This is a genomic window from Streptomyces naganishii JCM 4654, assembly GCF_014650575.1.
Classification (GTDB): domain Bacteria; phylum Actinomycetota; class Actinomycetes; order Streptomycetales; family Streptomycetaceae; genus Streptomyces; species Streptomyces naganishii.
In genome coordinates this window covers 56,827-113,210 of record NZ_BMVF01000020.1, presented here as the reverse complement: position 1 = coordinate 113,210, position 56,384 = coordinate 56,827, and the positions used below count along the sequence as shown (strand labels likewise).

Annotated in this window: 54 protein-coding genes and 1 pseudogene (2 of these 55 only partly in view); 13 read left to right on the top strand and 42 right to left on the bottom strand. The window is 72.2% G+C overall.

Going from position 1 to position 56,384, the window contains the following annotated elements; translation table 11 throughout:
* A protein-coding gene (locus IE217_RS28855; RefSeq protein WP_190180887.1) for a phosphatase PAP2 family protein crosses the window boundary here: on the top strand, positions 1 to 178 show its final stretch. It extends 560 nt beyond the left edge of the window; 178 of the gene's 738 nt are visible here — the last part of the coding sequence; the start codon falls outside the window, past its left edge; the stop codon is at positions 176 to 178.
* Here IE217_RS28855 and IE217_RS28850 read toward each other — a convergent pair.
* From IE217_RS28850 to IE217_RS28820, 7 genes are all read right to left on the bottom strand, one after another.
* Complete coding sequence (locus tag IE217_RS28850; protein ID WP_190180886.1) at positions 117 to 1,952, bottom strand: chitinase; 1,836 nt, start codon at positions 1,950 to 1,952, stop codon at positions 117 to 119. The genes IE217_RS28855 and IE217_RS28850 overlap by 62 nt on opposite strands.
* 610 nt (positions 1,953 to 2,562) lie before the next feature.
* Positions 2,563 to 3,990, bottom strand: coding sequence for an NAD(P)/FAD-dependent oxidoreductase (locus IE217_RS28845; protein ID WP_190180885.1), 1,428 nt, complete (start codon positions 3,988 to 3,990; stop codon positions 2,563 to 2,565).
* Between the two features lie 30 nt (positions 3,991 to 4,020).
* Entirely contained in the window at positions 4,021 to 4,821 is an 801-nt protein-coding gene (locus IE217_RS28840; RefSeq protein ID WP_190180884.1) for an ABC transporter permease, read from the bottom strand.
* A complete protein-coding gene (locus IE217_RS28835) occupies positions 4,822 to 5,751 on the bottom strand; it encodes an ABC transporter permease (protein ID WP_190180883.1) in 930 nt (309 codons plus the stop codon).
* Positions 5,751 to 6,914: an ABC transporter ATP-binding protein gene (locus IE217_RS28830; RefSeq protein ID WP_190180882.1), complete on the bottom strand. Its 1,164-nt coding sequence runs from the start codon at positions 6,912 to 6,914 to the stop codon at positions 5,751 to 5,753. Before IE217_RS28830 ends, IE217_RS28835 begins: the two co-directional genes overlap by 1 nt.
* Positions 6,911 to 8,158, bottom strand: coding sequence for a polyamine ABC transporter substrate-binding protein (locus IE217_RS28825; protein WP_190180881.1), 1,248 nt, complete (start codon positions 8,156 to 8,158; stop codon positions 6,911 to 6,913). Before IE217_RS28825 ends, IE217_RS28830 begins: the two co-directional genes overlap by 4 nt.
* A gap of 50 nt (positions 8,159 to 8,208) precedes the next feature.
* On the bottom strand, positions 8,209 to 9,744 hold the full coding sequence (locus tag IE217_RS28820; protein ID WP_190180880.1) for a gamma-aminobutyraldehyde dehydrogenase: 1,536 nt from the start codon (positions 9,742 to 9,744) through the stop codon (positions 8,209 to 8,211).
* Positions 9,745 to 9,955: 211 nt separating this feature from the next.
* On the opposite strand from IE217_RS28820, the gene ybiA reads away from it, so the two are divergent.
* The gene (gene ybiA, locus IE217_RS28815) at positions 9,956 to 10,516 is read left to right on the top strand and encodes a riboflavin biosynthesis intermediates N-glycosidase (RefSeq protein WP_190180879.1); all 561 of its coding nucleotides are present in this window, start codon (positions 9,956 to 9,958) and stop codon (positions 10,514 to 10,516) included.
* A 442-nt stretch (positions 10,517 to 10,958) separates the two neighbouring features.
* On the opposite strand, the gene IE217_RS28810 is transcribed toward ybiA, so the two are convergent.
* Positions 10,959 to 11,417, bottom strand: coding sequence for a DUF4190 domain-containing protein (locus IE217_RS28810; RefSeq protein WP_190180878.1), 459 nt, complete (start codon positions 11,415 to 11,417; stop codon positions 10,959 to 10,961).
* Positions 11,418 to 11,511: 94 nt separating this feature from the next.
* Positions 11,512 to 12,177 (bottom strand): DUF4190 domain-containing protein, encoded by a 666-nt coding sequence (locus IE217_RS28805; RefSeq protein ID WP_190180877.1) that lies wholly within the window; start codon positions 12,175 to 12,177, stop codon positions 11,512 to 11,514.
* 287 nt (positions 12,178 to 12,464) lie between these two features.
* Here IE217_RS28805 and IE217_RS28800 point away from each other — a divergent pair, with 287 nt between their 5' ends.
* Together IE217_RS28800 and IE217_RS28795 are read left to right on the top strand one after the other, a co-directional pair.
* Entirely contained in the window at positions 12,465 to 13,514 is a 1,050-nt protein-coding gene (locus tag IE217_RS28800) for an adenosine deaminase (protein WP_190180876.1), read from the top strand.
* Between the two features lie 68 nt (positions 13,515 to 13,582).
* Positions 13,583 to 14,266 carry a glycerophosphodiester phosphodiesterase gene (locus IE217_RS28795; protein ID WP_190180875.1) on the top strand — a complete coding sequence of 228 codons (684 nt, stop codon included), beginning with the start codon at positions 13,583 to 13,585 and terminating at the stop codon, positions 14,264 to 14,266.
* Here IE217_RS28795 and IE217_RS28790 read toward each other — a convergent pair.
* The 3 genes from IE217_RS28790 to IE217_RS28785 form a co-directional block, all read right to left on the bottom strand.
* Positions 14,220 to 14,690: an HXXEE domain-containing protein gene (locus IE217_RS28790; protein ID WP_229865673.1), complete on the bottom strand. Its 471-nt coding sequence runs from the start codon at positions 14,688 to 14,690 to the stop codon at positions 14,220 to 14,222. The two genes, IE217_RS28795 and IE217_RS28790, sit on opposite strands and share 47 nt — an antisense overlap.
* A 41-nt stretch (positions 14,691 to 14,731) precedes the next feature.
* Positions 14,732 to 14,854, bottom strand: coding sequence for a hypothetical protein (locus IE217_RS35145; protein ID WP_268249182.1), 123 nt, complete (start codon positions 14,852 to 14,854; stop codon positions 14,732 to 14,734).
* Positions 14,855 to 14,997: 143 nt separating this feature from the next.
* Positions 14,998 to 16,437, bottom strand: coding sequence for a gamma-aminobutyraldehyde dehydrogenase (locus IE217_RS28785; protein WP_190180874.1), 1,440 nt, complete (start codon positions 16,435 to 16,437; stop codon positions 14,998 to 15,000).
* A 191-nt stretch (positions 16,438 to 16,628) separates the two neighbouring features.
* Here IE217_RS28785 and IE217_RS28780 point away from each other — a divergent pair, with 191 nt between their 5' ends.
* The 6 genes and pseudogenes from IE217_RS28780 (at position 16,629) to IE217_RS28755 (ending at position 22,829) form a co-directional block, all read left to right on the top strand.
* Complete coding sequence (locus IE217_RS28780) at positions 16,629 to 17,144, top strand: Lrp/AsnC family transcriptional regulator (RefSeq protein WP_190180873.1); 516 nt, start codon at positions 16,629 to 16,631, stop codon at positions 17,142 to 17,144.
* Positions 17,129 to 18,508: an aspartate aminotransferase family protein gene (locus tag IE217_RS28775; protein WP_189709097.1), complete on the top strand. Its 1,380-nt coding sequence runs from the start codon at positions 17,129 to 17,131 to the stop codon at positions 18,506 to 18,508. Before IE217_RS28780 ends, IE217_RS28775 begins: the two co-directional genes overlap by 16 nt.
* Before the next feature lie 251 nt (positions 18,509 to 18,759).
* A complete protein-coding gene (locus IE217_RS28770; protein WP_190180872.1) occupies positions 18,760 to 19,503 on the top strand; it encodes an ABC transporter ATP-binding protein in 744 nt (247 codons plus the stop codon).
* 1,064 nt (positions 19,504 to 20,567) lie between these two features.
* A pseudogene (locus IE217_RS35470) lies at positions 20,568 to 21,404 on the top strand (hypothetical protein); the annotation flags it as partial.
* A 110-nt stretch (positions 21,405 to 21,514) separates the two neighbouring features.
* Positions 21,515 to 21,922 carry a VOC family protein gene (locus IE217_RS28760; protein ID WP_190180870.1) on the top strand — a complete coding sequence of 136 codons (408 nt, stop codon included), beginning with the start codon at positions 21,515 to 21,517 and terminating at the stop codon, positions 21,920 to 21,922.
* Positions 21,923 to 22,169: 247 nt separating this feature from the next.
* A complete protein-coding gene (locus IE217_RS28755) occupies positions 22,170 to 22,829 on the top strand; it encodes an LAETG motif-containing sortase-dependent surface protein (RefSeq protein ID WP_229865669.1) in 660 nt (219 codons plus the stop codon).
* Between the two features lie 136 nt (positions 22,830 to 22,965).
* Here the strand turns inward: IE217_RS28755 and IE217_RS28750 are convergent, their stop codons facing one another.
* From IE217_RS28750 to rlmN, 4 genes are all read right to left on the bottom strand, one after another.
* Entirely contained in the window at positions 22,966 to 23,985 is a 1,020-nt protein-coding gene (locus IE217_RS28750; RefSeq protein ID WP_190180868.1) for an ABC transporter ATP-binding protein, read from the bottom strand.
* A complete protein-coding gene (locus tag IE217_RS28745) occupies positions 23,986 to 25,668 on the bottom strand; it encodes an ABC transporter permease (protein ID WP_190180867.1) in 1,683 nt (560 codons plus the stop codon).
* A complete protein-coding gene (locus tag IE217_RS28740) occupies positions 25,644 to 26,726 on the bottom strand; it encodes a thiamine ABC transporter substrate-binding protein (protein WP_190180866.1) in 1,083 nt (360 codons plus the stop codon). Before IE217_RS28740 ends, IE217_RS28745 begins: the two co-directional genes overlap by 25 nt.
* A 258-nt stretch (positions 26,727 to 26,984) precedes the next feature.
* Positions 26,985 to 28,091 (bottom strand): dual-specificity RNA methyltransferase RlmN, encoded by a 1,107-nt coding sequence (rlmN, locus tag IE217_RS28735; protein ID WP_190180865.1) that lies wholly within the window; start codon positions 28,089 to 28,091, stop codon positions 26,985 to 26,987.
* Between the two features lie 10 nt (positions 28,092 to 28,101).
* Here rlmN and IE217_RS28730 point away from each other — a divergent pair, with 10 nt between their 5' ends.
* Complete coding sequence (locus IE217_RS28730) at positions 28,102 to 28,536, top strand: hypothetical protein (protein WP_190180864.1); 435 nt, start codon at positions 28,102 to 28,104, stop codon at positions 28,534 to 28,536.
* An 80-nt stretch (positions 28,537 to 28,616) separates the two neighbouring features.
* Here IE217_RS28730 and IE217_RS28725 read toward each other — a convergent pair whose 3' ends face one another.
* From IE217_RS28725 to rpsB, 5 genes are all read right to left on the bottom strand, one after another.
* Complete coding sequence (locus tag IE217_RS28725; RefSeq protein WP_190180863.1) at positions 28,617 to 29,789, bottom strand: phosphatidate cytidylyltransferase; 1,173 nt, start codon at positions 29,787 to 29,789, stop codon at positions 28,617 to 28,619.
* Positions 29,789 to 30,346, bottom strand: a complete 558-nt coding sequence (gene frr, locus IE217_RS28720; RefSeq protein ID WP_064537659.1) for a ribosome recycling factor — start codon at positions 30,344 to 30,346, stop codon at positions 29,789 to 29,791. Before frr ends, IE217_RS28725 begins: the two co-directional genes overlap by 1 nt.
* Before the next feature lie 191 nt (positions 30,347 to 30,537).
* A complete protein-coding gene (gene pyrH, locus IE217_RS28715) occupies positions 30,538 to 31,296 on the bottom strand; it encodes a UMP kinase (protein ID WP_190180862.1) in 759 nt (252 codons plus the stop codon).
* Between the two features lie 201 nt (positions 31,297 to 31,497).
* The gene (gene tsf, locus IE217_RS28710; RefSeq protein ID WP_190180861.1) at positions 31,498 to 32,334 is read right to left on the bottom strand and encodes a translation elongation factor Ts; all 837 of its coding nucleotides are present in this window, start codon (positions 32,332 to 32,334) and stop codon (positions 31,498 to 31,500) included.
* Between the two features lie 163 nt (positions 32,335 to 32,497).
* Entirely contained in the window at positions 32,498 to 33,442 is a 945-nt protein-coding gene (rpsB, locus tag IE217_RS28705) for a 30S ribosomal protein S2 (protein ID WP_190180860.1), read from the bottom strand.
* Between the two features lie 585 nt (positions 33,443 to 34,027).
* On the opposite strand from rpsB, the gene IE217_RS28700 reads away from it, so the two are divergent.
* The gene (locus tag IE217_RS28700; protein ID WP_373298153.1) at positions 34,028 to 34,489 is read left to right on the top strand and encodes a murein hydrolase activator EnvC family protein; all 462 of its coding nucleotides are present in this window, start codon (positions 34,028 to 34,030) and stop codon (positions 34,487 to 34,489) included.
* Positions 34,490 to 34,571: 82 nt separating this feature from the next.
* Here IE217_RS28700 and IE217_RS28695 read toward each other — a convergent pair whose 3' ends face one another.
* The 17 genes from IE217_RS28695 to IE217_RS28615 form a co-directional block, all read right to left on the bottom strand.
* Positions 34,572 to 35,129 carry a TetR/AcrR family transcriptional regulator gene (locus tag IE217_RS28695; RefSeq protein ID WP_190180899.1) on the bottom strand — a complete coding sequence of 186 codons (558 nt, stop codon included), beginning with the start codon at positions 35,127 to 35,129 and terminating at the stop codon, positions 34,572 to 34,574.
* A 70-nt stretch (positions 35,130 to 35,199) separates the two neighbouring features.
* Entirely contained in the window at positions 35,200 to 36,042 is an 843-nt protein-coding gene (gene whiG / locus IE217_RS28690) for an RNA polymerase sigma factor WhiG (RefSeq protein ID WP_190180858.1), read from the bottom strand.
* Positions 36,043 to 36,322: 280 nt separating this feature from the next.
* Entirely contained in the window at positions 36,323 to 37,612 is a 1,290-nt protein-coding gene (gene dprA / locus IE217_RS28685) for a DNA-processing protein DprA (RefSeq protein WP_373298154.1), read from the bottom strand.
* 116 nt (positions 37,613 to 37,728) lie between these two features.
* Positions 37,729 to 39,354, bottom strand: coding sequence for a YifB family Mg chelatase-like AAA ATPase (locus tag IE217_RS28680; protein ID WP_190180857.1), 1,626 nt, complete (start codon positions 39,352 to 39,354; stop codon positions 37,729 to 37,731).
* A complete protein-coding gene (locus tag IE217_RS28675) occupies positions 39,354 to 39,755 on the bottom strand; it encodes a YraN family protein (RefSeq protein ID WP_190180856.1) in 402 nt (133 codons plus the stop codon). The genes IE217_RS28680 and IE217_RS28675 overlap by 1 nt, the downstream gene beginning before the upstream one ends.
* A gap of 108 nt (positions 39,756 to 39,863) precedes the next feature.
* Positions 39,864 to 40,172, bottom strand: coding sequence for a DUF2469 domain-containing protein (locus tag IE217_RS28670; RefSeq protein ID WP_043444228.1), 309 nt, complete (start codon positions 40,170 to 40,172; stop codon positions 39,864 to 39,866).
* A gap of 56 nt (positions 40,173 to 40,228) precedes the next feature.
* Entirely contained in the window at positions 40,229 to 40,834 is a 606-nt protein-coding gene (locus IE217_RS28665) for an NUDIX hydrolase (protein ID WP_373298152.1), read from the bottom strand.
* 19 nt (positions 40,835 to 40,853) lie between these two features.
* Entirely contained in the window at positions 40,854 to 41,630 is a 777-nt protein-coding gene (gene lepB, locus IE217_RS28660) for a signal peptidase I (protein WP_190180855.1), read from the bottom strand.
* Between the two features lie 164 nt (positions 41,631 to 41,794).
* Positions 41,795 to 42,808 carry a signal peptidase I gene (gene lepB / locus IE217_RS28655; RefSeq protein ID WP_190180854.1) on the bottom strand — a complete coding sequence of 338 codons (1,014 nt, stop codon included), beginning with the start codon at positions 42,806 to 42,808 and terminating at the stop codon, positions 41,795 to 41,797.
* On the bottom strand, positions 42,696 to 43,787 hold the full coding sequence (gene lepB, locus IE217_RS28650; RefSeq protein ID WP_190180853.1) for a signal peptidase I: 1,092 nt from the start codon (positions 43,785 to 43,787) through the stop codon (positions 42,696 to 42,698). The genes lepB (IE217_RS28655) and lepB (IE217_RS28650) overlap by 113 nt, the downstream gene beginning before the upstream one ends.
* Entirely contained in the window at positions 43,780 to 44,529 is a 750-nt protein-coding gene (gene lepB, locus IE217_RS28645) for a signal peptidase I (protein ID WP_190180852.1), read from the bottom strand. Before lepB (IE217_RS28645) ends, lepB (IE217_RS28650) begins: the two co-directional genes overlap by 8 nt.
* Before the next feature lie 45 nt (positions 44,530 to 44,574).
* Positions 44,575 to 44,925, bottom strand: a complete 351-nt coding sequence (rplS, locus tag IE217_RS28640; RefSeq protein ID WP_189709061.1) for a 50S ribosomal protein L19 — start codon at positions 44,923 to 44,925, stop codon at positions 44,575 to 44,577.
* 134 nt (positions 44,926 to 45,059) lie between these two features.
* Positions 45,060 to 45,893, bottom strand: a complete 834-nt coding sequence (trmD, locus tag IE217_RS28635; RefSeq protein ID WP_190180851.1) for a tRNA (guanosine(37)-N1)-methyltransferase TrmD — start codon at positions 45,891 to 45,893, stop codon at positions 45,060 to 45,062.
* Positions 45,890 to 46,495 (bottom strand): ribosome maturation factor RimM, encoded by a 606-nt coding sequence (gene rimM / locus IE217_RS28630; protein ID WP_190180850.1) that lies wholly within the window; start codon positions 46,493 to 46,495, stop codon positions 45,890 to 45,892. Before rimM ends, trmD begins: the two co-directional genes overlap by 4 nt.
* 154 nt (positions 46,496 to 46,649) lie before the next feature.
* Positions 46,650 to 46,889 (bottom strand): RNA-binding protein, encoded by a 240-nt coding sequence (locus IE217_RS28625; RefSeq protein ID WP_003973401.1) that lies wholly within the window; start codon positions 46,887 to 46,889, stop codon positions 46,650 to 46,652.
* Positions 46,890 to 46,894: 5 nt separating this feature from the next.
* Entirely contained in the window at positions 46,895 to 47,314 is a 420-nt protein-coding gene (rpsP, locus tag IE217_RS28620) for a 30S ribosomal protein S16 (protein WP_190180849.1), read from the bottom strand.
* Between the two features lie 354 nt (positions 47,315 to 47,668).
* Positions 47,669 to 48,265: a hypothetical protein gene (locus IE217_RS28615; protein WP_189709053.1), complete on the bottom strand. Its 597-nt coding sequence runs from the start codon at positions 48,263 to 48,265 to the stop codon at positions 47,669 to 47,671.
* A gap of 599 nt (positions 48,266 to 48,864) precedes the next feature.
* Here IE217_RS28615 and IE217_RS28610 point away from each other — a divergent pair.
* On the top strand, positions 48,865 to 49,809 hold the full coding sequence (locus IE217_RS28610; protein WP_190180848.1) for a methyltransferase domain-containing protein: 945 nt from the start codon (positions 48,865 to 48,867) through the stop codon (positions 49,807 to 49,809).
* Positions 49,810 to 49,825: 16 nt separating this feature from the next.
* On the opposite strand, the gene ftsH is transcribed toward IE217_RS28610, so the two are convergent.
* From ftsH to IE217_RS28590, 4 genes are all read right to left on the bottom strand, one after another.
* On the bottom strand, positions 49,826 to 51,793 hold the full coding sequence (gene ftsH, locus IE217_RS28605) for an ATP-dependent zinc metalloprotease FtsH (RefSeq protein WP_190180847.1): 1,968 nt from the start codon (positions 51,791 to 51,793) through the stop codon (positions 49,826 to 49,828).
* Positions 51,794 to 51,950: 157 nt separating this feature from the next.
* Entirely contained in the window at positions 51,951 to 53,501 is a 1,551-nt protein-coding gene (gene ffh, locus IE217_RS28600; protein ID WP_190180846.1) for a signal recognition particle protein, read from the bottom strand.
* Between the two features lie 98 nt (positions 53,502 to 53,599).
* Positions 53,600 to 56,086 (bottom strand): [protein-PII] uridylyltransferase, encoded by a 2,487-nt coding sequence (locus IE217_RS28595; protein WP_190180845.1) that lies wholly within the window; start codon positions 56,084 to 56,086, stop codon positions 53,600 to 53,602.
* A 25-nt stretch (positions 56,087 to 56,111) separates the two neighbouring features.
* Positions 56,112 to 56,384: the 3' portion of a P-II family nitrogen regulator gene (locus IE217_RS28590; protein WP_190180844.1), read on the bottom strand. The gene runs 66 nt beyond the window's last position; only the last 273 of its 339 coding nucleotides appear in the window; its start codon lies off the right edge, out of view; its stop codon occupies positions 56,112 to 56,114.

The following is a 56,384-nucleotide window of genomic DNA, read 5'->3' as shown; positions in this document are numbered from 1 at the left end:
GCTCGCCGTGTCGTTCGGGCTGGTGCGGCGCGGCTACCACTGGCCGCTGGACGTGGCGGCCAGCTGGTGCCTGGGCGCCGTGCTGCTGTCGCTGCTGTACCTGTTCGTCGCGTTCCTCAGCCGAAGTACGCGTCGAAGTTCTTCTCGAACTCCCAGTTCGAGAACCGGTCCCAGTTGACCGACCAGGTCATCAGGCCGCGCAGGGCCGGCCAGGTGCCGTGGGTGGTGTACGAGCCGCAGTTGGTCTTCCTGGTCAGGCAGTCCAGGGTCCTGGTGACCTCGGACGGGGAGACGTAGCCGTTGCCCGCGTTGGTGGAGGCGGGCATGCCGATCGCGACCTGGTCGGGGCGCAGCGGCGGGAAGACTTTGGAGGAGTCGCCCGCCACCGGGAAGCCGGTGAGGAGCATGTCGGTCATGGCGATGTGGAAGTCCGCGCCGCCCATGGAGTGGTACTGGTTGTCCAGACCCATGATCGGGCCCGAGTTGTAGTCCTGGACGTGGAGCAGGGTGAGGTCGTCGCGCAGGGCGTGGATCACCGGGAGGTAGGCGCCGCAGCGCGGGTCCTGGCCGCCCCATTTGCCGGTGCCGTAGTACTGGTAGCCCATCTGCACGAAGAAGGTCTCCGGGGCCATGGTCAGGACGAACTTGGCGCCGTACTTGGCCTTCAGAGTCTTCAGGGCCGAGATCAGATTGACGATCACCGGGGTGGTCGGGTTCCTGAAGTCGGTGTCGTCGGCGTTCAGGGACAGGGAGTGGCCCTCGAAGTCGATGTCGAGGCCGTCGAGGCCGTAGTCGTCGATGATCTTCGAGACGGAGGAGACGAAGGTGTCCCGGGCCGCCGTCGTGGTCAGCTGCACCTGGCCGTTCTGGCCGCCGATGGAGATGAGGACCTTCTTGCCGGCCGCCTGCTTGGCCTTGATGGCCGCCTTGAAGTCGGCGTCGCTCTCCACGGTGGGGCACTCGGTGACCGGGCAGCGGGTGAAGCGGATGTCGCCCGAGGTGGCCGAGGTGGGCTCGCCGAAGGCGAGGTCGATGACGTCCCAGCTGTCGGGCACGTCGGCCATGCGGGTGTAGCCGGAGCCGTTGGCGAAGCTCGCGTGCAGATAGCCGACCAGCGCGTGCGGCGGGAGGTCCGTGCCGCCGCCGCCCGGGCCGCCCGGACCGGCGGCCGTGGTCGCGGTCACCGTCGCCGACCGCGCGGACTCGCCCGCGTCGTTGACCGCCGTGACCTGGAAGGCGTACGCCGTGGACGGGGCGAGGCCGGTGACGGTCGCCGAAGTGCCGGTCACCGTCTGGACCTTGGCGCCGTCCCGGTAGACCGCGTAGCCGGTCGCCCCCGTCACCGCGGACCAGGACAGCGCCACGCTGGTGGAGGTGACCGTGCCGGCCTTCAGCCCGGCGGGCGCGGCGGGCGGCTGCTGTCCGGTGCCGCCGCCCGGGCCGGTGAGGGAGAGGTCGTCGGCGTAGTAGGCGCCCGTGCCGTACCAGCCGTGGGTGTAGACGGTGACGCTGGTGGTGGAGGCGCCGGTACGGAAGGTGGTGGTGAGCTGCTGCCAGTCGGCGGCGGACTGGGTCCAGGTGGAGACGTCGGTGGTGCCGGTGCCGCTCGCGCCGAGGTAGATGTAGGAGCCGCGGACGTAACCCGACAGCGTGTACTGGGAGTTGGGCTGGACGGCGACCGTCTGCGCGCACTGGGCGTTGTCACTGCCTGCCGGGGTCGCCCGCAGGGCCGAAGTGCCGCCGTGGACCGGGGAGTTCACCGTCGCCCCGGAGCCGGCCGCGCAGGACCAGCCGTCCAGGCCCGACTCGAAGCCGCCGTTGCGCAGCAGGTCCGCGTCGGCCGCGTGGGCGGCGGCCGACGAGAGTGCGGTCAGGCCGGGCAGGGCCAGCAGGGTCGCCGTGAGCGCCGCGAGCAGGCGGCGGGGGGCGGGTCCGGTTCTGTCGCGATCCACAAGTGCCTCCGGGCATGGGGGAGATGGAGGGCGGGGAATGGGAAGTGGAGCGCGCCCAACTTGGTCCAGACCAATTCCTTTGTCAAGCCCCGCCGCACCCCCGCCCGCCCGGCCGGCCCCGCGTTCCCGCCCCCCGCGCGGCGGCCCTCCCCGCGGCCAGGCCCGCCGCCACCTCGCGCATCACCCGTTCCAGCAGGGCTGGCTCGGGGAGGGCGCCCGAGCCGCCGGGCGGCACCAGCCGGCACGCCTTGCCGCCGGCGCGGCGCGGCCCGGACTGGGCACGGCGGTCCGCGGGGCGGCCCCGGCCGAGCACGCCCGTACCGAGGCGGCCCGGCAGGGTCAGTACGTCCCAGGCCTTTCCGGCGGGCGGCAGGGCGGTCGCCCGCCGGTCGCGCTCCCGCCGCCGGCCGCACGACTCGGGGGCCGGCGCGATCGTCGTCGGCCCCCGGACCGCCGTCCTCGCCCGGGTGCCGTCATGAGAAGACCTCCCTTCGCCTCGTGGACGCCGGTCGGGTCACGAGGTGGAGGGAGGTCGCCGTCGGCCATTGCGCGGGAACGGGCCGCTCGTTGGTGGGCCGGCCCGCAGGCCGCGCTCGCGTGCGCCGGGGGGTCAGCTGTCGAAGCCCAGCCCCAGCCGGTCCATCGTCCGCAGCCACAGATTGCGCCGGCCGCCGTGCGCGTCCGCCCGCGCCAGCGACCACTTGGTGAGCGCGATGCCCGTCCACGCGAACGGCTCGGGCGGGAACGGCAGCGGCTTCCTGCGCACCATCTCCAGCTCGGTGCGCTCGGTCCGCTCCCCCGCCAGCAGGTCGAGCATCACCTCGCCGCCGAAGCGGGTCGCGCCCACGCCCAGGCCCGTGTACCCGGCCGCGTACGCCACCCTGCCCTCGTGCGCGGTGCCGAAGAAGGCCGAGAAGCGCGAGCAGGTGTCGATCGCCCCGCCCCAGGCGTGGGTGAAGCGGACGCCCTCCAGCTGCGGGAAGCAGGTGAAGAAGTGCCCGGCGAGCTTGGCGTAGGTCTCCGGGCGGTCGTCGTACTCGGCGCGCACCCGGCCGCCGTAGGGGTAGACGGCGTCGTAGCCGCCCCACAGGATCCGGTTGTCGGCGGACAGGCGGAAGTAGTGGAACTGGTTGGCGCTGTCGCCGAGGCCCTGGCGGTTCTTCCAGCCGATCGAGGCCATCTGCCCGTCCGTGAGCGGCTCGGTCATCAGCGCGTAGTCGTACACCGGGACGGTGTAGGAGCGGACGCGTCTGACCAGGCTGGGGAAGACGTTGGTGCCGAGCGCGACCCGGCGGGCGCGCACCTGCCCGTAGGGGGTGCGTACGGCCATTGCGGCACCGTACGGCTTGAGGGTGAGGGCTGGGGTGTGCTCGTACACGCGGACGCCGAGGCTCAGGCAGGCCCGCTTCAGGCCCCAGGCCAGCTTGGCGGGGTGCAGCATGGCGACGCCCCTGCGGTCCAGGAGGCCGGCCTCGAAGGTGGGCGAGGCGACCTGTTCGCGCACCGCGTCCTTGTCGAGGTACTCCATGTCCTCGGCCAGGCCCTTGGCCTGCAACTGCCCGTACCAGTCCTTGAGTTCCCGGGCCTGGTACGGCTCGGTGGCGACGTCGATCTCGCCGGTGCGCTCGAAGTCGCAGTCGATGGAGTACCGGGCGACCGCCTCCTCGATGGCGTCGAGGTTGCGGGCGCCCAGCTCCTCCAGGGCGTGGATCTCGTCCGGCCAGCGGGTGAGGCCGTTGGCCAGGCCGTGGGTGAGGGAGGCGGCGCAGAAGCCGCCGTTGCGGCCGGAGGCGGCCCAGCCCACCTCGCGGCCCTCCACCAGCACCACGTCCCTGCCCGGGTCGCGCTCCTTGGCGATCAGCGCGGTCCACAGCCCGCTGTAGCCGCCGCCGACGACCAGCAGGTCGCAGTCGTCGGCGCCGGTGAGCGCGGGCTCGGGGCGCGGCCGGCCGGGGTCGTCCAGCCAGTACGGCACCGGCTGCGCCTCGGAAAGGGATCTCGTCCAGTCGTTGCTGCGGCTCATGGCACTCGGGGCCATGATTTCAACTCCCCACAGGGTTGTCCCGGGTCATGCCTTCTGCCGGGTGCGGCGGTTGGTGATGAGCATGGAGGCGAGCACGAGCAGCACGGCGACGAGGAACATGGCCGTGCCGATGACGTTGATCTGCACGGGGGTGCCGCGCTGCGCCGAACCCCACACGAACATGGGGAAGGTGACGGTCGAGCCCGCGTTGAAGTTGGTGATGATGAAGTCGTCGAAGGAGAGCGCGAACGACAGCAGCGCGCCGGCGGCGATGCCCGGTGCCGCGATCGGCAGGGTGACCCGCAGGAAGGTCTGCGCGGGCGAGGCGTACAGGTCGCGCGCGGCCTCCTCGAGGCGCGGGTCCATCGACATCACGCGCGCCTTGACCGCGACGACCACGAAGCTCAGGCAGAACATGATGTGGGCGATGAGGATGGTCCAGAAGCCCAGCTGCGCGCCCATGTTGAGGAACAGGGTGAGCAGCGAGGCCGCCATGACCACCTCGGGCATGGCCATCGGCAGGAAGATCAGCGAGTTCACCGCGGCCCGCGCGCGGAAGCGGTAGCGGACCAGCGCGAAGGCGATCATCGTGCCGAGGAGGGTGGCGCCGACCGTCGCCCACAGGGCGATCTGGAGGCTGATGCCCAGCGAGCCGCACATGCCGGCGACGCCGCAGGGGTCCTTCCAGGCGTCGGTGGAGAACTGCTGCCACTGGTAGTTGAAGCGCCCCTTCGGCTTGTTGAAGGAGAACACCGTGACGATGACGTTCGGCAGCAGCAGGTAGCCGAGCGTCAGCAGTCCCGCGATGACGACGAGACGGCGCTTGAGCCAGTTGACGAAGGGCATTTAGACCAGATCCTCCGTCCCGGACTTGCGGATGTAGATCGTGACCATGAGGAGAATCGCGGCCATGAGGATGAAGGACAGCGCGGCCGCCGTCGGGTAGTCCAGGATCCGCAGGAACTGGGTCTGGATGACGTTGCCGATCATGCGGGTGTCGGTGGAGCCGAGGAGTTCGGCGTTGACGTAGTCGCCCGCCGCCGGGATGAAGGTGAGCAGCGTGCCGGAGACCACGCCCGGCATCGACAGCGGGAAGGTCACCTTGCGGAAGGTGGTCCAGGGCCTGGCGTACAGGTCGCCCGCCGCCTCGTGCAGCCGGCCGTCGATGCGCTCCAGCGAGGTGTAGAGCGGCAGGATCATGAACGGCAGGAAGTTGTACGTCAGTCCGCACACCACCGCCAGCGGTGTGGCGAGCACCCGGTCGCCGGCCGTCCAGCCGAGCCAGTTGGTGACGTCCAGGACGTGCAGCGCGTTCAGCGCGCCGACGACCGGCCCGCCGTCGGCGAGGATCGTCTTCCAGGCCAGAGTGCGGATCAGGAAGCTGGTGAAGAACGGCGCGATCACCAGGATCATGATCAGGTTGCGCCAGCGCCCCGCGCGGAAGGCGATCAGGTAGGCCAGCGGGTAGCCGAGCAGCAGGCACAGGACGGTCGCGGAGGCCGCGTACATGACCGAGCGCAGGAACTGCGGCCAGTACTCCGACAGCGCGTCCCAGTAGGTCACGAAGTGCCAGGTGACCTTGTAGCCCTCCTCCAGGGAGCCCTGCTGCACGGAGGTGGAGGCCTGGTAGATCATCGGCAGCGCGAAGAACACCACGAGCCAGAGCATGCCGGGCAGCAGCAGCCAGTACGGAGTGAGGCGGCCCCGCCTGCGCGGGGGCTTCTTGCCGGGGGTGGTGGGCGCCAGTGGTGGGGGCGCCTCGGTGACTGCGGTCATCAGGCGGCCTCCTCCTCGACGGTCTCCACGCCGGCGTCGATGTCCTGGGCCGCGTCAAGGCCGAAGGTGTGCGCCGGGTTCCAGTGCAGGACCACCTCGGCGCCGGGCACCAGGCGGGCGTCGCGGTCGATGTTCTGGGCGTAGACCTCGAACTCGGGGCAGACGGGGCTGTCGATCACGTACTGGGTGGAGACGCCGATGAAGCTGGAGTCGACGATCCGGCCCGTGATGCGGTTGCGGCCCTCGGGGATCTCCCCGGCGTCGGCGGCGGCGGTCAGGGAGATCTTCTCCGGGCGGATGCCGACCAGCACCTTGCCGCCGGTCGCCGCCGGGGCCGAGCAGCGCGCCGAGGGCAGGGACAGCTTGCCGCCGCCCGCCTTCAGGACGATGTCGTCGCCGCTCGTGGAGTCGACCTCGGCCTCGATCAGGTTGGAGGTGCCGAGGAAGTTGGCGACGAAGGTGGTCTGCGGGTTCTCGTAGAGGTCGGCGGGCGAACCGAGCTGCTCGACGCGGCCGGCGTTCATCACGGCGACCGTGTCGGCCATGGTCATGGCCTCCTCCTGGTCGTGCGTGACGTGGATGAAGGTGATGCCGACCTCCATCTGGATGCGCTTGAGCTCCAGCTGCATCTGGCGGCGCAGCTTGAGGTCGAGCGCCCCGAGCGGCTCGTCCAGCAGCAGCACCTTGGGGTGGTTGATCAGCGCGCGGGCGACCGCCACGCGCTGCTGCTGGCCGCCGGAGAGCTGGTGCGGCTTCTTGCGCGCCTGCTCGCCGAGCTGGACCAGCTCCAGCATCTCCTCGACCTGCTTCTTGACGCTCTTGATGCCGCGCCGGCGCAGACCGAAGGCGACGTTCTCGAAGATGTCCAGGTGCGGGAAGAGGGCGTAGGACTGGAAGACGGTGTTGACCGGGCGTTTGTACGGCGGCAGGTGCGTCACGTCCTGGTCACCGAGGTGGACGGTGCCCAGGGTGGGCTCCTCCAGGCCCGCGATCATGCGCAGGGTGGTGGTCTTGCCGCAGCCGGAGGCGCCGAGCAGGGCGAAGAAGGAGCCCTGCGGCACGGTCAGGTCCAGCGGGTGCACGGCGGTGAAGCTGCCGTAGGTCTTGCTGATTCCGGAGAGGCGGACGTCGCCGCTGTTGTCCGTGGTCGTCATTGTCGTCACGCCCCTGTGAGCTTCGCGAACTTCTCTTCGTAGGCCGCCTCTTCCTTGTCGCTCAGGGCGCGGAAGGAGTGGGCCTTGGCCACCATGTCCTTGGTGGGGATGATCAGCGGGTTCTCCGCGGAGGCCTTGTCGATCTTGGCCAGTTCCTCCTTCGCCCCGTCGACGGGGCTCATGTAGGCGACGTAGGCGGAGAGCTGGGCGGCCTGCCGGGGCTCGTAGAAGAAGTCGATCAGCCGTTCGGCGTTGGCCTTGTGGCGGGCCTTGTTCGGGATCAGCATGTTGTCGGTCGAGGTGAGCCAGCCGGCGTCCGGGATGACGTAGTCGACGTCGGGGCTGTCCGACTGGAGCTGGACGATGTCCCCGCCCCAGGCGACACAGGCGGCGATGTCGCCCTTGGCCAGGTCGGAGGTGTAGTCGTTGCCGGTGAAGCGGCGGATCTGCCCCTTGTCGACCGCCTTCTGGAGACGGGCGATCGCCGCGTCGAAGTCGTCGTCGGTGACCTTCGCCGGGTCCTTGCCCATGTCGAGCACGGTCATGCCCATGGTGTCGCGCATCTCGGACAGGAAGGAGACCCGGCCCTTGAGCTTGGGGTTGTCCAGCAGGTCGGAGACCGACTTCACCTCGATGCCGTCCAGCGCCTTCTTGTTGTAGGCGATGACCGTGGAAACGCCCTGCCAGGGGTAGGAGTAGGCGCGGCCCGGGTCCCAGTCGGGCCTGCGGTACTGCTCGGCCAGGTTGGCGAACGCCTGCGGCAGGTTCGCCGGGTCGAGCTTCTGCACCCAGCCCAGGCGGATCAGCCGCGCGGCGAGCCAGTCGGTGAGGACGATCAGGTCCCGGCCGGTGTCCTGGCCGGCGGCGAGCTGCGGCTTGATCTTGCCGAAGAACTCGTTGTTGTCGTTGATGTCCTCGGTGTACTTGACCTGGATGCCGGTCCGCCTGGCGAACGTCTCCAGCGTCGGGTGGTGCTTGCCGCTGCTGTCGACGTCGATGTACTCGGGCCAGTTGGAGAAGTTCACCACCTTCTCCTTGGCCGAGTGGTCCTCGGCGGAGGTGCCGCCCTGGGTCTTGCCGGCCGCGGGGATCCCGCAGGCGCTCAGCGCCCCGAGTCCGCCGACGGTGAGCGCGCCGCCCGCGGAGGCGCGCAGCAGCGAACGACGGGTGAAGGAGGCCCGCCCGTTGCGGAAGCTGCGTCGTATGGCGGCCACTTGGGCCGGAGCCAGGCGGTCGGGCTCGTACTGCTCCATGCGCGTGGTGCCCTTTCGGGAGGATCGGCCCGGTCACAGGCCGGTGGTGGCTAGCGGTCCCCGAAGATCGTGCGGTGCCAGTCCTTGCGGGCCACCGCCGTGTTGTCGAACATGACGTGCTTGATCTGCGTGTACTCCTCGAAGGAGTAGGCGGACATGTCCTTGCCGAAGCCGGACTGTCCGTATCCGCCGTGCGGCATCTCGCTGATGATCGGGATGTGGTCGTTGATCCACACGCATCCCGCCTTGATCTCCCGGGTCGCCCGGTTCGCCCGGTAGACGTCCCGGCTCCACGCCGAGGCGGCCAGACCGTACGGAGTGTCGTTGGCCAGCCGGATGCCCTCATCATCACTGTCGAACGGCAGCACGACCAATACCGGGCCGAAGATCTCCGACTGGACGATCTCGCTGTCCTGCGGGGCGTCGGCGACCAGGGTGGGCCGGTAGTAGGCGCCGTCCTTCAGCTCGCCCTCGGGGGCCTCGCCGCCGGTGACCACGCGCGCGTAGGCGCGGGCCCGGTCGACGAAGCCGGCCACCCGGTCGCGCTGGGCGTGCGAGATGAGCGGTCCGAGGTCGGTCCCGTGGGCGAACGGGTCGCCCAGGCGCACGGTCTCCATCAGGGCGGCCGTCCGCTCGACGAACGCCTCGTAGAGCGGGCGCTGCACATACGCGCGCGTGGCGGCGGTGCAGTCCTGGCCGGTGTTGATGAGGGCGCCCGCGACCGCGCCGTTGACGGCCGCGTCGAGGTCGGCGTCGTCGAAGACCACGAAGGGGGCCTTGCCGCCGAGCTCCAGGTGCAGGCGCTTGACGGTGGCGGTGGCGATCTCGGCGACGCGCCTGCCGACGCGCGTGGAGCCGGTGAAGGAGGTCATCGCCACGTCCGGGTGGCCGACCAGGTGCTCGCCGGCCTCCCGGCCGGTGCCGGTGACGATGTTGATCACGCCGTCCGGGATGCCCGCGTCGGTGGCGGCCTGCGCGAACATCAGCGAGGTCAGCGGGGTCAGCTCGGCGGGCTTCAGCACGATGGTGTTGCCCGCCGCGATCGCCGGGAGGATCTTCCAGGCGGCCATCTGGAGCGGGTAGTTCCAGGGCGCGATGGACCCTACGACGCCTATCGGCTCGCGGCGGACGTAGGAGGTGTGGTCGCCGGAGTACTCGCCGGCCGACTGGCCCTGCAGGTGGCGGGCGGCGCCCGCGAAGAACGCCGTGTTGTCGATGGTGCCCGGCACGTCGAACTCGCGGGTCAGCTTCAGCGGCTTGCCGCACTGCAGGGACTCGGCGCGGGCCAGGTCCTCGGCACGGTCGGCGAGGACGGCCGCGAAGCGGTGCATCGCGTCCGAGCGCTCGCCCGGCGTGGCGCCGGCCCAGCCGGGGAACGCCTCGCGCGCGGCGGCTACGGCGGCGTCGACGTCCTCGGTGCCGGCCAGGTCGTAGACGTGGACCTCCCTGCCGGTGGCCGGGTCGACGACCGCGTGCGTGCGGCCCGAGGTGCCCTTGGCGGAGCGGCCCGCGATGAACTGTGCGCCGTCCGCGAAACGCTCGTGGGCCGGAAACCGGCCCGAGGTGGCGGTGCCCGGGTTGTGCATGTCGCTCTCCTCCGCCGCCACCCGCTCTTCCACGGGGGCGGCTGGCGTAGCTCCAGCTCGATTTGAGTGCCGATCCTGACAGAGCTATGGGACTCCAACAAGTGATTCCGTTGTTGCCTTTTGGTTACGCGACGGAATCTGTCGACCAGGTGTCGAGTCGGCGCGGAAAAGGGGGGACGGAGTGTCAGTGGTGCGTGCCACACTCGCGTGCATGGGGAAGATCGATTCCTGGGAAGTTCTGATCAGGCAGGTCCAGGCGGGGGCGAGGGTCAAGTACCTGCACTTCTGGGGGCACCGGCCGCGGCCCGACGGCCGGGTGGGCCCGAGCTGCCTGAGCCAGTGGTGGCCCTCGCCGTTCACCGTGGACGGGGTGACGTACGCGAGCGCGGAGCACTGGATGATGGCCGGCAAGGCCCGGCTGTTCCAGGACGCGGAGGCGGAGCGGCGGGTACTGGCCGCGGGCCATCCGGCGCAGGCCAAGAAGTCGGGCCGCCTGGTGCGCGGCTTCGACGAGGAGAAGTGGGCGCGAGAGCGGTTCGCCCTGGTGACCGAGGGCAGCATCCACAAATTCACGGCCCACCCGGACCTGAGGGAGTTCCTGTTGAACACGGGCGACCGGGTCCTGGTCGAAGCGAGCCCGCTCGACCGCGTCTGGGGCATAGGCCTCCCGGCCGACGCCGAGGCGGCCGGCGACCCACGCCGGTGGCGCGGCCCCAACCTCCTGGGCTTCGCCCTGATGGAGGCCCGATCCCGCCTGCGGGCGACGCCGTAGCCTCGCCGCCACCGCGATACGGCCCGGGGACCGTGGAGTACGCGGCGGTGAGCAGGGGGGCTGCGCGTCACCGCGCGTCACACCTTCGTCGCCGCAGGCCGCGGCAGAGCAGGCGGCTGCGCCTCGGGAGGTGGGTGCGCCTCGGGAGGTGGGTGCGGCGGGCCGATCGCGCGGGGGCGGCTGCGGGGTCGGCTCCTTAAGGCCCGGTCGTCGGGGGCGCCGCGGCTGATGGGCGGCGCGTCAGCCCGCCGTCACGGCGGGTCGTCGGCGGGTCGTCGGCGCGTCGCGCGGCCGCGCGACGGCGCGCCCGGGCGGGCGAGGCCGGCCACCGGAGGACGGCCGGGCCGGCCGTGCTCCGGGGCGCGGACCCGGCGAGCGGCCGGGGCGGTGGGAGCCGCCCGTCGGCCGGCCGCGCCGGGTGGGGGCGCGGCGGGCCGGGGGGTCAGAAGGTGCTGCTGCTGCTCATGAAGCTGGCGAAGACCAGGAGGCCCAGCAGGGGCAGGACCACCGTGGCGACGATTCCGCACACCAGGCCCGCGGTCGCGGCGCCCTTGTTGGTGGCCTCGCCGCGGGTGGCCTTGCCGCGGCCGATGGCGCCGAAGATGATCCCGAGGATGCCGAGGATGACCCCGAAGAACCAGAAGATGAAGGTCAGGCTGCACACGACGCCGATGATGCCGAGCACCAGACCCGTGGTCCCCATGCCGTTGCTCGGCTGCGCGGGCATGCCGTAGCCGGGGGTCTGCGGATAGACCGGGGGCGCGGCCGGGTAGCCGGGCTGGCCCTGCGGATAGCCGTAACCCGGGCCGGACTGCTGCGGGTAGCCGTAGCCCGGCGCGGGCTGCTGCGGCGGCTGGGACGGCGGCCCGAATCCACCGTGGTTGGGCTGCGTGTCGGACATGGTCTGGTCTCCCCTCCGTTGACAGTCAGGCATCGTAATGGCCCTGTTCGCCGTGGGGGACACCGTCCGCCGAGACTGTTGCGCGGGACCGGGTTCAGCGGTCGGCGAGCACCGTGACGGCGGGCCGGAGCGCGCCGTAGTACGGGTCGCTGTCCTCCTCGTGCTGGATCGCGGTGGTGATCCCTATCGCGAGCAGCACGATCACGGCGATGCCGAGGAAGATGCCGATGATCCCCATCACCAGCCCCGCCTGTGCCTGCCCGTGGTTGGTGGCCTCACCGCGCTCCGCCCGGCGCCGGCCCTTGACGCCGAACACCACGGCGAGGATGCCGAGCACCAGCGACACCACGCCGTAGAGGCAGAACAGGCAGCAGGACAGGATGCCGAGCACCATCGCGGCGGTGCCCATGCCGTTCTGCGGGGCCATGGGCATGCCCGGCCAGCCGCCGTAGCCCGCCGGGCCGGGATACGTGGGGTAGGCGGGGTAGCCGTAGCCGGCCGGGGCGGCCGGTCCGGTGGGGGCCACCGGCGGCGGGGGCACCGCGGAGTCGGCGCCGGGCGCGGCGAAGGGCGCGGCCGGCATGGACGCCATCGTGGCCTGGTCGTGCACCGAGGGCGGCGTGTACGGCGGCTGTCCGGGCATCTGCCCGGGCACCTGGTCCTGCGGCGGGGTCTTGTCCAGCGAGGGCCTGCTTCCGGGCGGCGCCCACGGGTTGTCGCCGGCTCCGGCGTCCCCGCCCGCCCGCGTTCCGTCCGTCATGTACTCGCGTCCCCCTCGGTCGATCGTCCCGCCATGCTACGGCCCCGGCACGCGGCCCCGGCCACCGGTCCCGACGCCCGGCCCTCGGCCTCCGCAACGGCTCCGGGATCACTCCGAGTCCCTCTGGAACTCCCTCCGCCACCGTTCCGGGATCACCCCGGACCGCTCCCGGCCCCGGCGCCGCGCCAGTCGTACGCCTACGATGGCCTGGCTCATCGATCAGCCGATCACCCGCACCGCGCCACCCCTCGCCGGGGCCCGCGGTGCCGTTCCCGGGGAGGGACACCTTGACCGACCAGCGCGCACCCCGCGACCCCCACGCCTTCATCGCCGGACTGCCCAAGGCCGAGCTGCACGTGCACCACGTCGGCTCCGCGTCCCCCCGGATCGTCTCCGAACTGGCCGCCCGCCACCCCGACTCCAAGGTGCCCACGGACCCCGAGGCCCTGGCCGACTACTTCACCTTCACGGACTTCGCCCACTTCATCGAGGTGTACCTGTCCGTCGTCGACCTGATCCGCACCCCCGAGGACGTACGGCTGCTGACCTACGAGGTCGCCCGCGACCTGGCCCGCCAGCAGGTGCGCTACGCCGAGCTGACCATCACGCCGTTCTCCTCCACCCGGCGCGGCATCGACGAGCGCGCCTTCATGGACGCCATCGAGGACGCCCGCAAGGCGGCCGAGGCGGAGTTCGGCACCGTGCTGCGCTGGTGCTTCGACATCCCCGGCGAGGCCGGGCTCGAGTCGGCCGAGGAGACCGCCCGGCTCGCCACCGACGACCGGCTGCGCCCGGAGGGCCTGGTGTCCTTCGGGCTCGGCGGGCCCGAGATCGGCGTGCCCCGGCCGCAGTTCAAGCCGTTCTTCGACCGGGCGATCGCCGCCGGGCTGCACTCCGTTCCGCACGCCGGCGAGACCACCGGACCGGAGACGGTGTGGGCCGCCCTGACCGAGCTGCGCGCCGAGCGCATCGGTCACGGCACCAGCTCCGCCCAGGACCCGAAGCTGCTCGCCCACCTCGCCGAGCACCGGATCCCGCTGGAGGTCTGCCCGACCTCCAACATCGCCACCCGCGCCGTCCGCACCCTCGACGAGCACCCGATCAGGGAGTTCGCCCGCGCCGGGGTGCTGGTCACGATCAACTCCGACGACCCGCCGATGTTCGGCACCGACCTCAACAACGAGTACGCGGTGGCCGCCCGCCTCCTCGGCCTCGACGAGCGGGGCATCGCCGAGCTCGCCACGAACGCGGTGCGCGCGTCCTTCCTCGACGAGGCCGGCAAGGCCCGGCTCACCCAGGAGATCGACGCCTACACCGAGGCCTGGCTCGCCCCCTGATCCGAGCCCCGGGACCCCTGCCCCCCGCTCCGCGCCCGGACACCGGCCCGCGGGACACAATGGGGGCCATGCAGACCGTGACCGCCGTGGCGCACCGCGGCGACCCCTACCGCTTCCGCGAGAACACGATCGCCTCACTGCGCTCCGCGCTCGACCAGGGCGCGGACGCGGTGGAGATCGACGTACGCCTGACCCGGGACGGCGTGCCCGTGCTGCTGCACGACGAGACGCTCAAGCGGCTGTGGGGGCACGACCGTCCGCTGCGCTCGCTGTCCGCGCGGGAGGTGGAGGAGCTCACGGGTGGCGGGGTGCCGACACTGGCCGAGGCGCTGGCCGCGACGGAGGGCAGCCGGGTGATGGTGGACCTGCCCGGCGGCCCGGGCGTGGCGGCCGTGCGGCGGATCGTGGGCGTGGTCGGCGACTGCGGGGCCGGGGAGCGCGTGTACTACTGCGCGGGCGCCCAGGCGATGCTAGCGGTGCGCGCGGCCGACCCGTCCGCCGAGATCGCCCTGACCTGGACGACGCTCGCTCCCCCGCGTGCGGGACTGCTCGACGCCGTACGGCCGCGCTGGCTGAACTACCGCTTCGGCCTGGTGGACCGCGCCCTCGCGGCCCACGTCCACAAGGGCGGCCACCTGCTGTCCGTGTGGACGCCGGACACCCGCCGCTCCCTGCGCCGCCTGCTGGACCTGGGCGCCGACTCGGTCACGACCAACCGCGTCGACCTGCTGAGCGCCCTGCGCGGCCGCTGAGCCCGCCGAGCAGCCGCCGGGCCGCCATGTGCGAGGCGACCGTGGCCGCGGCCGCCGCCCCGATGCCCACCGCCACGTCCCACGGGCGTGCCGGCCGCGGCACACCGGCCCGCCGCGGCCGGCCGCGCGCCCAGAGCGTGAACGGGACCACCACGACCGGCGAGGTCGCGGATCCGGGGGTGCAGCCGCGCACCGCCACGGCCTGGGCGAGGTGGACCAGGCCGTGCAGGCCGAAGCCGCTCAGCGCGACCTGGAAGGCGGTCGGCCGCTGCCGCAGCCGGGGCACGTCGCGCCGCGACCAGCACGGCAGGGCGGCCGGTTCCTCGGCGTCGTGCAGGGCCCACGCGGCCGGCAGCCCGAGGGTGACCTCCGGGCCCACTCGCCCGCCGCCGTGGCTGTCGTCACGGCGGTGAGTCCGCCACAGGCCCACGATCCTGTTCCAGCGGCGCGCGAACCCGACGAAGATCAGGGGGTTCCGGCGAGTTCGGCCGTGTCCTTGTCCTTGGCGGCGGCGAGGACGTCCTGGGCCGCGGAGACGGGGCAGACGTAGTTCGCACAATCGGCGCTGCGTCGACCCCGCCCCGCCACACCCGGCACCCTGTCGACCGGCCCCGCCCCGGAAGAAGGCGGCGGCGCGGTCCCCGACCTGCCGGGGGCCGGGTGCGCCGGGGCCCCGGGCGGTCCGTCCTCCGCCCGGGGCCCCGGTGTTTTCCGGCGATGCCGCCGGAAGGCTACGCGTCGAGCGACGTCATCACGTGCTTGATGCGCGTGTAGTCCTCGAAGCCGTACGCCGACAGGTCCTTGCCGTAGCCGGACTTCTTGAAGCCGCCGTGGGGCATCTCGGCGACCAGCGGGATGTGGGTGTTGATCCACACGCAGCCGAAGTCGAGCTTCTTGGACATCCGCATGGCCCGGGCGTGGTCCTTGGTCCACACCGAGGAGGCCAGCGCGTAGTCCACGCCGTTGGCCCACTCGACGGCCTGGTCCTCGTCCGAGAAGGACTGGACGGTGATGACCGGCCCGAAGACCTCCTTCTGGATGATCTCGTCGTCCTGCTTGAGCCCGGAGACGACGGTCGCGGCGTAGAAGTAGCCCTTGTCGCCGACCTGGTGGCCGCCGGCCTCGACCTTGGCGTGGGCGGGCAGCCGCTCGATGAAGCCGGCGACCTGCTTGAGCTGGTTGGGGTTGTTCAGCGGGCCGAAGAGGACGTCCTCGTCGTCGGGCTGCCCGGTCTTGGCGTCCTCGGCGGCCTTGGCGAGCGCGGAGACGAACTCGTCGTGGATCGACTCGTGCACCAGCACGCGCGTGGCGGCGGTGCAGTCCTGGCCGGCGTTGAAGAAGCCGGCCACCGAGATGTCCTCGACGGCCTTGTCGATGTCGGTGTCCTCGAAGACGACCACCGGGGCCTTGCCGCCGAGCTCGAGGTGGACGCGCTTGAGGTCCTTGGACGCGGACTCGGCGACCGACATGCCGGCGCGCACCGAGCCGGTGATGGAGGCCATCGCGGGGGTCGGGTGCTCGACCATCAGGCGGCCGGTGTCGCGGTCGCCGCAGATGACGTTGAAGACGCCCTTGGGCAGGACGGAGCCGATGATGTCGGCGATCAGGACCGTGGACGCCGGGGTGGTGTCCGACGGCTTGAGGACGACGGTGTTGCCCGCGGCGAGTGCCGGGGCGAACTTCCACACGGCCATCATCATCGGGTAGTTCCACGGCGCGACCTGCGCGCAGACGCCGATGGGCTCGCGGCGGATGATCGAGGTCATGCCCTCCATGTACTCGCCGGCCGAGCGGCCCTCGAGCATCCGGGCCGCGCCCGCGAAGAAGCGGATCTGGTCGACCATCGGCGGGATCTCCTCGGAGCGGGTCAGCCCGATGGGCTTGCCCGTGTTCTCCACCTCGGCCGCGATCAGTTCCTCGGCGCGCTCCTCGAAGGCGTCCGCGATCTTCAGCAGGGCCTTCTGCCGCTCCGCGGGGGTGGTGTCGCGCCAGCCGGGGAAGGCCGCGGCGGCGGCCGCCATGGCGGCGTCGACGTCCGCCTCGCCGGACAGCGGCGCGGTCGCGTAGGCCTCGCCGGTCGCGGGATTGACCACCTCGGTGGTCCGTCCGTCGGCGGCGTCCCGGAACTCACCGTCGATGTAGTTGCGCAGACGACGCAGCTCGGTGCTCACTGCCGGCCCTCCTGGTCTGGTTGTCGCTCTTCCTGGCTGTTTCTGGCTGTCCAGCCACTGAGATGCCCACCCTAGTCGGCGCTCCGACGTTTTCAACACCCCCGTCGCGGCGACTTCTGCGAAATCCGCAAGTCTCAGTCCTGTAAACAACGAATTTCATCGCTGCGGCCTTGCGGAACTATCGAGACGTCGTGCACAGTGTGCTCGTGGCCAGTCGAAGCGCAGACCAGAGGGACTCCCGCGAGTCCAGGAACGGCAGTCCCCACCTGGACGCCGTCTCCCTCGCCATCATCGAGCAGCTCCAGGAGGACGGCCGCCGGCCGTACGCCGCGATCGGCAAGGCCGTCGGCCTGTCGGAGGCGGCCGTGCGCCAGCGCGTCCAGAAGCTGCTCGACCAGGGCGTGATGCAGATCGTCGCCGTCACGGACCCGCTCACCGTGGGCTTCCGCCGGCAGGCGATGGTCGGCGTCAACGTCGAGGGCGACGTGGAGTCGGTCGCCGACGCGCTGACTGACATGTCGGAAGTCGAGTACGTGGTGATGACCGCGGGCTCGTTCGACATCCTCGCCGAGATCGTCTGCGAGGACGACGACCACCTGCTGGACGTCATCAACAAACGCATCCGGACGCTGCCCGGCGTGCGCTCCACCGAGAGCTTCGTCTACCTCAAGCTCAAGAAGCAGACCTACATGTGGGGAACCCGATAACCGTGAGCAAGGACCTCAGCCGTACCGCGTACGACCACCTGTGGATGCACTTCACCCGCATGTCCTCGTACGAGAACTCCCCCGTGCCGACGATCGTGCGCGGCGAGGGGACCTACATCTACGACGACAAGGGCAAGCGCTACCTGGACGGCCTCGCGGGCCTGTTCGTGGTCCAGGCGGGCCACGGCCGCACCGAGCTCGCCGAGACCGCCTTCAAGCAGGCGCAGGAGCTGGCGTTCTTCCCGGTGTGGTCCTACGCCCACCCCAAGGCCGTGGAGCTCGCGGAGCGGCTCGCCGACCACGCGCCCGGCGACCTGAACAAGGTCTTCTTCACCACCGGCGGCGGCGAGGCGGTGGAGACCGCCTGGAAGCTCGCCAAGCAGTACTTCAAGCTGACCGGCAAGCCCACCAAGTACAAGGTCATATCCCGCGCGGTCGCCTACCACGGCACCCCGCAGGGCGCCCTGTCCATCACCGGCCTGCCGGGCCTGAAGGCCCCCTTCGAGCCGCTGGTCCCGGGCGCGCACAAGGTCCCGAACACCAACATCTACCGCGCCCCGATCTTCGGCGACGACCCCGAGGCCTTCGGCCGCTGGGCCGCCGACCAGATCGAGCAGCAGATCCTCTTCGAGGGCCCGGACACCGTCGCGGCCGTCTTCCTGGAGCCGGTGCAGAACGCCGGCGGCTGCTTCCCGCCCCCGCCCGGATACTTCCAGCGCGTGCGCGAGATCTGCGACCAGTACGACGTGCTGCTCGTCTCCGACGAGGTCATCTGCGCCTTCGGCCGCCTCGGCACCATGTTCGCCTGCGACAAGTTCGGCTACGTCCCGGACATGATCACCTGCGCCAAGGGCATGACCTCGGGCTACTCCCCGATCGGCGCGTGCATCGTCTCCGACCGCCTGGCCGAGCCGTTCTACAAGGGCGACAACACCTTCCTGCACGGCTACACCTTCGGCGGCCACCCGGTCTCCGCGGCCGTGGGCCTGGCCAACCTCGACCTGTTCGAGCGCGAGGGCCTCAACCAGCACGTGCTGGACAACGAGGGCGCGTTCCTGTCCACGCTCCAGAAGCTGCACGACCTGCCGATCGTCGGCGACGTCCGCGGCAACGGCTTCTTCTACGGCATCGAGCTGGTCAAGGACAAGAACACCAAGGAGTCCTTCAACGAGGAGGAGACCGAGCGCGTCCTGTACGGCTTCCTGTCCAAGGCGCTGTTCGACAACGGCCTGTACTGCCGTGCCGACGACCGCGGCGACCCGGTCGTCCAGCTCGCCCCGCCGCTGATCTCCAACCAGGAGACCTTCGACGAGATCGAGCAGATCCTGCGCGCGACGCTGACGGAGGCGTGGACGAAGCTGTGACGGGCGTGCCGCGCGTGTCCCTTCCGGGCACCGCGCGGCGCACACCTCCGATCAGATGATGATCACTGGCCCCGGGCGGTCCGTTCGAGTGAGAAACGGCGGCCCGGGGCCGTGTGCTGTCCGGCCCCGCCGCGTCGGCTGCCTAGCGTGCCAGTGACCGATCGGCTCCGGCTTCGTTCCCCCGGACGGGGGAATCAGCGGACCCGCACGGCGATCCGCGCGGCACTACCGATCCGAGCGAGGTGTACGTCATGGTGGCCCCACCCGACAACGACGTGCTCTGGGCGCGCGCCCTGCACTACACCCACGACGACGGCTCGCCCGGCCTGAACGGCGTCTCGCTGGGCGTGCGGCAGGGCGAGATCCTGGCGGTCGGCGGCCCGTGCGGCAGCGGCAAGACCACCCTGCTGCGGTGCCTGTCCGGAATGGTGCGGGTGCGGCGCGGCGAGGTCTGGTTCAACAGCGCCCCGGTGCACACCCTCGGCCCGCTGGCCCGCGAGCGGCTGCGCCGGGACCGGTTCGGCTGGATCGACCCCGTGCCCGCGCTCGTACCGGAGCTGAACGTCTGGGAGAACACCGCGCTGCCCCTGATGCTGCGCGGCACCGGCAGGCGCCGGGCCAAGGTGGCCGCGCTGGAGTGGCTGGAGCGCCTGGACGTGGGCGACCTCTCCCGCAGGCGTCCGCACCAGCTGCGCCAGGCCGAGCGGCAGCGGGTCTGCATCGCCCGCGCGCTCGCGCCCGCGCCGACGGTCCTCTTCGCCGACGAGCCGACCGCGCCCCTGCACCGCGCCGACCGCGCGCACGTGCTGCGCACGCTCACCACGGCGGCCCGCTCGCACGGCATCACGGTCGTACTCGCCACCCACGACGCGGAGACCGCGGCCCTGGCCGACCGCACGGTGGGGCTGCTCGACGGGCGGTGCGTGCGGACCGTGCACCTGCCCCCGGCCGGTGACACCACGGAAGGCCGGGCCGCGTGCTCGCTCTCCGTCTGACGCGCGTCGCCCACCCCGCCGTCCACCTGCGCCGCCTCACGGTCGCGGCCGCGTCGGCGGGCACCGGCTTCCTGCTGCTGTGCAGCCTCGGCCACGCCCTCGGCCACCCGGACGCCCCGGGCGCCTCGCTGCTGCGGCTGTCCTGGTGCGCGGTGCCGCTGGTGGCCACCGTGTACCTCGCGGTCGCGGTGGCCCGCGCCGACCCCGGCACCCGGCCCGGCGCGGGCCTGTCCGCGCTCGGCCTCGGCCCCTGGCGGATGATGGCCGTCTCGGCGGCGACGACGGCCCTGTCCTGCGCGCTGGGCTGCCTGGCGGCGGCCTTGGTCTTCCTGCACCTGCGCGGCACCCTCGGCCTCACCGGCCTGCCCTACGACGGCGCGGCCGCCGGCTTCCTGAGCGCCCGCAAGCCCCTCCCGGTCCCGGGCACCCCGACCCTCCTGACCGTCATCCCGCTCGCGGCGTCGGTGACGGTCGCCTTGGCCCTGCGCCCCCGGGAGTCCCGCACCGCGGCCCCCAGGCGGGACGGCCGCTTCGCGACGCACGGGGGCAGCGTCCGGCCGCGCGAGACCGCCGGAACACACAGCGGACTCGGCACCCGCCTGCGCGGCGGCCGGACGGGACCGTCCACGCCCAACCAGACACCCAAGGGCACGCCGGCACCGGAGCACGGGCGTCAGAAGATGCCGGCACCGGAGCCCAGGCCCCAGGGCAGGCCGGCATCGGAGGACAGTTCCGGGGCCAAGCCGGATCCGGCGCAGGGGACTCCGGCGACGCACGCTTCGCGGCCCGGGCACGAGGCCGCGTCCGGCCGGGGCCACCGGCCCGAAGCGGCACCCGCCTCCGCACCCACCGCGGGCAACCAGGACGAGGGCACGTCCGCCTCCACCGCGGGCCAACAGCCCGAAGGGACGCCCGCCTCCGCACCCACCCCGGGCAGCCAGGCCGGGGGCGCCCCCGCCTCCGTCGACGCCCCCGACCACCGGCCCGGGGAGACGCTCACCTCCGCCGCCGCCCCGGGCCACCGGGCCCCGGTGCCGTCCGCATCCGCGCCCGCGCCGGGGCAGCGGACCGAGGAGGCATCCACGCCGGGCCACCGGCCCGGCGGGACGTCCACGCCCGGCCGGCAGGCGGCCGTGTCCGCGGCCTCGGCCGTGCGTCGGGCGCGGGTGTCGGCGGCCGTGGCCGCGGTGGGCGTCGGTTCGCCGGGGGGCGCGGGTGCGACCGTCGTATTCGATGGCGCCGAAGGGGAGGACGAGGAAGCGGACCCGCTGCGTCCCCTGCCGCCCAGGCGGCCCCCCTCCGGGCTGCCCTGGGGGGTCGCCGTGCTGGCCGCCGGGCTCGCCGTGGAGGCGTACGCCGGCCGGTCCCCCGCCCCGGCCGTGCGGGCCACCGCGCTGCCGGGCGGGCTCGCCGCCGACTCGGCGCCGGTCCTCGTCGGCTGGCTGCTCACCGCGTTCGGGCTGGCCCTCGCCGGACCGGGCCTGACCCACCTGTGCGGGCGGCTCCTCCAGGCCGTCCGGCCGGGCGCGCTGCGCCTGCTGGCGGGCCGCGTGCTGATGGCGGAGGCGGGCCGCGTCGGCCGCCCCCTCGGCGTCGTCTGCGCGGTGGCGTCGGGAGCGTACGCCATGACCTGGCTCTACGAGGGCGGCGCACCGGCCTTCGGCCCGCTCACCGCCCTCGGCGCACTGGTCGTCACCGGCTGCGCCGTGGCGGCGCTGCTGACCGCCGCGGTCGAGGCCCGCCAGGACCGGGCCGCGACCATCGCCGCGCTGGTACGCCTCGGGGCGCCCGCCACGACGCTGCGCGCCTGCGCCGCCCTGCGCGCCGGCGCGCTGCTGGCCCTGTTCGTCCCGCTGACCCTGGCGATCGCGCACCTCGCGGCCCTGCCGCTGGCCCGCTGACCGGGCGCCGGAAAGAAGTCGCGGGCCCGCCGATGAGTTCTCGGCGGGCCCGCGGTCTACCCCTGCGAACGCCATCAACGGCACGCTGAGCGAACGGGAGAGACCCGACCATGTACCAGCAGATGATCTTCGTGAACCTGGCGACCGACGACGTGGCCGCGGCGAGGAAGTTCTTCACCGAGCTCGGCTACGCGATCAACCCGCAGTTCTCGACCGACGACTGCGCCTGCGTCGTCATCAGCGACACGATCGTCGCGATGCTCCTCAGCAAGCAGCACTACGCCACCTTCACCAAGAAGGAGATCGCCGACTCGAGGAAGACCAGCGAGACGCTGATCTGTCTGAGCGCCGAGAGCCGCGAGAAGGTCGACGAGCTGGTCGGGAAGGCGATCGCGGCGGGCGGCACCGAGAGCGGCGAGACCCAGGACCACGGCTTCATGTACGGCCGCGCCTTCGACGACCTCGACGGCCACACCTGGGAGGTCATGTGGATGGACCCGGCGGCGGTCCAGGGCTGAGCCCGGGCCCGGCGGGGCGTCACAAGCACTGAAACATCAGTGCGGTTAATAAACAGGCAAAGCCAACGGCCTCGCGGGGCATATGCGTTGACACTTCTGACGGAGCGCTTATAGACCTGTGTGTCTCCTGGGGGTGCTGGGACTTCGGCTCGTGGTCGGCTCAACACCCCCTAAGCCCCCCGCAATTGCGCATCCCGTGAAGGGCAAAGTGGCCATCTTGTCCATATCTCGCCGTACCGCACGTACCGTGCGCATCCTCGGTGTCGCCTCCGCGTCCGCCGCGCTCGGGCTCGGCGCCGCGTCCGCCGCGCTCGCCTGCGACATCAGTGAGTTCTCCGCCGAAGCGAAGTGCGACGGCGGCAAGGGCGTCATCGTCGTCACCGACAAGGACGCCTCCGGTACCCCGGCCGTCGTCACCGTGTTCCTTGAGAACAACGGCGCCGACGCGAAGAAGGTCGGTCAGCACAACGTCAAGGGTTCGGCCGCCGGCACCACGGTGACCTTCGCCGAGGACTGGCAGCCCAACGCCATGTACCGCGTCCACGTCAAGGCCGGCGGCAAGCTGGTCGACAAGGACATCACCCCGAACCTGTCCACGCCGGCCACGGCCTGCAAGGCGGAGTCCCCGAGCACTCCGGCCACCCCGTCGAAGCCGGCGAGCCCGGCTCCGTCGAAGCCGTCCACCACCGCCCCGGCGCCGGCTCCCTCCGCCTCGGAGAGCAGTTCGGCCCCGGCCGGCACCGCGAGCAACGCCCCCTCGCCAGCGGTCGGTGACTCCAACCTCGCCGAGACCGGCGCCAGTTCCAGCACCGGTCTGATCGCCGGCATCGCGGCCGCCCTGGTCGTCGTCGGCGGCGGCGCGGTCTTCTTCGGCCTGCGCCGTCGTGGAGCGAACAGCGGCCGCTGACGCGCACACCGCCAAGTACGGTGGCCCGTCCCCGGGTTCGGGGGCGGGCCATCGGCTTGCCGGCACATCGGCGTGTCGGCGTGTCGGCGTAACGGCGTAACGGCGCAAGGCGGACCGGGGGTTCGCGCCGTGCGGGTCAGTCCAGTACGGCGACGTCCGCCTCGTCGAACTCCACGCCCACCTCCTGTCCCACCTCCGGTGCCGCGCGCAGCGCGCAGGCCGCCTCCAGGCGAGGGGCCTGCCGCGGCTGCAGGTGGAGGGCCACATGGGTGCCCTTGAAGGTGCGGGCGGCGACCGTGCACCGCAGTCCCTCGTCCGCGGCGACCAGACGCACCCCGGCGGGCCGTACGAGCAGGGTGTGCGCGCCCTGCGGGGAGCCTTCGGGCACCGGCACCTTGCCCCAGGGCGTGAGCGCGGCCTCCCCGTCGACGACCGCGTCGACGACGTTCTCGAAGCCGAGGAAGCGGGCGACGAAGGCGTCCGCGGGCCGCTGCCACACCTCGAGCGGCGTACCCGACTGGGCGATCCGGCCGTCGCGCATCACCACCACCCGGTCGGCGAGCGCGAACGCCTCGCCCTGGTCGTGGGTGACGGCGAGCACGGTGGTGCCCAACCGCCCGAACAGCTCGCGCAGTTCGACCACGAGCCGTTCCCGCAGCGAGCGGTCGAGCTGGCCGAGCGGCTCGTCCAGCATCAGCAGCCGGGGCCGGGGCGCGAGGGCCCGGGCGAGCGCCACCCGCTGCTGCTCGCCGCCCGACAGCGACGCCACGGCCCGCGGGCCCGCGCCCGGAAGCCCTACCAGCTCCAGCAACTCCCCCACCCGGGCGGCGCGTTCGCTCCTCCCTGCGCCGTGCATGCGCAGTCCGAAGCCGACGTTTCCGGCCACGTCCCGCTGCGGGAACAGCTGGTGGTCCTGGAACATCAGCCCGACCTCGCGCCGGTGCACCGGCACCGCGGCCTGGTCGCGCCCGTCGAGCAGCACCCGCCCGCAGTCCAGCGGCTGGAGCCCGGCGACGGCCCGCAGCAGGGTCGACTTGCCGCTGCCGCTGGGGCCGAGCACGCACACGATCTCGTGCTCGGCCACGTCCAGGCCGACGGCGTCGAGCACGGCCCGCCCGCCGAAGCGCACGGTCGCGGCCTGAAGGCTCAGCAGCATCTAGAACTCCCCGCTCCGGTCGGTGCGCAGCCGCTCCAGGAGCAGCAGGGCCGCCGCGCACACCAGCATCAGAATCGTCGAAAGTGCCATCGCCTGGCCGTAGTTGAGGTCGCCGGGCCGGGAGAGCAGCCGCGCCACCGCGACCGGCAGCGTCGGGTTGCCGGGCCGCGCGATGAACACGGTCGCCCCGAACTCGCCCAGGGACACCGCGAAGGCGAAGCCGGCGGCGATGAGCAGGGCCCGCCGCACGATCGGCAGGTCCACCTCCCGCCACACCCGCCACGGCGACGCGCCGAGCACGGCGGCCGCCTCCCGCAGCCGCGCGTCCACCGCCCGCAGCACCGGCAGCATGGTCCGTACGACGAAGGGGACGCCGACCAGGGCCTGGGCGAGCGGGACCAGGATCCACGACTGGCGCAGGTCGAGCGGGGGCTTGTCCAGGGCGATCAGGAATCCGAAGCCGACGGTCACCGCGGACACGCCGAGCGGCAGCATCAGCAGCGCGTCGAAGGCCCGCACGAGGCGGCCCGCGTCGCGCCGGGCGAGCGCGGCGGCGGCCAGGGCGCCGATCACCACGGCGATGGCGGTGGCCGCGGCCGCATACGACAGGGAGGTGCCGATCGCGTCGACGGGCGCCACGAGGAAGGTGCCGCCGTCCGCACGGGTCAGCGCGCGGTAGTAGCCGAAGCCGGGCGCGGTGAGCGAGCGCTGCACGAGCACGGCGAGCGGCAGCACCAGGAGCACGGCGACGGTGCCGAGGACGCCGGCCAGCAGCGCCCACTGTCCCGCCCCGCGCGGCCGGCGTGCGGTGCGGGAGGCGTCCACGAGCCGCAGCGCGCTCTCCCGGCGCCGTACGGTCCAGGCGTGCACGACGAGGATCGCGCCCACCGCGAGGAACTGGACGATGGTGAGCACGGCGGCGGTGGACAGGTCGAACAGGTCGGAGGTCTGGCGGTAGATCTCCACCTCCAGGGTGGAGAAGGTGGGGCCGCCGAGGATCTGGACGATGCCGAAGGAGGTGAAGGTGAACAGGAAGACCATGAGGGCTGCGGCGGCGACCGCGGGCCCGAGCGCCGGCAGCGTGACCTTGCGCCAGGCCGCCAGCGGGGAGGCGCCCAGCATGCGGGCGGCCTCCTCCTGCCGGGGGTCGAGCTGCGCCCACAGCCCGCCCACGGTCCGTACGACGACGGCGTAGTTGAAGAAGACGTGGGCGAGGAGGATCGCCCACACGGTGGTGTCCAGCCGTACGCCCCACAGCTCGTCGAGCAGTCCGCCGCGGCCGACGAGCGCGAGGAAGGCGGTGCCGACCACGACGGTCGGCAGCACGAACGGCACGGTGACGACGGCCCGCAGGACGTGCCGGCCGGGGAAGTCCAGGCGGGCGAAGACGTAGGCGGCGGGCAGCGCGACGAGCAGGGTGAGCGCGGTGGAGGCCAGCGCCTGCCAGGTGGTGAACCACAGCACGTGCCGGATGCCGGGCTCGGCGAGCACGTCCGTGAGCGGCCCGAGGTGCCAGGCGCCGTCCGCCTCCAGGCCGCGCCGGAGGATGGCGGCCACGGGGTAGGCGAAGAACACCGCGAAGAACGCGACGGGCACGGTCAGGAGACCGAGCCGCGCCGCGCTCCCCCGGCGGCTGCCGGCGCGGCCCTTGCGGCGGGCTACTTCAGTACGAGTGACGTCCACGTCCTGACCCACTGGTCACGGTTGGCGGCGATCTTGCCGGGGGCCATGTTCTCGGGGTGCTTCGCCGGCGGCCCGTACTGGGTGAACTCGGCGGGCACGGCGGCGCCCTGCACCACCGGGTAGACGAACATGTTGAGCGGCATGTCCTCCTGGAACCGCTTGGAGATCAGGAAGTCGATGAACGCCTTGCCGCCCTTGGTGTTCTTCGCGTTGCTCAGCAGGCCGGCGAACTCGATCTGCCGGAAGCAGGTGCCGTCGGCGACGCCGGTGGGCGCGGTCTTCGGCCGGGGGTTTGCGTAGATCACCTCGGCGGGCGGCGAAGAGGCGTAGGACACGACGAGCGGCCGGTCGCCCTTGGCCTTCTTGCCGCCGGCGGAGCCGGAGAACTCCTGGTTGTAGGCCTGCTCCCAGCCGTCGACGACCTTGACGCCGTTGGCCTTGAGCTTCTTCCAGTAGTCCTGCCAGCCGTCGTCCCCGTACCGGGCGGCGCTGCCGAGGAGGAAGCCGAGGCCGGGCGAGGAGGTGGCGGCGTTCTCGGTGACCAGGAGGTTCTTGTACTGCGGCTTGACCAGGTCGTCGAGGGAGGCGGGCGGGGTCAGCTTGTGGTCGGCGAAGTACTTCTTGTCGTAGTTGACGCAGATGTCGCCGTAGTCGACCGGCGTGACCCGGTGCTTGTCCTTGTCGAGCTGGTAGGCGGCCTGGACCTGGCCGAGCCCCTTGGCCTCGTACGGCTGGAACAGGCCGTTGTCCAGGGCCCGGGAGAGCAGGGTGTTGTCGACGCCGAAGAAGACGTCGCCCTGCGGGTTGTCCTTGGTGAGGATGGCCTTGTTGACGGCCTGGCCGGCGTCGCCGTCCTTGAGGACCTTGACGGTGTAGCCGGACTCCTTCTCGAAGGCCGCGATGACGCTCTTGGACGCGGCCCACGAGTCGTGGCTGACCAGGGTCACCGTCCTGGACCCGGCGGACGAGGAGTCGGCCGTGCCGCCGCCGGAGCCGCACGCGGACAGCGTGACCAGGCCGAGCCCGGCCGCCACGGCGACGAACGTCTTGGTGTGCACTGGATTTTCCTCCTGGGGTTGACCAGGAAGAGACGCGGCCCTGCCCGGCATCCGCGCGGGATGCCGGGCAGGGCGCAACAGCTCGAGTGATGACCGAACTTCCTACCCAGAATGACCTGGGCGAGGTTCAGAGGGTCTGCGGCCAGGTTGCCGCACTCTCAGCGCTGTGGCGCTCCCCTGTCGGAATATGAAGATGTCGACAACGGGGTTCAGACTACCGCCCGCCGACCGCGGAGTTACAGCCCGCCCACCCCGCGGCTACCGCTCGGTGGCGGCCAGCTGCCCGCACGCCCCGTCGATCTCCTGCCCGCGGGTGTCGCGGACGGTCACCGGAACGCCGTGCGCGGCGATCGCCGCGACGAACGCCTTCTCGTCCTCGGGCCGCGAGGCGGTCCACTTGGAGCCGGGCGTCGGGTTGAGCGGGATCAGGTTGACGTGCACGGGCTTGCCCTTGAGGAGCCGGCCGAGCCGGTCGCCGCGCCACGCCTGGTCGTTGATGTCGCGGATGAGCGCGTACTCGATGGACAGCCGGCGTCCGGACCTGGCGGTGTACTCGAACCCGGCGTCCAGCACCTCGCGCACCTTCCACCGCGTGTTGACGGGCACGAGGGTGTCGCGCAGCTCGTCGTCGGGGGCGTGCAGGGAGATGGCCAGCCGGCACTTCAGGCCCTCGTCGGCGAACCGGTGGATCGCCGGGACGAGGCCCACGGTGGAGACGGTGATCCCGCGCTGGGAGAGACCGAGCCCGTCCGGCTCGGGGTCGGTCAGGGCGCGGATGGCGCCGATGACGCGGTTGTAGTTGGCGAGGGGCTCGCCCATGCCCATGAACACGATGTTGGACAGCCGCGCCGGGCCGCCGGGCACCTCGCCGTCGCGCAGTGCGCGCATGCCGTCGACGATCTGGTGCACGATCTCGGCGGTCGACAGGTTCCGGTCGAGACCGGCCTGCCCGGTGGCGCAGAACGGGCAGTTCATCCCGCACCCGGCCTGCGAGCTGATGCACATGGTGACCCGGTCCGGGTAGCGCATCAGCACGGATTCGACGAGCGTCCCGTCGAACAGCCGCCACAGCGTCTTGCGCGTGGTGCCCTGGTCGGTCGACAGATGCCGTACGACCGTCATCAGCTCCGGCAGCAGCGCCTCGCGCAGCCTGCCGCGCGAGGCGGCCGGGATGTCCGTCCACTGCTCCGGGTCGTGCGCGTAGCGCGCGAAGTAGTGCTGCGAGAGCTGCCTGGCGCGAAACGGCTTCTCCCCGATCGCGGCCACGGCCTCCTTGCGCTCGGCGGGCGAGAGATCGGCGAGATGCCGCGGCGGCTTCTTGGCACCGCGCGGCGCGACAAAAGTGAGTTCTCCGGGCTTGGGCATGGTGGTACCAGTGTCGCAGATCGACTTGGGTGACCTGGGGCTGTCGGCTGCTACGACTGTCGGCCCGTATCACTGCGCAAGTTTCATAGGTGGTGAGGTCACCGGAGCGGGCGTTCGCGTGCCACGATCTCCGCTGGGAGGTGCGATGAACTACGTGGTCCTGTCGGCGTTGACGGCCTTCGCTCTGGGCATGGTGGGGTTGGGCGTGACCGGACTCACCACCGGCTGGATCCACCCCTGGGAGCGAGGCCGGGTCCTGCGTCCCGTGCCCCACGGGTTCAGCCACATCTTTTCGGGGTGCGGCTTCTTCTGCTTCTGCGTGTTCTTCCTCTTCGCGTCGTCGGAAGACGTCTCGCTGAAGTGGCTCATAGTGCTTGCAGCGGGGGCAGTCCTCTTCTTGACCGGGATCGCCCTACGCGGCATGGCCGGCTTCCCGGACCGCTGATAGGGCTTGGGTGACCCCGAGCCCGTGGGGCCCGGGGTCGTGCGTCTCACCTGGGGGTGCGGGGCGGGCCGGGGTGCCGGTCAGGCTGAGCCTACGAAGGCGACCAGCAGGAGCCAGACCACCGGGGCGGTGGGCAGGAGGGAGTCCAGGCGGTCCATGATGCCGCCGTGGCCGGGGAGGAGGGTGCCCATGTCCTTGATGCCCAGGTCGCGTTTGATCATGGACTCGCCGAGGTCGCCCAGGGTGGCGCTGGCGGCGACCGCCAGGCCCAGGAGGAGTCCCTGCCACCAGGCGCCGCCGTCGATGAGGAACTGCATGCACAGGGCACCGGCCGCCATGGCGAAGGTGACCGCGCCGATCAGGCCTTCCCGGGTCTTGCCGGGGCTGATGCGCGGGGCGAGCTTGTGCTTGCCGAAGCGCCAGCCGACGGCGTAGGCGCCGGTGTCGCTGACGACCGTCAGGAGCAGGAAGGTCAGCACGCGGAACGGGCCGTCCCCGGCGGTGAGCATCATCGCCACGAAGGTGGCCAGGAACGGCACGTAGAACGCGGCGAAGACGCCCGCCGTGACGTCCTTGAGGTAGCCCTCCGGCGGTTCGGTCATGCGCCAGACCAGGACGGCGAGCGCGGTCAGCGCCATGGCCACCCAGGCCCCCTCGGCGCCCCGCACGTATCCGGCGACCACCATGGCCGCGCCGCCGATGGCGAGCGGTACCAGCGGCGCCTTGATGCCCTTGCGCTCCTGGAGCCGCTTGGTGAGCTCCCACAGGCCCACGACGACCGCGACCGCGATCACGCCGACGAACACGGCCTTGACGACGAACAGCGACGCGATGATCACGACGCCGAGTCCGACCCCGACTCCTATGGCAGCGCTCAGGTCGCGGCCCGCGCTCTTCTTCTGCGGGGCGGGCGCCTGCTGCGGGGCGTCGGGCATGGGCTCCGGATTCTGCGTCGCCGTCCCGTGGGCGGGGGGCGTGCGCGGCGGGTCGTAGGGCCACGGCTGCGGCGCCTCGTACGGCTGCTGGTGCGGCCCGGCGCCGTAGGCCTGCTGGTGCGTGTCGTACGGCTGCCGGTGCGCGCGTGTCTGCTGCTGCGGGGTGCCGTCGTGGAACAGGGGGCCGCCCGTCCGGGCGGCCCCCGGGTCGTCGTCCTGGGTGCCGCCGCCTGCGGGGTCGCCGGGCACGGCGGGCATGGGGCGGGTCTGCCCCCAGTACCCGGCCTGCTGCGGAGCTCCCCAGGAAGAGTCGTTCATCAGACCTCGAGCAGTTCCGCTTCCTTGTGCTTCAGCAGCTCGTCCACCTGCGCGACGTACTTCGCGGTGGTGTCGTCGAGCTCCTTCTCCGCGCGACGGCCCTCGTCCTCGCCGACCTCGCCGTCCTTGATCAGCTTGTCGATGGCGTCCTTCGCCTTGCGGCGCACGGAGCGGATGGACACCTTGGCGTCCTCGCCCTTGCCCTTGGCGACCTTGATGTACTCGCGGCGGCGCTCCTCGGTGAGCTCGGGGAACACCACCCGGATGATGTTGCCGTCGTTGCTCGGGTTGACGCCCAGGTCCGAGTCGCGGATCGCCTGCTCGATGTTGCGCAGCGCGGTCTTGTCGAACGGGGTCACGACCGCCATGCGCGGCTCCGGCACGGAGAACGAGGCCAGCTGGTTGATCGGCGTCGGCGCACCGTAGTAGTCGGCCACGATCTTGTTGAACATCGCCGGGTGCGCACGGCCGGTGCGGATCGCGGCGAAGTCCTCCTTGGCGACCACGACGGCCTTCTCCATCTTCTCCTCGGCCTCGAGGAGGGTCTCTTCGATCACCACTTGCTCCTGCGTGTCTTGAGTAGGCCCGGCCGCGGATCCCGTCGGGGCCCGGTGGCCGGCTTCGTCGCGTCTTCTTCCTGCACGGTTCCCGACCGGCAGGACATTGTCCATCCCCCGGTCCGGGTCCGTCCCGTCCGTCCCCCGGACAGGCGGCTTCCCGGCGGACCCTCGGTCCGGGGGCTGACCGGTCAGTCCCGGCCGGCCTGGTCACCCACAAGCGTGCCGATCTTCTCACCCTTGACGGCGCGGGCGATATTGCCCTCCTTCAGAAGCTCGAAGACGACGATGGGGAGCCTGTTGTCGCGGCAGAGCGTGATCGCCGTGGCGTCGGCGACCTTCAGGTCGCGGGTGATGACCTCGCCGTAGCCGAGCGAGTCGAACTTCACGGCGTCCGGGTTGGCCTTGGGGTCGGAGTCGTAAACCCCGTCGACCCCGTTCTTGCCCATCAGCAGCGCCTCGGCGTCGATCTCCAGGGCGCGCTGGGCGGCGGTGGTGTCGGTGGAGAAGTACGGCATGCCCATACCGGCGCCGAAGATGACCACGCGGCCCTTCTCCAGGTGGCGCACGGCACGCAGCGGGATGTACGGCTCGGCGACCTGGCCCATGGTGATGGCGGTCTGCACCCGGCTGTCGATGCCCTCCTTCTCCAGGAAGTCCTGGAGGGCGAGGCAGTTCATCACGGTGCCGAGCATGCCCATGTAGTCCGAGCGGGCGCGGTCCATGCCGCGCTGCTGGAGTTCGGCGCCGCGGAAGAAGTTGCCGCCGCCGATGACGACCGCGATCTGCGCGCCGTCCCGTACGACGGCGGCGATCTCACGGGCGATGGCGTGCACCACGTCCGGGTCGACGCCCAGGCCCCCGCCGCCGGAGAAGGCCTCTCCGGACAGCTTCAGCAGAAACCGGCCGGATACTTTGCCGTCGTCGCTCTTCTGGGCCTTGGTGGTCATGAGATCCCGCCTCTGTTACGTGGTGCACATGCGAAGAAGGCCATTGCCGGTGGGGCGTTTCGCATCCCATGCAGCGGCAATGGCCTCCTCGTCAGATCTGCCGTCGTCCGTCACGCGCGCGGGCGCCGTTCCGCGTACGCACGCGCGCGCCGACGACTGCTTACGACCCTATCCGGGTCGGGCGTGAGTCGCGGTACGGACTCAGATGCCGACCTTGATGCGCGTGAAGCGCTTCAGGGTGACACCGGCCTCGTCCAGGACCTTCTGGACCGACTTCTTGTTGTCGAGCGCGTACGGCTGGCCGAGCAGCGTGGCGTCCTTGAAGAAGCCGCCCAGGCGACCCTCGACGATCTTGGCGATCGCGGCCTCGGGCTTGCCCTCGGCGCGGGTGGTCTCCTCGGCGATGCGGCGCTCGGACTCGACGACCTCGGCCGGAACCTCGTCCTTGGAGAGGTACTTCGGCGCGAAGGCGGCGATGTGCTGCGCGACGCCCTTGGCGACCTCGGCGTTCGGCTTGTCGAGCTCGACGAGAACACCGATCTGCGGGGGCAGGTCGGGCATCGTGCGGTGCATGTACGCGGTCACGAAGCCGTCGGAGAACTGCGCGAAGCGGTCCAGGACGATCTTCTCGCCGAGGTTGGCGTTGGCCTCGTCCACGAACGCCTGGACGGTCTTGCCGGCCTCGATCTCGGAGGCGAGCAGGGCCTCGAGGTCGGCCGGGGAGGTCTTGGCGACGTGCTCGGCGATCGTCCTGGCGACGGCCTGGAACTTGTCGCCCTTGGCCACGAAGTCCGTCTCGCACTTCAGCTCGACGAGGACACCGGAGGAGTTGTCGTCGGCGATGATCGAGACCACGGCGCCGTTCTCGGCGGAGCGGCCCTCGCGCTTGGCGACGCCCTTCTGGCCCTTGATGCGCAGCGCCTCGACGGCCTTCTCGACGTTGCCCTCGGCCTCGTCCAGCGCCTTCTTGCAGTCCATCATGCCGGCGCCCGTGAGCTCACGAAGCTTCTTGACGTCGGCGGCGGTGTAGTTCGCCATGAGTCTGTGAATCTTTCTCGAAGTCTGGAAGATCGAAGATCAGGGGGCAGCGGGCCCCCCGCCCAGGAAGCGGGAGGGCGCTGACGCGCCGCTGACCTACGGGTGAACGGCGGGAGCGGACTTCATGCACCGCTCCCGCCGTCAACGGCTTCACGCCGACGGATCAGGCCTGCTCGCCCTCGGCGGCCGGGGCGGCCTCGGCGGCGGGGGCCTCGGCAGCGGGGGCCTCCGCAGCGGGGGCCTCCGCAGCGGGGGCCTCCGCAGCCGCGGCGGGAGCCTCGGCAGCGGCGTCGGCCGGCTTCTCGGCCTCGGCGGCCGGGGCCTCGTCGGCCTTCTTCTCGCCCTCGAGCAGGTCGCGCTCCCACTCGGCGAGCGGCTCGCCCGCGGCCTTCTCGCCCTTGTCACCGGCGGCGACACCGGAACGGGCGATGAGGCCCTCGGCGACGGCGTCGGCGATCACACGGGTGAGCAGGGTGACGGAGCGGATCGCGTCGTCGTTGCCCGGGATCTTGTAGTCGACCTCGTCGGGGTCGCAGTTGGTGTCGAGGATGGCGACGACCGGGATGTTGAGCTTGCGGGCCTCGCCGACCGCGATGTGCTCCTTCTTGGTGTCCACGATCCAGACGGCGCTCGGCACCTTCTGCATCTCGCGGATACCGCCGAGGGTCTTCTCCAGCTTGGCCTTCTCGCGGGAGAGGACCAGGAGCTCCTTCTTGGTCAGACCGGAGGCGGCGACGTCCTCGAAGTCGATCTGCTCGAGCTCCTTCAGGCGCTGCAGGCGCTTGTAGACGGTCGAGAAGTTGGTGAGCATGCCGCCCAGCCAGCGCTGGTTGACGTAGGGCATGCCGACGCGGGTGGCCTGCTCGGCGATGGCCTCCTGCGCCTGCTTCTTCGTACCGACGAACATGACCGTGCCGCCGTGGGCGACGGTCTCCTTGACGAACTCGTAGGCGCGGTCGATGTACGACAGCGACTGGAGCAGGTCGATGATGTAGATGCCGTTGCGCTCGGTGAAGATGAAGCGCTTCATCTTCGGGTTCCAACGGCGGGTCTGGTGACCGAAGTGGACGCCGCTCTCCAGCAGCTCCCGCATCGTGACGACGGCCATGGCCGTACTCTCCTTGAATTTCTCGGTTGTGCCGCGGATGCCGGACGGCTTCCGCGCCTGACGCCCGCGGTGCGCCGTGCCACGAGGGACCGAGGGGCGCTGACACCGACCGTCGCCGGTCGGGATGTCGGGGCGTGCGAAGTCGACCCGGTGACCCGGATCGCCACCAGAAGTGTACGGGACCCGGGAGGTGCCGGGTGACGCCGCTGTCCACAACGAGCGGGTTGTCCACAGGCCCCGGCACGATTCCGTGCGGTACGGGACCGTTGACCCATGTCTCGGACACGGACGAATCGATACGAACGGCGCCCTGTGCGACTGCCGGTGAGCGGTTGGGCGCGAGGGCGGCTCTGTCCACCCGCGGGGCTGGCGGAACTGACAGCGCTGACAGGGCTGGCAGGGCTGGTGGTGACGCTGGTCGCGCAACCACCCGGGAGGGGTGGAGGCGGGCCGGCTCCACCGCCCGCAGGGCGCGCTGTCGCGGCGGTGGCGTCGGGCGCCTCGCTCGCGGCGGATGCGGCGGATGCGGCGGTCACCGCGGTCACGAGGGGCGCGGGAGGTGCCGCGGGTGCGGACGGCGGTCCGGTGCCGGCGGTCGGGCGGGTGTGGCCGGTGGGGGCGCGCCCCCCGGTCCTGCGGGGCTGGGAGCCGCCGGCGACGGTTTACGGGCCCGGGCACAGGGGCGTCGACCTCGGCGCCGCCCCCGGCACTCCGGTACGGGCGGTGGCGGCGGGCCGGGTGTCCTTCGCCGGGCGGGTGGCGGGCAGGGGCGTGGTGTCGGTGGAACTCACGGGCACGGGCGACCCGCCCCTGCGGACGACCTACGAACCGGTCCAGGCGTCGGTGACCGACGGCCAGGAGGTGGCCGCCGGGGAAGTGATCGGCACATTGGAGGCGACGGGCTCGCACTGCGGGAGCGCCTGCCTGCACTGGGGCCTGCTGAGAGCGGAGACCTACCTGAACCCGCTCCTCCTGCTGCCCCCGTGGCTGCTGAACCCGGGGCCGCCGAGACTGCTGCCGGTACTGGGCGTGCCCCTGCCTCCGTGACGACGGCAGGGGCGGGGGTGGGGGTGGGCTGGGCGTGGGATGGGGGGCGGGGAAGGGCGGGAGGGGGGGAGGGGGGAGGGGGTCACCCCCGGATGCCTCGTAGGGCCATGGACACCGCGGCGTCGATGATGTCCGCGGGCGGTTCCGCGGCGCCGAGTTCGATGCGTCGTACGGCCGCGTCGACGACTCCCTGCAGCAGCATCGCCGCCAGTCGGGGCCTGCTGTGCCCGAGGTCGGCGAGTGCCTCCACGATCATGGCGATCAGGCCGCCGTGTGCCGCGCGGATCTTCTCGCGGGCACCGGCGTCCAGTTCGCTGGCCGAGATCGCCACGACGGCGCGGTGCCTGCGGTCGCCGACCAGTTCGAGCTGTGTGCGGACGTAGGCCTCGACCTTGGCCTCGGGTCCGCCGGCGGCGGCCATGACCGAGGCGACCTCCGCGGCCCACACCGGGAAGTCGACCTCGCACAGCTCCTCGACCACGGCGGCCCGGGAGCGGAAGTACTCGTACACCGACGAGCGGGCCAGGCCCGTGCGCTCGGCCAGGGCGGGGAACGTCAGGGCTTCCGTACCGCCCTCGGACAGCAGGGTGCGGGCCGCGTCCAGGAGGGCGGCCCGCTGCATCGACCGGTGCTCGGCCACGGAGGCCGCTCGAATCCTTGGCACGTCGACCACTTTACGGACCGGCCGTCCGCGACGGGAGCGACGGCGCTCACCGGCCGAAGCTCGCCAGCTTCGCGCGCAGCTGGAGCACCGACTTGGTGTGGATCTGGCTGACGCGGCTCTCGGTCACCCCGAGGACGTTGCCGATCTCGGCGAGTGTCAGGCCCTCGTAGTAGTACAGCGTGACGACGGTCTTCTCGCGGTCCGGGAGCGTGTTGATCGCGCGGGCGAGGAACCGCCGCAGTTCACGGTCCTCGGCGACCTCGACCGGGTTGTCGGCGGCCGTGTCCTCGAGGGTGTCCATGAAGCTCAGCCCGTCGCCGTCCTCGCCGCCGACGTGCAGGAGCTCCTCCAGGGCGACCACGTTGGCCAGCGACAACTGGCTGAAGACGGCGTGGAGTTCATCCACCGCGATGCCCATCTCGGCGGCGACCTCGACCTCGGTGGGGGTGCGCCGCAGCCGTGCCTCCAGCGTCGCGTACGCCCGCTCGACGTTGCGGGCCTTCTGCCGGACCGAGCGGGGGATCCAGTCCAGTGCGCGCAGTTCGTCGATCATGGCGCCGCGGATCCGGGTGATCGCGTAGGTCTCGAACTTGATCTCCCGGTCGACGTCGAACTTCTCGATGGCGTCGATGAGCCCGAAGACTCCGGAGGAGACGAAGTCGGCCTGTTCCACGTTGGGCGGCAGTCCGACGCTGACCCGGCCGGCCACGTATTTGACCAGCGGTGAGTAGTGCAGGATCAGCTGTTCCCTCAGCCGTTCGTCCCCCGTCGCCTTGTACGACCGCCACAGCTCGTCGAGCGTCGAGGGAGCGGGCGGCCGCACGCTGCCACCGTCACGGGCGGCTGGGGGGATCGCCGCCCGGTCGGGCCCGGAGGTGTGCTGGGGCATTCGTCGCCTTGTGCCGTTCTGCCGTGGTGTGGGGCGTCTGGGTGGGCTGTCGGTCTGGTCGGGATCGGGTCGGGATCGGGGTCTTTGGTGTCGGAACCACGTGAGCGTAGCGTGACTGGAGTGTCGCGGTGCGCGAACGGCGGGGCGCGGGGCGTGCGCAGATTCGTTCCGTGGGGCGTCCCGTCGCGTCATGTCCGTCACGCTCAGTGACCTGCGGGACTCCCAACTGCGGGAATTCCCGCAGGCGTCGGCGTTCCCCCGTACGGCCGAACACGCTCGGTCAACACCCGTCCCGACCCGTGCGGGACGAGATCATCGCCTGGCGTGTCAACTTCCATCCCTCGCCGTGTCGTTCGACGTAACCAAGTGATCGGAGTTCGTACAGCCTCGCGATGGCGTCGTCGGCCGTCGTGCCGGCCCCGCGTGCGATCTCGTGCGCCGTGGCCGGGCCGCGTGCGGGCAGGGCGGCCAGGACGTGTCTGGCGTCGGGGGCGAGCAGGTCGCGCGGGAGTACGGGGCCGCGCCGGTCCGGGGCGAGTTCGCCCATGTCGCCGACGAGTTCGATCACTTCCTCGGCGTCGGTGACCAGGGTGGCTCCGCCGCGCAGGAGTTCGTGAACGCCGGCGGAGAGTGCGCTGGTGGCCGGTCCGGGCACGCCCATGGTGTGCCGGCCCAGGCGTTGTGCGGCCCGGGCGGTGACCAGTGATCCGCTGCGGTAGGCGGCTTCGACGACCACGGTGCCGCGAGTGAGGGCCGCGATGACCCGGTTGCGGACGATGAACCGGCTGGGGGTCGGGTGGTCGCCGGGCGGCAGCTCCCCCACCACCACGCCTTGTCGGGCGATGCGGTCGATGAGTTCCGTGTGCCCGCGCGGGTACGGCCGGTCGACCCCGCAGGCCAGTACGGCGACGGTGGCGCCGCCGCTGCCCAGGGTGCCGCGGTGGGCGGCGCCGTCGACTCCGTAGGCGCCGCCGGACACCACCACCCAGCCGCGTTCGGCGAGGCCGGCGGCGAGGGTGGCGGCCATGTGGGCACCGTACTCGGTGCAGGCACGGGCGCCGACCAGGGCGACCGAGCGCAGTGCCCATATGCGCAGGCTGGGGCCGCCGCGCACCCACAGTCCGGTGGGGCGGGCGTCGCCGAGGTCGTCGAGCTGGGCCGGCCACTCGGTGTCGCCGGGCCGCAGGAAGCGGACGCCGGTGTCCCGGGCGGCGGCCAGGTCGCGGGCGGGGTCGGCCCGCGCGGCCCGCGCGCACAGGCCCGCCCACCGCTTCTGGGACACCCCGGGAAGCGGGAGCCTGCCCTCTCGCAGCCGCCGGGCGACGTGGACGGCGCCGAGTTCGCGCAGCCAGCGGCCGCCGACGGTGTCGCCGGGTTCGAGCACCCGGCTGAGGAAGACGCGGGCGAGGAGTTCGGCATCGTCGTCGTGCGCGCCGCCGGTGCCATGGGCGCCGTTCACGGCGTCCGCACCGCTCACGCCGTGCGCGCCGCCGGCGCCGTCGCGGGTGCCGTGGACGCCGCCGGTGCCGTCGGTACCGCTCACGCCGTGCGCGCCGCCGGCGCCGTTCACGGCGGCCGTGCCGTCCGCGCGTCCCGGGTACTGCCGGATGGCGGACTCCCCCGGTTCGCCCGTGCGGTCCGCGGCCGGGCGCGCGGTGCCGTCCTGGGCTGCGCCGTTCGGTCCGGTCATGCCGGGGCTCCGATCGACATGGGCACGCCGCGCGGGACGCCGGTGCGCAGTTGCAGTGCCAGGGCGACGTCGGTGGCGTCCGGCCGGTCGTGGCCGGTGAGGTCGGCGACGGTCCAGGCGACCCGCAGCACCCGGTCCAGGCCGCGGGCGGTGAGGACGCCGCGCTCCAGGTTGCGTTCGGCCTCGTCCATGGCGCCGGGCAGCGCCTGCCAGCGGCTGCGCAGTTCGCGCCCGGGGATCTCGCTGTTGGTCCGCCAGGGGGTGCCCGCGAGCCGTGCCGCGGCCCGTTCGCGTGCGGCGCGCACCCGGCCGGCGACCGTCGCGGTGGATTCGCCACGGCTGCCGCGCGCGGCCAGTTGGGATCGGGTGACCGGGTCGGCCTCGACCCGCAGGTCGACCCGGTCGAGGAGGGGGCCGGACAGGCGTGCCTGGTAGCGGCGGATGGCGGAGGGCGGGCATTCGCACAGGGAGTCGCGCTGCGAGAAGCGGCCGCAGGGGCAGGGGTTGGCGGCGAGCACCATCAGGAACCTGGCGGGGAACCGCACCACTCCGGCGCTTCGGGCGATCACCACGTGCCCGGCCTCCAGTGGCTGCCGCAGGGCGTCCAGGGCGCGGCTGCTGAATTCCGGCGTCTCGTCGAGGAAGAGCACGCCGCGGTGGGCGAGGGAGACGGCTCCGGGGCGGGCGATGCCGGGGCCGCCGCCGACGAGGGCCTGCATGGTGGCCGAGTGGTGCGGGGCGCAGTAGGGGGCGAGGTCGATCAGGGGTTTGCCCGGTGGCAGGAGTCCGGCCACGGAGTGGACGGCGGTGACTTCGAGGGATTCCTGCCGGTCGAGCGGGGGCAGTACGGCGGGCAGCCGCTCGGCGAGCATGGTCTTGCCGGCGCCGGGTGGTCCTTCGAGGAAGAGGTGGTGTCCTCCTGCGGCGGCGACTTCGACGGCCGTGCGCGCGGAGTGCTGGCCGACGACGTCGGCGAGGTCGTGTCCCTGGTCGTGCTGGGCGGCGCCGAGGCTGCGCATGCCGGTGGCGGCGCCGGTGCCGGGTACGCGCAGGCCGGCCAGGAGGGGGTCGGGGCGGCCCTGGTCGTCCGGGTCCTCCTCGGGTACGGGTTCGTCGGCGAGTACGGCGATCAGCTGCCGGAGGCTGCGTACGCCGAGTACGGAGACGCCGGGGACGAGTGAGGCTTCGGCGGCGGCGCATTCGGGGACGACGACCTGTTCGTAGCCCGCGTCGGCGGCGGCCAGTACGGCGGGCAGGATGCCGCGCACGGGGCGGACCCGTCCGTCGAGGCCCAGTTCGCCGATCATGACGATGTCGGCGAGGACGCGGGGGTCGATGCGTTCGGCGGCGCCCAGGACGGCGCAGGCGACGGCGAGGTCGAAGCCGCTGCCGCCCTTGGGCACCGAGGCGGGGCTGAGGCCGACCGTGAGCTTCTTCTGGGGCCACTCGCCGCCGGAGTTGACGACGGCGGCCCTGACCCGGTCGCGGCTCTCGGTGAGGCTCTTGTCGGGCAGTCCGACCAGGGTGAAGGCGGCGACGCCGGGTTCGAGGTCGGCCTGGACCTCGACGACGACGCCCTCGACGCCGACGAGGGCCACGGAGCACGTGCGCGCGAATCCCATCAGGCGGCCCCCCTGACGTGCTCGACGACGGGTGCTCCGCGCCGGGGCAGCAGGATGCCGACGAGGTCGATGCGGACGCCGCCGGGGGGTGCCCCGCCGTGGGCCTGGATCCAGCGTTCGGCGAGGCCGCGCAGCCGCTGGGCCTTTTCCGCGGTGACGGCGGCCATGGGGTGCTGGAAGGTTCCCGCCCTGCGGGTCTTGACCTCGCAGACGACGAGGACGTCTCCGTCGCGGGCGACGATGTCGATCTCGCCGGTCCTGCCGCAGCGCCAGTTGCGCTCCAGGACCGTCATGCCGGTCTGGGCCAGCCGGCGGGCGGCCAGCCCCTCTCCGTACCTGCCGAGCGCGCTGCGCGCCTGATGTGTGTGCATGTCGGCACCACCTCCGGCGCCAACGGTCACGCATCCGGCCCGCCTGAGTGGATCTTGGTGGGTTACTCACCGGTTGTGGACAACTTCGCCACCCACACGAGTGAAAATCCCTCAGGCGTTCCCAGGCCCGGGGCGGCCTCAGCCGCCCGGCAGCTCCAGGTCGCTCTTGTTCAGCTCCTCGATGTTCACGTCCTTGAACGTGAGGACACGCACCTGCTTCACGAAGCGGGCCGGCCGGTACATGTCCCAGACCCAGGCGTCCGCCATGGACACCTCGAAGAACACCTCGCCCTGGACCGAGTGGACCTGCATCTCGTAGTCGTTGGTGAGGTAGAAGCGCCGCTCGGTCTCGATCACGAATTTGAACAGACCGACGACATCGCGGTACTCCCGGTAGAGCTTCAGCTCCATCTCGGTCTCGTACTTCTCGAGGTCCTCGGCGCTCATGGCATGTTCCCCTTCAGCCGTGCGGTCCCACCATTGTGCGCCAGTCCCGTGGGGCCCTAGACGATTTCGGTGTCCAGGGTCACCGGCCCGGCCGGGGGACCATCGTCGAGCAGCCTCCGCAGCAGCTCGGCGAGTCTGGTCGGATACACCGTCTCATGTGACCGGGTCAGTTCCCGGCACGTCCACCAGCGTGCTCCGGCGACACTGCGCCGCTCCAGCTCGGTGAGCGCGGTGGCCCCGGTCGCCGTCCGGGTCGTACGGGCCAGGTAGTACCACTCGTCCTGGTCCCAGCGTCGCCCCGCGAACGGGAACGAGCAGCGGCGCCGCCACAGCACCGGGCCCAGCTCGACCTCGGTGATGCCGGTCTCCTCGGCGAGTTCCCGCACGGCGGCCTCCTCCCGCGTCTCGTCGCCCTCGAGGCCGCCGCCGGGCGTGAACCACCAGTCGTCCGCCGGATCGTCCGGCTCGTGACCGTGCAGCAGCAGGATGCGGTCGGCGGGGTCGAGCAGCACCACCCGCGCCACCTTGCGCGGCTCACCCGCGCCCTCGGCGGCCTCGACGGCCACGCCACCCGCCCCGCTCGGCACCTCCGGCGTCACCTCCGCAGGCCCCGGCGTCACCTCAGCGGGCCCCCGCGGCACCTCCGCAGGTCCCTGGGGCATTGCCGGCCCGTGCGCCGCCTCAGCGGGCACGTGCGGGCTCCGTCCCGGCGCGGCCGCGGGAGGCGCCCACGCGCTTGGCGATCGGGCCGTAGGCGCCGCCCGCGAGGACGAGGACGGCCCCGGCGACGATCAGCAGGACGATCGTGCGCAGCGGGCCCGGCTGGGACAGGGTGCCGAGCGCCTCGAAGCCCGTGGGGCGCTCCAGCATGCCCTTCGCGGGCCAGACGACGGCGTCGACCCTGGCGGTCACGTCGGCGCGCGCGACGGTGCCCTTGGCCCCGTCGTCGAGGTGGGCGGTGGAGTCCAGCGAGCCCTGGCGTTCGTCGCCGAGCAGGAACAGGCGGCCGGCGGGCACCTCGACCGTGGGGAAGTTCTTGATCTCGGCGGCGCCGCCCTTCAGGTACGGCTCGTCGATCTCCTTGCCGTTGACGGTGAGCTTGCCGTTCTTGCAGCAGGAGACCGTGTCGCCGCCGACCGCGACCACGCGCTTGACCACGGGCGCGTTCTGCACCCAGGACTTGTCGGTGAAGACGACCACGTCACCGCGGCGCACCTGGTCGCCGTCGACGCGCTGGGCCAGTACCCGGTCGCCCATGTCGATCGTCGGCGTCATCGAACTGGTGGGCACGGTGTACGGCCGGTAGACCACCGCAGCCCACGCGAACCCGCCGAGGAACAGCACCAGACCCAGCGCCACGGCCAGCCCGGACAGCCGCTGTCCGGTTCTGCCGCCCGCCGGGCCCCTGCCTGTGCCGCCGCTGCGCGGGGCCGTACGCGTCGTGCTCTCGCCACCCATGGACCCGCACCCTACCCGGCGGTACCGAAACGGGGCAGCCCCCCTTTCGGGGGCGGAGCCGGAAGTTCCACCAGGACTTCACAAGGGCGCCCGGGCCCAGGTCCGGCCCAGCACCGGCGGTCCGGCTCGGCACCCCCGGGCAGGCTCACTGCCCCCGGGCGGGCTCAGCGGCTGCCGGTGGCCGTCGTGGGCGTGCCCGTCCCGGTCTCGGCCTTCAGGGACCGCCTGCGCCGCCACAGCGCCACGGGTACGACCGCGGTGAGGGCCACGCCCTGCGGGGCGACCGTCAGGGCGCCGGACGCGGAGGACTGCTGCCCGATGCCCTGCTGGCCGAAGGTGTCCGGCACGGGCAGGGTGCCCCAGCGGTTGATGGGCCAGGCGCGGACGATGGCGCGGCCGACGACGTCCTTGACCGGGACCATGCCGTGGTGCTTGTCGGTCTGGTTGTAGCGCGAGTCCCGGGAGTTCTGCCGGTGGTCGCCCATGACCCAGATGTAGCCCTTGGGGACCTTGACCTTGAACTGGCCGCCCTGGTCGTCGTAGCTGCACGGCGTGTTGCCCGGGTAGACGTAGTCGCCCTCGTTCAGCGCCTTGCCGTTGACCATGAGCGGGCCGGTGCCCTTGCACTCGACGGTGTCGCCGCCGACGCCGACGACGCGCTTGATGAGGTCCTTCTCCTCGGCGGACGGCATCAGGCCGATCCAGCTGAGCACCGTCTGCACGGCGTTGGGCTTGGCCGTCGGCTCGCCGGCCAGCCAGTCGTCCGGGTCGTGGAAGACGACGACCTCGCCCCGCTCGGGCTGGGAGCCGAACCACGGGGTCAGCTTGTCGACGAGGACGCGGTCGCCGCGCTGGAGGGTGTCCTGCATCGAGTCCGAGGGGATCGAGAACGCCTGGACGAGGAAGGTCTTGATCAGCAGCGCCAGTACCAGCGCGATGCCGATCAGGATGGGCAGCTCCTTCCAGAAGGAGCGGGGCTGCTTCGTTTTGGTGGTGCTGCCGCCGTCTGCCCGGTCACCGCTGTCGTTGTGCTCCGTCACCCTGCCGTCCTCGGCTGCTTCGCTCTCACTCCCGGAGGTCACGACGTCGGCCGCGGCGGGGTCCGCCGCTTCCACGGGGTGTCCGCGGTGTTCCTCGCCGTCGTTGCCGGACCGTGCGCCAACCGCCACGTCCCCCACGCCAACTCCTTACTCCGTGCCGCCGCCCGCGCCGTGCCCGGCGCAGGCCCACCACTCCCATAACGAGCGGGAGTTCCGCAGGGCTCGGGAGCTGAACCGATCCGTTCGGATGGTCCTGGGCAACCCTATGCGACAGCCGGTCGGCGGCGGCCGACCCGGAGGCCGCGTCGGACACGGAGGAGAAGGTCCGGGGTTCCTGGAGCCTGGTCCAGTGGCCCACCGGCCAGCCGACGACCATGGCCCGGCCGACCACGGAATTCAGGGAGACGGTGCCGCCGTAGGCCGTGTTCTGGTGGGCGCGGGAGTCCGCCGAGTTGCCGCGGTGGTCGCCCATGACCCACAGCCGGCCCTTGGGCACGGTGATGTCGAAGGGCGTGTCGGAGGGGGCGTTGCCCGGGTAGAGGTAGTCACCCTCGTTCAGGGGAACGCCGTTGACGGTGACGCGGCCCTGGGCGTCGCAGCACTTGACGTGGTCGCCGCCGACGCCGACGACGCGCTTGATGAGGTCCTTCTCGTTGTCGGAGGGCAGCAGGCCGATGAAGGTGAGGCCTTCCTTGATCTGCTTGACGACCACCGGGTCGTTCTTCTTGGTGGTCTGCTCGCCCGCGAGCCAGCCGCCGGGGTCGTGGAAGACGACGACGTCCCCGCGGTGCGGTTCGGAGCCGAACCACGGGGTGAACTTGTCGACCAGGACCCGGTCGCCGATCCGGATGGTCTGCTCCATGGAGCCGGAGGGGATGACGAACGCCTGCACCAGGAAGGTCTTGAGTACGAGCGCGATGAGTACGGCGACGCCGACCAGGAGCGGTATCTCGCGGACGGCGGAGCGCCTGCGCTTGCGCTTGACCTTGCGCTGGAGCTTGCGCCGTTCCGCGCGGGTGCGGCCGCCGGCCGGGCTGGAGGCGCGCCGGGCCCCGGTGGGCAGGAGGTCCTCGGCGGCGCTGACCGGCGCGCCGCGCGGCTTGCCGCGGTTACCCATGGGCACCGCCGGCGCGAGCGGGACCGCCGGCCCCCTGGGCGGCGGGTACGCGCGCGTAGGCGTCCGGGCGGGTGAGGTGGGTCCAGTGGCCGACGGGCCAGGCGATCCAGTCCGCGCGGCCGATCACGTCGCCGACCGGGATCATGCCGCCGCCCGGTGAGCCGAGGTGGTCGCGGGAGTCGCTGGAGTCGCTGCGGTGGTCGCCGAGGACGAACAGGGTGCCGTCGGGGACGACGACGTCGAAGGGCACCGTGGAGGGCTTGTCGCCGGGGTGGAGGAATGTCGACTCGTCGACCGACCGGCCGTTCACCCGGATCCTCCCCTCCTTGTCGCAGCAGACCACGCGGTCTCCCCCTACACCCACAACGCGTTTGACGTAGTCGGCGTCCCCGAAGTACCCGCTGCCGTCGAACACGACGACATCGCCGCGCCGCGGCGCGGCACCGAAACGGTACGCCAACTTATTTACGAGAACGCGGTCCCCGATCCTCAACGCGTTCTCCATGGATCCGCTCGGGATCTGGAACGGCTGCACCACGAAAGTGTTGAGGAGGAGCAAAAGGGCCAGGCAGATCAGCGCGGTCAGGGTGATCCGCCCGCCGGGCAGCCAGTCCGTGATCCGTGCCACCGACGCGAAACGCGACCGCCCTTCCGGCCCCTTCGGGTCCGGAGCCCGGTGAGGTCCGGCGCCGGAGGGGCGGAAGGAGCGGTCGCGCTCCGTGTGCTGTGCTTCGGTGTCCATCGGGGCGGAATGCTATCCCGCCCCGGTGTGGATCCCGGAAGGCGCTCAGTTCTCGCGCTTCTCCTTGATCTTCGCGGCCTTGCCGCGCAGCTCACGGAGGTAGTACAGCTTGGCGCGGCGCACGTCGCCGCGGGTCACGAGTTCGATCTTCTCCACGATCGGGGTGTGCACCGGGAAGGTGCGCTCGACGCCGACGGAGAAGGAGACCTTGCGGACCGTGAAGGTCTCGCGCACGCCGGAACCCTGGCGGCGGATCACCACACCCTTGAACTGCTGCACACGGGAGCGGTTGCCCTCGATGACGCGGACGTGCACGTTGACGGTGTCACCCGGGCGGAAGGCCGGGATGTCCTGACGCAGTGACGCGGCGTCGACGGTGTCGAGCAGGTGAGACATTTCGTCTGCTTTCTTCGCTGATGCCACAGGTCATCAACGGGAACTAGGTGTTCGGGATCTGCGCTGTGCCCGTCGGGGCGGACGTCGTGTCCCCCTGTGGCAGGGGCGCACGCCGGACGGCGCACAACAGCCGCCTATTCTTCCACGCCCTCGGTCCTGCGCCAAAATCGGCCGTACGGCTCGCCGGCCGGGTCCGGGGACCAGCCCAGGATGGAGAGCATCTCGCGGTCCTTCTTGTCGAAGGCCTTGGGGTCGCAGCGCTCGATCAGGTCGGGCCGCTGGGCCGTGGTGCGCCGCAGGGCCTCGTCGCGGCGCCAGCGGGCGATCCTGCCGTGGTGGCCGCTGAGCAGCACCTCGGGGATGCCCCGGCCGCGCCAGTGGGGCGGCTTGGTGTAGACGGGGCCCTCGAGGAGGTTCGCCATGGCGCCGGGCGCGAAGGAGTCGTCGCGGTGGGACTCGGCGTTGCCGAGGACGCCGGGCAGCAGCCGTGCGACGGCCTCGGTGATCACCAGGACGGCCGCCTCGCCGCCGGCGAGGACGTAGTCGCCGATGGAGACCTCGTACACCGGCACACGGGTGGCGTACTCGTCCATGACGCGGCGGTCGATGCCCTCGTAGCGGGCCGGGGTGAAGATCAGCCAGGGGCGCTCGGAGAGTTCGACGGCGAGTTCCTGGGTGAACGGGCGGCCGCTGGGCGTGGGCACGATCAGCGCGGGCGCGCGGGAGCCGGACTCGTAGCCGTCGGCGAGGACGGAGTCCAGGGCCTCGCCCCAGGGCTCGGTCTTCATGACCATGCCGGGGCCGCCGCCGTAGGGGGTGTCGTCGACGGTGTTGTGGCGGTCGTGGGTCCACGCGCGCAGGTCGTGCACGTGCACGTCCAGGCGGCCACGCGCGCGTGCCTTGCCGACGAGGGAGACGTTCAGCGGTTCGAGGTACTCGGGGAAGATCGTGACGACGTCGAGCCTCATGCGCTGTCGTCCTCCGGCGCGGCGACATCCGCGCTGTCGTCCTTCGGAACGGCAGTCTCCGCGCTGTCGTCCCTCGGCGAGGCGATCTCCGCGCGGTCGTCGATCAGGCCGGGCGGCGGGGTGATGACGGCGCGCTGCTCCTCCAGGTCGATCTCGGTGACGATCTCCTCGACGAAGGGGATCATCACCTCGCTGCCGTCGGGGCGCTCGACGATGAAGAGGTCCTGGGAGGGCAGGTGGGAGATCTCGGTGATCCGGCCGACCTCCGTGCCGTCGGCGGTGACCACGTCCAGGTCGATCAGCTGGTGGTCGTAGTACTCGTCCTCCTCCTCGGGCAGTTCGTCCGGGTCGACCTCGGCGATGAGGAGGGTGTTGCGCAGCGCCTCGGCGGCGGTGCGGTCGCCGACGCCCTCGAAGCGCAGCAGCAGACGGCCGCTGTGCACGCGGCCCGTCTCGATGGTCAGCGGCCCGGCGGAGGCGGGGTCGGTGGCCAGGACGGCGCCGGGGGCGAGCCTGAGTTCCGGCTCGTCGGTACGTACCTCCACGGTGACCTCGCCCTTGATGCCGTGGGCGCGGCCGATCCGTGCGACTACCAGCTGCACGTGTCCAGTTCTCCTGTCATCTCCTGCTGGAACTGCCGGGACCGCCGGGACTGCCGATACAGCCCGGGCCCGCTCGTCCTACCTGGTGCTGATACGACTGCGGGCCGGGGACGGCCCTGTGGCCCTCCCCGGCCCGAGCCGGTTGCGTAAAGCGTCAGCGGACGTGGTCCACGTCGACGAGGTCGACGCGTACACCGCGGCCGCCGATGGCGCCCACGACGGTGCGCAGGGCGCGTGCCGTACGGCCGTTGCGGCCGATGACCTTGCCGAGGTCGTCGGGGTGGACCCGGACCTCGAGCACGCGTCCGCGACGCAGGTTGCGCGAGGCGACCTGCACGTCGTCAGGGTTGTCGACGATGCCCTTCACGAGGTGCTCAAGCGCCTCCTCGAGCATGCTGCTCAGGCCTCGGTCGACTCGGACTCGGCAGCGGCCTCGTCCTTCTTCTCAGCCTTCTTCTTCTGGGTGATCGCCTCACCCTTGCCCTCGTCGTCGCCGCCGAGGGCCTCGAACGACGGACGCGCGGCCTTCTCCTGAGGCTGGAGCAGCGGCGCAGGGGCGGGCTCGCCCTTGAACTTCTGCCAGTCGCCGGTCTTCTTCAGGATGGCGAGCACGGGCTCGGTCGGCTGGGCGCCGACGGAGAGCCAGTACGCCACGCGCTCGGCGTCGACCTCGATGCGCGAGGGGTTCTGCACCGGGTGGTACAGACCGATCTCCTCGATGGCCCGGCCGTCACGGCGGGTGCGGGAGTCGGCGACGACGATGCGGTAGTGAGGCGAACGGATCTTGCCCAGACGCTTCAGCTTGATCTTGACTGCCACGGGAGTGGATTCTCCTGGATTTGACGTGGTTGGGCACGGCGGGAAGGCCGCGTGGGGTTGCGGTACCCGAATGCCCGATGGACGCGTCAGCCGGAGGAGAGAGGGGTCCTGTGCGGCTGTCGAGTACAGCTAGCCATTGTGCCATACCCGGCGGGGCGCTCCCGACGGAGAGTGGGCACCCCGGACGGACACGGGCGGATCCGGTGTTTCCGGGCACGCCTGAGCGGCACCCGGCGCACGCCTGAGCGGCACCCGGCGCACGCCTGAGCGGCACCCGGCGCTCCGGGTGCCGCCGGCGCCGTGAGCCTCGCGGACCGCGGGCCGCGGATGGGGCTGCCACGAGCAGCCTCATCCCTAGCCCGCCGCCGCGCCCACCACCTCCGGGATCCGGAAGGGCTTGCCGCACCCCCCGCACACGATCGGGGCCTGGGCCAGGACCGAGGGGACGACCCGGACGTTGCGGCCGCAGTCGCACACCGCCTTGACCCGCACGCCGCCGCCGGAGGAGCCGTGGCGGGCGGCCGGGCCGCGGAAGGTGCGTCCGGTGTCGGAGGACGTGGCGGCGGTGTGCGCCTTCAGGGCGCGCTGGAGGCGCTCGATCGTCGGGCGGTAGCGCCGCTTGGCCTCGGGGCTGAGCGTGACCAGTGAGAAGCCGCTGCTCGGGTGCGGCTCCTCGGGGTGGTCCAGGCCCAGCTCCTCGGCGATCGCTAGGAACCGGCGGTTGTGGTAGCGGCCGGCGCGGGAGGTGTCGCGCACCCCGCGCGCGGCGGCGATGCCGTGGACTGCCTCGTGAAGCAGTCGCTCGAAGGAGAGTTCGTGCCCGCACGCGGACGACGACTCCCCGATCAGGGACTCAGGCGCGGCAAGGTCCGGCAGCTCGGGGTGGTACCGCTGAATATCGGCCCACGCCTGCGCCAGCTCTGCGGCGAGAACAGGTGGTGTCGTGCTCACGTAATGACAACGAGCCTGGGTGCCGCTGTGTTCCTATTCCGGGCCATCCCAAATAATTTGCACGTACCCGTCAGTTGCCACTGATGCTGCCTGACGAGGGCGGGTGCGCTGATCTGCGGAGAAGTCTCACAGCTCATACCAAGCCGGTGCGTAGCAACGCGTACGCACCGGCGCGTACGCCCCCGACGTGCGCGGGGCGCGCGGGGTCGCGCGATGCGCAAGAGGTGTTTCGGCCGCTTCCCCGCGCGGGGGCGTCGTCCTGGTCTGCGTACGTGACGACCGTGACGTTACCGGGCGCCGGCCGGGCCCCTGCCACCGGGCCGCCGAGCCGGCCGTCCGGCTCACCCACTGTCATCGACGGGCGACGGGTTCCGGCCATCCCGCGCGGGCGGCCCGATCGTTGCGTGCGGTACGGGCCCAGGTTGCCGGGATGTGAAATCTCGCCAGGGGGGCGCACCGGCCGCAAGCCGGGCCCCGAGACCCCTGGACGCGACGGGGAGCGGGGAGTTACCTGGCATACGGAGGGAGTGCGGGCGCACTGCACGGGGGCCACGGAATCCGGCACGGCGGCAACTCTCGGCTGATTGGGGCGCTTATCCATGACACCTACGCTCGTGCGGCAGCACGTAACTCACGCGGGACCGGTGTCCCGGGTGGATCGGCGTGCACGCGCGCGTGACTGGTCCGAGATCCAGGAGCGGATGCTGGTCCCGCTCTACGAGGCCGTCTACGAGCGACTGGAAGTGGGCTCCGGCACGCGGCTGCTGGGGCTCGGCTGCGGCTCCGGGCTGGCCCTGCTCATGGCGGCCTCCAGAGGCGCGGCGGTCACCGGTGTCGACTCCTGCCCCGAGCGGCTCGACCTCGCCCGGCGGCGGCTGCTGCCCCCGGCGTGGGACACGCGCGCGCGTGCGGACGCCCGGCTCGTCGAGGGTCCGCCGTCGGCGGCCGGCGTGGCGCGCGCCGGTGCGGGCGCGGCACCGCGTGCGGATGCCCGTGGGGGCGACCGAGCGGTGCGGGGCGCCGGCGCCCATGCGGACGCGGGTGCGGGCGAGCCCCCGTACACCCTGATCACCGCGTTCGAGCCGATCGGGTGTCTGGCGGGGGACGCCGAGGGGCTGGCCGGGATGCTCGCCGAGGCGACGCCGCTCGCCGAGCGGGGGGCGCCGGTGGTGCTGGCCGGCTGGGGCCCGCCGGAGCGGTGCGCCACGGCCTCCGTGCTGCGGGTGGCGGCCAAGCTCGCCGATCCGCTGCGGGGCGCCGGCTGCCCGCGTCCGGCGCTGCGCGACGACCTGGAGGAGGTGGCCCGGCAGGCGGGCCTGCGGCCGGACGGCTCGGGCCGGGTGGCCTGCCCCTTCGGGTACGCCGGCCTCGACAGCGCGGTGCGCGGGCTGATGTCCACGGGGCTGTTCGACGCGGCGGTCGACGCCACCGACCGCAACCAGGTCGGCAAGGAGCTGGCGGAGGCCCTGCACGCGCACCAGCGGCGCGACGGCACGGTGTGGATGCCGAACGTCTTCCGCTACCTGGTCGCACGCACGCCCTGAGGGGCCCGTTGCGCCCCTAGCCGATCGCGCTCCCGCCCTCGGCGGCGCCCCCCTCGGTGTCCTTCTTCAGGCGGGTGATGCCGGCGACCCGGTAGGCGTCGGCCTCCTCCAGGGTCTCGTTCTCCAGCAGGGCCCGGGCCAGCGCGTCCAGCTGCCCGCGGTGGTCGCGCAGCTTGCGGCACGCCTCCTCGTAGCACTCGTCGACGATGCGCCGCATCTCGGTGTCGATGGAGTCCAGGGTCTGCGGGGCGGCGGAGAGGCCGTAGGCCTGCTGGGCGTCGTTGGGCAGCGCGGACAGGCGGCCCACGTGCTCGCTCATGCCCCAGCGGGCCACCATCCCGCGCGCGATGTTGGTGACCTGTTCGAGGTCGTTCTCGGAGCCGGTCGTGATGACCGCGTACACCACGTGCTCGGCCGCCATGCCGCCCAGCGCGCCGATGATCCGGCCGCGCAGGTACTCCTCGGTGTAGGCGTACTTGTCGGACTCCGGGGTGGACAGGGTGACGCCGAGCGCCCTCCCGCGCGGGACGATGGTGATCTTCCGTACGGGGTCGGCGCCGGGCTGGAGCATGCCGAGCAGGGCGTGGCCGCTCTCGTGGTACGCGGTGCGCCGGCGCTCCTCCTCGGGCATCACCAGGGCGCGTTCGGCGCCCAGCTGGACCTTCTCCAGGGCCTCGGAGAAGTCGGTCTGCGTCACTTCGCGCTGGCGCCGCTTGACGGCGAGGAGGGCGGCCTCGTTGGCGAGGTTGGCCAGTTCCGCGCCGGTCATGCCCGGGGTCGTACGGGCGACCCGGGCGAGGTCGACCCCGGGGGCGAGCGGGATCTCGCGGGTGTGGATGGCGAGGATCGCCTCGCGCCCGCCGCGGTCGGGCGGTGAGACCTGGACCAGCCGGTCGAAGCGGCCCGGGCGGGTCAGGGCCGGGTCGAGGACGTCGGCCCGGTTGGTGGCGGCCAGCACGATCACGCCCTCGGAGCCGGAGAAGCCGTCCATCTCGGTCAGGATCTGGTTCAGGGTCTGCTCGCGCTCGTCGTGGCCGCCCACCGAGGCGCCGGCGCCGCGGGCCCGGCCGATCGTGTCGATCTCGTCGATGAAGACGATCGAGGGCGCCACCTTGCGCGCCTCCGAGAACAGCTCGCGCACCCGGGACGCGCCGACGCCGACGATCATCTCGATGAACTCGGAGGCGGAGGCGGAGAAGAAGGGCACGCCCGCCTCGCCGGCGACGGCGCGGGCGAGCAGGGTCTTGCCGGTGCCCGGCGGCCCGGTGAGCAGGACGCCGCGGGGCATCTTGGCGCCCATGCGCCGGTAGGAGTCGGGGTGCTTGAGGAAGTCGACGACGTCGTCCAGCTCGCCCTTGACCTCGTCGATCCCGGCCACGTCGGCGAAGCTGGTGCGCTGGGTGCCGGGCTGGAGCTCGACCGGCCGGGGCGGCGCCTTGCGGCCGAAGATCCCGCCGGGTCCGCCGAGGCCGGAGCCGATGCGCCGCGCGAAGAAGACCCACAGCGCGGCGAGGACCACGATCGGCGCGAGCGAGAGCAGCAGGTTGGACAGGAAGCCGCGCTGCTGCACGACCGGCTGCGCGGTCACCGTGACGCCGTGCCCGGTCAGGCTCTGCCACAGCTTGTCGTCGGCGAAGGCGGGGCGCTGCGTCCTGAACTTGGTGTAGGTGCCGCCGCCACCGGGCCGGTCCCGGGCGCTCTTGAGCTGGCCCTGGATCGCGTCGCCCTTGGAGTAGATCTTGGAGACGTTGCCGGTGTCGACCTGCCTGCTGAACTCGGTGTAGGAGATGGTCGGCTCGTTGCCCGAGTTGTAGTAGGTCAGTCCGCCGTAGGCCAGCAGGAAGACGACCACCGCGGTGACGAGCAGCCCCCACCACCGGCCGCGCGGCACTTTGCCGCCGGTCCGCCGCGGCGGCCCGTCCGGCGTGCCCTCGGTGCGCCACGGCTGGTCAGGGGCCTTGCGTGGTGGCGCGGCATTGCTCATATCTGGACGTTACGGCACTCGGCGTGCCCCGGCACGCGCTGAGGGCGCCCCCGCGCGTGACGGGGGGCGCCCTCATTTGCGTACGACCGGACTCGCGGGATTCCGTGCCACCGGACTCGCCGGATTCCCTACGCCGGACTCGCGGGCCTCGTGGGCCTCAGCCCATGAACTTCTTGAACTCGTCCGGCAGCTCGAAGTCCTGGCCGCCCTGCTGAGGCAGCCCGAAGGCGCCGCCGGCCTGGGCCGCGGCCGCGCGGCGGGCGGCCTCCTCCTGCTCCTGCTGCTTGCGCTTCATCGGGTTGCCGGAGCGCTGCTTGCCCTTGGCCTTCTTGGGCTGCTTCTTGGAGCGGCCGGGGCCGCCGCCCATGCCCGGGATCCCCGGCATGCCGGGCATGCCGCCGCCCTGGGCCATCCGCGACATCATCTTGCGGGCCTCGAAGAACCGCTCGACGAGGTTCTTCACCGCGCTGACCTCGACGCCGGAGCCCTTGGCGATACGGGCGCGGCGGGAGCCGTTGATGATCGTGGGGTCCTGGCGCTCGCCGGGGGTCATCGACTTGATGATCGCGGCGGTGCGGTCGACGTCGCGCTCGTCGAGGTTGTTGATCTGGTCCTTGATCTGGCCCATGCCCGGGAGCATGCCGAGCAGCTTGGAGATGGAGCCCATCTTCCTGACCTGCTCCATCTGGGCCAGGAAGTCGTCCAGGGTGAAGTCCTGGCCCTTCTTGGACGCCAGCTTGGAGGCCATCTTCTCGGCCTCTTCCTGGCTGAACGTCTTCTCCGCCTGCTCGATCAGGGTGAGCAGGTCACCCATGTCGAGGATGCGGGAGGCCATCCGGTCCGGGTGGAAGGCGTCGAAGTCGTCGAGCTTCTCGCCGGCGGAGGCGAACATGATCGGCTTGCCGGTGATCTGCCGGATCGACAGGGCCGCGCCGCCGCGGGCATCGCCGTCGAGCTTGGAGAGCACCACGCCGTCGAAGCCGACGCCGTCGCGGAAGGCCTCCGCGGTGTTGACGGCGTCCTGGCCGATCATCGCGTCGACGACGAACAGGATCTCGTCCGGGGAGACCGCGTCCCGGATGTCCGCGGCCTGCCGCATCATCTCCTGGTCGATGCCCAGGCGGCCGGCGGTGTCGACGATGACGATGTCGTGGACCTTGGTCCGCGCGAAGTCGATGGAGTCCCTGGCGACCTTGACCGGGTCGCCCACGCCGTTGCCCGGCTCGGGCGCGTAGACCGCGACGCCGGCGCGCTCGGCGACGACGCTGAGCTGGTTCACGGCGTTGGGGCGCTGGAGGTCGCAGGCGACCAGGAGCGGGGAGTGGCCCTGCTCGCTGAGCCACTTGCCGAGCTTGCCCGCCAAGGTGGTCTTGCCGGCGCCCTGGAGACCGGCCAGCATGATCACGGTCGGCGGCTGCTTGGCGAACCGCAGGCGGCGGGTCTCGCCGCCGAGGATGGTGACCAGCTCGTCGTTGACGATCTTGAGGACCTGCTGGGCGGGGTTGAGCGCGCGGGAGACCTCGGCGCCGAGCGCCCGCTCCTTGACGTTCTTGATGAAGCCGCGGACGACGGGCAGGGCGACGTCGGCCTCGAGGAGCGCGATGCGGATCTCGCGCGCCGTGGCGTCGATGTCCGCCTCGGACAACCGCCCCTTGCCGCGCAGGCTCTTGAAAGTCGCTGAGAGGCGATCGGAGAGAGTATCGAACACGGCGGCGTCGGTCCTCGGTGTCGGGGATGGCTTGCGGAATCGCCCTCCAGGGTATCCCGGCCGGACAGGAGCGGGTCACGGTCGTGCCCTCAACGGCCTCACGTCCGTGCCCGCAGCGTGTCCTCCAGCCGCCGGGCCACGGTCGCCGCCTCCTCGGGGGGCAGGGGGGCGCCCGCCGGGCCGGTGACGTAGAAGGCGTCGACCGCGTTGGCGCCGAGGGTGCTGACGTGGGCGCTGCGCACCCGTACCTTGGCGTCCTCCAGGGCCTGTCCGATGCGGAACAGCAGTCCGGGCGCGTCCTGGGCGCGGACCTCGATCACGGTGGCGTGCCGGGAGGCGGCCGGGGCCACCGTGACGCGCGGCGGGGGCGCCACCACGCCGCGGCGGCGGGGATAGGCGGCGTCCCGCTCGGCGAGACGGGAGGCGACGTCCAGGGAGCCGTCCAGGGCGCGCACGAGGTCGGCGCGCAGCCGGGCGGCCTGCGGCAGGGACCCGTACTCGGCGGCGACCCGCCAGTTCAGCAGCAGTACGGAGCCCTCGTCGACGCCGGCGGGCAGTTCCAGGGCGCGCAGTTCGGCGGTGCGCACGGTCAGGCGGTGCACGGCGAGGACTCCGGCCACGCAGGGCAGTACGCCGGGCTGGTCGGGGACGGCGACGACCAGTTCGACGCCGAGCGGCTCGGGCTCCGCGGTGCCGCTCCCGCCCTCCCCGTCCGGTTCGGGCCGGGCGGGTGGCTCGGTCTGGGGGCGCAGCGACAGTACGGGCCCGCCGGTGCGGAACGCCTCGACGGCGAGCCGTTCGTGTTCGGCGCCGGGAGCGCCGGGCTCGGGCTCGTCCGGGTGGTCGCCCGCGAGGGCCGCGGACACCCTGCGCACCAGGTCGGCGACGAGTGAGCCGCGCCAGGTGGACCAGGCGGCGGGGCCGGTGGCGAGCGCGTCGGCCTCGGTGAGGGCGTGCAGCAGTTCGAGGGTGCTGTGGGTGCCGACCACGCGGGCGACCGAGTGGACGGTGGCCGGGTCCTCCAGGTCGCGGCGGGTGGCGGTCTCGACGAGGAGCAGGTGGTGGCGTACGAGGGTGGCGAGGACGTGGGTGTCGGCGCGGTCGAAGCCGATGCGGGCGGCCACGTCCCTGGCGATGATCTCGCCGGCCACGGAGTGGTCGCCGGGCCAGCCCTTGCCGATGTCGTGCAGCAGGGCCGCGACCAGGAGGAGGTCGGGGCGGCTGACGCGGCGGGTGAAGGCGGAGGCGCGGACGGCCGTCTCGATGAGGTGGCGGTCGACCGTCCAGACGTGCACGGCGTTGCGCTGCGGGCGGCAGCGGACCCGTTCCCAGTCGGGCAGCAGGCCGCTGACCAGGCCTTCCGCTTCCAGGGCCTCCCAGACCTCGACGGTGGGGCGGCCGGAGCCGAGCAGAGTGACGAGCTGTTCGCGCGCCTCGGCGGGCCAGGGCGTGGCCAGGGGGCGCACGGTGGCCGCCATGCGCCGTACGGCGTGCAGGGAGAGCGGGAGTCCGGCCTGCGCGGCGGCGGCCGCGGCGCGCAGGGGTAGTACGGGGTCGCGTTCGGGGCGCGCGGTGCGGGCGAGCACCACCTCGCCGTCCTGTTCGACCACGCCCTCGGCGAGCGGTGACCGCTCCGGGGCCGGTCTCCCGCCGCCCAGCATGGCGCGCAGCCTGGGCCGCACGGCGCGCGCCCTGAGCACGCGCCCCACTTCGCGCCAGGTGACGTCGCCGGCGTAGGAGATGACCCGGGCGGACTCGTAGACCTGGCGCAGCAGGGTGTCGGCGTCCAGGAGGCCGAGTTCGGCGGCGACCTGGTCCTGCTCCTGGAGGGAGAGCCGGTCGGTGGCCCGGCCGGTGGTCAGGTGCAGGGCGTCGCGTACGTCGAGGAGCCGGCGGCGGGCGTCGGCGAGGCCCTCGCGGGGGGCGTCGGCGAGCCAGGACGCGGCGACGGCGCGCAGGGCGGTGGCGTCGCGCAGTCCGCCGCGGGCCTCCTTCAGGTCGGGTTCCAGCAGGTACTGGAGCTCGCCCTGGCGTTCGGCGCGTTCGGCGCACAGCTCGCGCAGTTCGGGCAGGCGCCTGGGCGCCTGGTTGCGCCAGTCGGCGAGCACGGCGGTGCGCAGCGCGGCGGTGAGTGCGGAGTCGCCGGCGAGGTGCCGGGCGTCGAGGAGGCCGAGCTGGGCCTTGAGGTCGTCGGCGGCGGTCCTGCGGGCCTCGGCGGGGGTGCGCACGGAGTGGTCGAGGGCGAGGCCGAGGTCCCACACGGGGTACCAGAGGCGGTCGGCGAGGGCGGCGACGGCGCCGGGGTCGCCGCCCTCGTGGAGCAGGAGCAGGTCGAGGTCGCTGCGCGGGGAGAGCTCGCCGCGCCCGTAGCCGCCGACGGCGACCAGGGAGATTCCGCGCGGACCGCCGGCCGCGGCGGCAGCGGCGTCGAACAGGCCGGTGAGCCAGTCGTCGGTGAGCGAGGCGAGGGCGGCGCGGCGCGGCGGCCCGGACCGCGTCCCCTCGGTGAGCAGGCGCAGCCGGGCCGCCGCGTAGCCGCCGGGTCCCGAGTCCTCCGCTTCCTTGTGCACGTCCGTGCCCGTCACCCGGCGACTCCCGTCCTCGTGCCTGTCAGAGCGCGTCCGGACCGCGCTCGCCGGTCCGCACCCGCACCGCCGTCCCGACCGGCAGGGACCAGACCTTGCCGTCGCCGATCTTGCCGGTGCGGGCCGCCTTGACGATCACCTCGATCAGCTGCTCGGCGTCGTCGTCCTCGGCCAGTACCTCGATACGGATCTTGGGTACCAGATCGACCGTGTACTCGGCGCCCCGGTAGACCTCGGTGTGTCCCCGCTGACGGCCGTAGCCGCTGGCCTCGGTGACGGTCAGGCCGTGGACTCCGAA

Bases quoted from the DNA above. Each gene is read 5' to 3' on its own strand.
- IE217_RS28845 (WP_190180885.1), bottom strand. From the start codon at position 3,990: ATGGCCCCGAGTGCCATGAGCCGCAGCAACGACTGGACGAGATCCCTT.
- IE217_RS28840 (WP_190180884.1), bottom strand. From the start codon at position 4,821: ATGCCCTTCGTCAACTGGCTCAAGCGCCGTCTCGTCGTCATCGCGGGA.
- IE217_RS28835 (WP_190180883.1), bottom strand. From the start codon at position 5,751: ATGACCGCAGTCACCGAGGCGCCCCCACCACTGGCGCCCACCACCCCC.
- IE217_RS28825 (WP_190180881.1), bottom strand. From the start codon at position 8,158: ATGGAGCAGTACGAGCCCGACCGCCTGGCTCCGGCCCAAGTGGCCGCC.
- IE217_RS28820 (WP_190180880.1), bottom strand. From the start codon at position 9,744: ATGCACAACCCGGGCACCGCCACCTCGGGCCGGTTTCCGGCCCACGAG.
- ybiA (WP_190180879.1), top strand. From the start codon at position 9,956: ATGGGGAAGATCGATTCCTGGGAAGTTCTGATCAGGCAGGTCCAGGCG.
- IE217_RS28810 (WP_190180878.1), bottom strand. From the start codon at position 11,417: ATGTCCGACACGCAGCCCAACCACGGTGGATTCGGGCCGCCGTCCCAG.
- IE217_RS28805 (WP_190180877.1), bottom strand. From the start codon at position 12,177: ATGACGGACGGAACGCGGGCGGGCGGGGACGCCGGAGCCGGCGACAAC.
- IE217_RS28795 (WP_190180875.1), top strand. From the start codon at position 13,583: ATGCAGACCGTGACCGCCGTGGCGCACCGCGGCGACCCCTACCGCTTC.
- IE217_RS28770 (WP_190180872.1), top strand. From the start codon at position 18,760: ATGGTGGCCCCACCCGACAACGACGTGCTCTGGGCGCGCGCCCTGCAC.
- IE217_RS28760 (WP_190180870.1), top strand. From the start codon at position 21,515: ATGTACCAGCAGATGATCTTCGTGAACCTGGCGACCGACGACGTGGCC.
- IE217_RS28750 (WP_190180868.1), bottom strand. From the start codon at position 23,985: ATGCTGCTGAGCCTTCAGGCCGCGACCGTGCGCTTCGGCGGGCGGGCC.
- rlmN (WP_190180865.1), bottom strand. From the start codon at position 28,091: ATGCCCAAGCCCGGAGAACTCACTTTTGTCGCGCCGCGCGGTGCCAAG.
- IE217_RS28725 (WP_190180863.1), bottom strand. From the start codon at position 29,789: ATGAACGACTCTTCCTGGGGAGCTCCGCAGCAGGCCGGGTACTGGGGG.
- pyrH (WP_190180862.1), bottom strand. From the start codon at position 31,296: ATGACCACCAAGGCCCAGAAGAGCGACGACGGCAAAGTATCCGGCCGG.
- tsf (WP_190180861.1), bottom strand. From the start codon at position 32,334: ATGGCGAACTACACCGCCGCCGACGTCAAGAAGCTTCGTGAGCTCACG.
- rpsB (WP_190180860.1), bottom strand. From the start codon at position 33,442: ATGGCCGTCGTCACGATGCGGGAGCTGCTGGAGAGCGGCGTCCACTTC.
- whiG (WP_190180858.1), bottom strand. From the start codon at position 36,042: ATGCCCCAGCACACCTCCGGGCCCGACCGGGCGGCGATCCCCCCAGCC.
- IE217_RS28680 (WP_190180857.1), bottom strand. From the start codon at position 39,354: ATGGGATTCGCGCGCACGTGCTCCGTGGCCCTCGTCGGCGTCGAGGGC.
- IE217_RS28670 (WP_043444228.1), bottom strand. From the start codon at position 40,172: ATGAGCGCCGAGGACCTCGAGAAGTACGAGACCGAGATGGAGCTGAAG.
- IE217_RS28665 (WP_373298152.1), bottom strand. From the start codon at position 40,834: ATGCCCCAGGGACCTGCGGAGGTGCCGCGGGGGCCCGCTGAGGTGACG.
- lepB (WP_190180855.1), bottom strand. From the start codon at position 41,630: ATGGGTGGCGAGAGCACGACGCGTACGGCCCCGCGCAGCGGCGGCACA.
- lepB (WP_190180853.1), bottom strand. From the start codon at position 43,787: ATGGGTAACCGCGGCAAGCCGCGCGGCGCGCCGGTCAGCGCCGCCGAG.
- lepB (WP_190180852.1), bottom strand. From the start codon at position 44,529: ATGGACACCGAAGCACAGCACACGGAGCGCGACCGCTCCTTCCGCCCC.
- rplS (WP_189709061.1), bottom strand. From the start codon at position 44,925: ATGTCTCACCTGCTCGACACCGTCGACGCCGCGTCACTGCGTCAGGAC.
- trmD (WP_190180851.1), bottom strand. From the start codon at position 45,893: ATGAGGCTCGACGTCGTCACGATCTTCCCCGAGTACCTCGAACCGCTG.
- IE217_RS28625 (WP_003973401.1), bottom strand. From the start codon at position 46,889: ATGCTCGAGGAGGCGCTTGAGCACCTCGTGAAGGGCATCGTCGACAAC.
- IE217_RS28610 (WP_190180848.1), top strand. From the start codon at position 48,865: ATGACACCTACGCTCGTGCGGCAGCACGTAACTCACGCGGGACCGGTG.
- ftsH (WP_190180847.1), bottom strand. From the start codon at position 51,793: ATGAGCAATGCCGCGCCACCACGCAAGGCCCCTGACCAGCCGTGGCGC.